Source organism: Rhodoferax sp., from assembly GCF_018780565.1.
Classification (GTDB): Bacteria; Pseudomonadota; Gammaproteobacteria; order Burkholderiales; family Burkholderiaceae_C; genus Rhodoferax.
Genome location: NZ_JADMJN010000002.1, coordinates 625278 through 682948 on the forward strand (window position 1 = coordinate 625278; position 57671 = coordinate 682948).

Annotated in this window: 54 protein-coding genes, 1 tRNA gene and 1 riboswitch (2 of these 56 cut by a window edge); of the genes, 39 read left to right on the forward strand and 16 right to left on the reverse strand. The window is 58.2% G+C overall.

Annotation, left to right across the window (positions count from 1 at the left end; all coding sequences use genetic code 11):
* A protein-coding gene (gene selB, locus IV109_RS03430) for a selenocysteine-specific translation elongation factor (protein ID WP_296692121.1) crosses the window boundary here: on the forward strand, positions 1-1824 show its 3' portion. The gene continues 75 nt to the left of window position 1, outside the view; 1824 of the gene's 1899 nt are visible here — the last part of the coding sequence; its start codon lies off the left edge, out of view; the stop codon is at positions 1822-1824.
* A gap of 57 nt (positions 1825-1881) precedes the next feature.
* Positions 1882-1974, forward strand: a tRNA-Sec gene (locus IV109_RS03435).
* 14 nt (positions 1975-1988) lie between these two features.
* Here the strand turns inward: IV109_RS03435 and IV109_RS03440 are convergent.
* Positions 1989-3527 (reverse strand): class I adenylate-forming enzyme family protein, encoded by a 1539-nt coding sequence (locus tag IV109_RS03440; protein ID WP_296692124.1) that lies wholly within the window; start codon positions 3525-3527, stop codon positions 1989-1991.
* A gap of 153 nt (positions 3528-3680) precedes the next feature.
* Here IV109_RS03440 and IV109_RS03445 point away from each other — a divergent pair, with 153 nt between their 5' ends.
* Positions 3681-4160, forward strand: coding sequence for a VOC family protein (locus IV109_RS03445; protein WP_296692127.1), 480 nt, complete (start codon positions 3681-3683; stop codon positions 4158-4160).
* A 6-nt stretch (positions 4161-4166) separates the two neighbouring features.
* Here IV109_RS03445 and IV109_RS03450 read toward each other — a convergent pair whose 3' ends face one another.
* Positions 4167-4793 carry a TetR/AcrR family transcriptional regulator gene (locus IV109_RS03450; RefSeq protein ID WP_296692132.1) on the reverse strand — a complete coding sequence of 209 codons (627 nt, stop codon included), beginning with the start codon at positions 4791-4793 and terminating at the stop codon, positions 4167-4169.
* 282 nt (positions 4794-5075) lie between these two features.
* Here IV109_RS03450 and IV109_RS03455 point away from each other — a divergent pair, with 282 nt between their 5' ends.
* The 5 genes from IV109_RS03455 to IV109_RS03475 all read left to right on the forward strand — a co-directional run bounded on the left by IV109_RS03455 (position 5076) and on the right by IV109_RS03475 (position 9962).
* A complete protein-coding gene (locus IV109_RS03455) occupies positions 5076-5708 on the forward strand; it encodes a CoxG family protein (RefSeq protein ID WP_296692136.1) in 633 nt (210 codons plus the stop codon).
* Between the two features lie 64 nt (positions 5709-5772).
* Entirely contained in the window at positions 5773-6627 is an 855-nt protein-coding gene (locus tag IV109_RS03460; protein WP_296692139.1) for a xanthine dehydrogenase family protein subunit M, read from the forward strand.
* 30 nt (positions 6628-6657) lie between these two features.
* On the forward strand, positions 6658-7149 hold the full coding sequence (locus IV109_RS03465; protein ID WP_296692144.1) for a (2Fe-2S)-binding protein: 492 nt from the start codon (positions 6658-6660) through the stop codon (positions 7147-7149).
* 11 nt (positions 7150-7160) lie between these two features.
* Entirely contained in the window at positions 7161-9560 is a 2400-nt protein-coding gene (locus IV109_RS03470; RefSeq protein WP_296692148.1) for a xanthine dehydrogenase family protein molybdopterin-binding subunit, read from the forward strand.
* Between the two features lie 12 nt (positions 9561-9572).
* The gene (locus IV109_RS03475) at positions 9573-9962 is read left to right on the forward strand and encodes a tautomerase family protein (protein WP_296692152.1); all 390 of its coding nucleotides are present in this window, start codon (positions 9573-9575) and stop codon (positions 9960-9962) included.
* 49 nt (positions 9963-10011) lie between these two features.
* Here IV109_RS03475 and IV109_RS03480 read toward each other — a convergent pair whose 3' ends face one another.
* The 5 genes from IV109_RS03480 to IV109_RS03500 form a co-directional block, all read right to left on the reverse strand.
* The gene (locus IV109_RS03480) at positions 10012-10734 is read right to left on the reverse strand and encodes an ABC transporter ATP-binding protein (protein WP_296692157.1); all 723 of its coding nucleotides are present in this window, start codon (positions 10732-10734) and stop codon (positions 10012-10014) included.
* The gene (locus IV109_RS03485; protein WP_296692161.1) at positions 10734-11486 is read right to left on the reverse strand and encodes an ABC transporter ATP-binding protein; all 753 of its coding nucleotides are present in this window, start codon (positions 11484-11486) and stop codon (positions 10734-10736) included. Before IV109_RS03485 ends, IV109_RS03480 begins: the two co-directional genes overlap by 1 nt.
* On the reverse strand, positions 11483-12382 hold the full coding sequence (locus IV109_RS03490) for a branched-chain amino acid ABC transporter permease (RefSeq protein ID WP_296692164.1): 900 nt from the start codon (positions 12380-12382) through the stop codon (positions 11483-11485). Before IV109_RS03490 ends, IV109_RS03485 begins: the two co-directional genes overlap by 4 nt.
* 73 nt (positions 12383-12455) lie before the next feature.
* Positions 12456-13337, reverse strand: a complete 882-nt coding sequence (locus IV109_RS03495) for a branched-chain amino acid ABC transporter permease (protein WP_296692166.1) — start codon at positions 13335-13337, stop codon at positions 12456-12458.
* A gap of 84 nt (positions 13338-13421) precedes the next feature.
* Positions 13422-14672 (reverse strand): ABC transporter substrate-binding protein, encoded by a 1251-nt coding sequence (locus tag IV109_RS03500; RefSeq protein ID WP_296692169.1) that lies wholly within the window; start codon positions 14670-14672, stop codon positions 13422-13424.
* A 225-nt stretch (positions 14673-14897) separates the two neighbouring features.
* Between IV109_RS03500 and IV109_RS03505 the strand changes: the two genes are divergently transcribed.
* Complete coding sequence (locus tag IV109_RS03505; protein ID WP_296692172.1) at positions 14898-16136, forward strand: branched-chain amino acid ABC transporter substrate-binding protein; 1239 nt, start codon at positions 14898-14900, stop codon at positions 16134-16136.
* Positions 16137-16230: 94 nt separating this feature from the next.
* Here the strand turns inward: IV109_RS03505 and rpmG are convergent, their stop codons facing one another.
* The 3 genes from rpmG to trxB all read right to left on the reverse strand — a co-directional run bounded on the left by rpmG (position 16231) and on the right by trxB (position 17811).
* The gene (gene rpmG / locus IV109_RS03510; RefSeq protein WP_011465453.1) at positions 16231-16401 is read right to left on the reverse strand and encodes a 50S ribosomal protein L33; all 171 of its coding nucleotides are present in this window, start codon (positions 16399-16401) and stop codon (positions 16231-16233) included.
* Positions 16402-16412: 11 nt separating this feature from the next.
* On the reverse strand, positions 16413-16646 hold the full coding sequence (gene rpmB / locus IV109_RS03515) for a 50S ribosomal protein L28 (protein ID WP_296692175.1): 234 nt from the start codon (positions 16644-16646) through the stop codon (positions 16413-16415).
* Positions 16647-16860: 214 nt separating this feature from the next.
* A complete protein-coding gene (trxB, locus tag IV109_RS03520) occupies positions 16861-17811 on the reverse strand; it encodes a thioredoxin-disulfide reductase (protein WP_296692178.1) in 951 nt (316 codons plus the stop codon).
* Positions 17812-17965: 154 nt separating this feature from the next.
* Between trxB and IV109_RS03525 the strand changes: the two genes are divergently transcribed.
* Genes IV109_RS03525 through lolA form a run of 3 tightly spaced genes read left to right on the forward strand, consistent with a single transcriptional unit; the run spans position 17966 to position 21692 of the window.
* Positions 17966-18640 (forward strand): Crp/Fnr family transcriptional regulator, encoded by a 675-nt coding sequence (locus tag IV109_RS03525; protein ID WP_296692181.1) that lies wholly within the window; start codon positions 17966-17968, stop codon positions 18638-18640.
* 52 nt (positions 18641-18692) lie between these two features.
* Positions 18693-21041, forward strand: a complete 2349-nt coding sequence (locus IV109_RS03530) for a DNA translocase FtsK (RefSeq protein ID WP_296692184.1) — start codon at positions 18693-18695, stop codon at positions 21039-21041.
* Positions 21042-21047: 6 nt separating this feature from the next.
* Positions 21048-21692 carry an outer membrane lipoprotein chaperone LolA gene (gene lolA, locus IV109_RS03535; RefSeq protein WP_296692188.1) on the forward strand — a complete coding sequence of 215 codons (645 nt, stop codon included), beginning with the start codon at positions 21048-21050 and terminating at the stop codon, positions 21690-21692.
* A gap of 36 nt (positions 21693-21728) precedes the next feature.
* Here the strand turns inward: lolA and IV109_RS03540 are convergent, their stop codons facing one another.
* Positions 21729-22304 carry a TMEM165/GDT1 family protein gene (locus IV109_RS03540; RefSeq protein ID WP_296692191.1) on the reverse strand — a complete coding sequence of 192 codons (576 nt, stop codon included), beginning with the start codon at positions 22302-22304 and terminating at the stop codon, positions 21729-21731.
* A gap of 4 nt (positions 22305-22308) precedes the next feature.
* Positions 22309-22487, reverse strand: a riboswitch (yybP-ykoY riboswitch).
* 272 nt (positions 22488-22759) lie between these two features.
* On the opposite strand from IV109_RS03540, the gene IV109_RS03545 reads away from it, so the two are divergent.
* From IV109_RS03545 to IV109_RS03555, 3 genes are read left to right on the forward strand one after another with little or no spacing between them, the layout of a single operon-like run.
* A complete protein-coding gene (locus IV109_RS03545) occupies positions 22760-23362 on the forward strand; it encodes a PEP-CTERM sorting domain-containing protein (protein WP_296692192.1) in 603 nt (200 codons plus the stop codon).
* A 27-nt stretch (positions 23363-23389) separates the two neighbouring features.
* Positions 23390-24112, forward strand: coding sequence for a GGDEF domain-containing protein (locus IV109_RS03550; protein WP_296692194.1), 723 nt, complete (start codon positions 23390-23392; stop codon positions 24110-24112).
* 51 nt (positions 24113-24163) lie between these two features.
* Positions 24164-24595 carry a globin family protein gene (locus IV109_RS03555; RefSeq protein ID WP_296692196.1) on the forward strand — a complete coding sequence of 144 codons (432 nt, stop codon included), beginning with the start codon at positions 24164-24166 and terminating at the stop codon, positions 24593-24595.
* A 145-nt stretch (positions 24596-24740) separates the two neighbouring features.
* On the opposite strand, the gene IV109_RS03560 is transcribed toward IV109_RS03555, so the two are convergent.
* Positions 24741-25166, reverse strand: a complete 426-nt coding sequence (locus IV109_RS03560) for a globin domain-containing protein (protein ID WP_296692199.1) — start codon at positions 25164-25166, stop codon at positions 24741-24743.
* Between the two features lie 159 nt (positions 25167-25325).
* On the opposite strand from IV109_RS03560, the gene IV109_RS03565 reads away from it, so the two are divergent.
* Positions 25326-26690 carry a PLP-dependent aminotransferase family protein gene (locus IV109_RS03565; RefSeq protein WP_296692202.1) on the forward strand — a complete coding sequence of 455 codons (1365 nt, stop codon included), beginning with the start codon at positions 25326-25328 and terminating at the stop codon, positions 26688-26690.
* Positions 26691-26886: 196 nt separating this feature from the next.
* Here IV109_RS03565 and IV109_RS03570 read toward each other — a convergent pair whose 3' ends face one another.
* The gene (locus tag IV109_RS03570) at positions 26887-27393 is read right to left on the reverse strand and encodes a CinA family protein (RefSeq protein ID WP_296692205.1); all 507 of its coding nucleotides are present in this window, start codon (positions 27391-27393) and stop codon (positions 26887-26889) included.
* 58 nt (positions 27394-27451) lie between these two features.
* On the opposite strand from IV109_RS03570, the gene IV109_RS03575 reads away from it, so the two are divergent.
* The 10 genes from IV109_RS03575 to IV109_RS03620 all read left to right on the forward strand — a co-directional run bounded on the left by IV109_RS03575 (position 27452) and on the right by IV109_RS03620 (position 38405).
* Positions 27452-28741, forward strand: a complete 1290-nt coding sequence (locus IV109_RS03575; protein ID WP_296692515.1) for a replication-associated recombination protein A — start codon at positions 27452-27454, stop codon at positions 28739-28741.
* A gap of 32 nt (positions 28742-28773) precedes the next feature.
* The gene (locus tag IV109_RS03580; protein WP_296692209.1) at positions 28774-29703 is read left to right on the forward strand and encodes a branched-chain amino acid ABC transporter permease; all 930 of its coding nucleotides are present in this window, start codon (positions 28774-28776) and stop codon (positions 29701-29703) included.
* An 11-nt stretch (positions 29704-29714) separates the two neighbouring features.
* Positions 29715-30797, forward strand: a complete 1083-nt coding sequence (locus IV109_RS03585) for an ABC transporter ATP-binding protein (RefSeq protein WP_296692212.1) — start codon at positions 29715-29717, stop codon at positions 30795-30797.
* Between the two features lie 20 nt (positions 30798-30817).
* Positions 30818-31588 (forward strand): ABC transporter ATP-binding protein, encoded by a 771-nt coding sequence (locus IV109_RS03590; protein WP_296692213.1) that lies wholly within the window; start codon positions 30818-30820, stop codon positions 31586-31588.
* Position 31589: 1 nt separating this feature from the next.
* Positions 31590-32306, forward strand: coding sequence for an ABC transporter ATP-binding protein (locus IV109_RS03595; RefSeq protein WP_296692216.1), 717 nt, complete (start codon positions 31590-31592; stop codon positions 32304-32306).
* A 471-nt stretch (positions 32307-32777) separates the two neighbouring features.
* On the forward strand, positions 32778-33734 hold the full coding sequence (locus IV109_RS03600) for an ABC transporter permease (RefSeq protein ID WP_296692219.1): 957 nt from the start codon (positions 32778-32780) through the stop codon (positions 33732-33734).
* On the forward strand, positions 33734-34642 hold the full coding sequence (locus IV109_RS03605; protein ID WP_296692223.1) for an ABC transporter permease: 909 nt from the start codon (positions 33734-33736) through the stop codon (positions 34640-34642). Before IV109_RS03600 ends, IV109_RS03605 begins: the two co-directional genes overlap by 1 nt.
* Before the next feature lie 45 nt (positions 34643-34687).
* The gene (locus IV109_RS03610) at positions 34688-36391 is read left to right on the forward strand and encodes an ABC transporter substrate-binding protein (protein ID WP_296692226.1); all 1704 of its coding nucleotides are present in this window, start codon (positions 34688-34690) and stop codon (positions 36389-36391) included.
* Positions 36392-36415: 24 nt separating this feature from the next.
* On the forward strand, positions 36416-37387 hold the full coding sequence (locus IV109_RS03615; protein WP_296692228.1) for an ABC transporter ATP-binding protein: 972 nt from the start codon (positions 36416-36418) through the stop codon (positions 37385-37387).
* Complete coding sequence (locus tag IV109_RS03620) at positions 37380-38405, forward strand: ABC transporter ATP-binding protein (RefSeq protein WP_296692233.1); 1026 nt, start codon at positions 37380-37382, stop codon at positions 38403-38405. Before IV109_RS03615 ends, IV109_RS03620 begins: the two co-directional genes overlap by 8 nt.
* A 33-nt stretch (positions 38406-38438) precedes the next feature.
* Here IV109_RS03620 and IV109_RS03625 read toward each other — a convergent pair whose 3' ends face one another.
* The 3 genes from IV109_RS03625 to IV109_RS03635 form a co-directional block, all read right to left on the reverse strand.
* Complete coding sequence (locus IV109_RS03625; RefSeq protein ID WP_296692236.1) at positions 38439-39224, reverse strand: SDR family NAD(P)-dependent oxidoreductase; 786 nt, start codon at positions 39222-39224, stop codon at positions 38439-38441.
* Positions 39221-40891, reverse strand: coding sequence for a long-chain fatty acid--CoA ligase (locus IV109_RS03630; RefSeq protein WP_296692240.1), 1671 nt, complete (start codon positions 40889-40891; stop codon positions 39221-39223). Before IV109_RS03630 ends, IV109_RS03625 begins: the two co-directional genes overlap by 4 nt.
* Before the next feature lie 86 nt (positions 40892-40977).
* Positions 40978-42210 carry a TetR/AcrR family transcriptional regulator gene (locus tag IV109_RS03635; RefSeq protein ID WP_296692243.1) on the reverse strand — a complete coding sequence of 411 codons (1233 nt, stop codon included), beginning with the start codon at positions 42208-42210 and terminating at the stop codon, positions 40978-40980.
* Positions 42211-42551: 341 nt separating this feature from the next.
* Here IV109_RS03635 and IV109_RS03640 point away from each other — a divergent pair, with 341 nt between their 5' ends.
* The 13 genes from IV109_RS03640 to IV109_RS03700 all read left to right on the forward strand — a co-directional run.
* Complete coding sequence (locus IV109_RS03640) at positions 42552-43502, forward strand: alpha/beta hydrolase (protein WP_296692247.1); 951 nt, start codon at positions 42552-42554, stop codon at positions 43500-43502.
* Positions 43499-44164 (forward strand): alpha/beta fold hydrolase, encoded by a 666-nt coding sequence (locus IV109_RS03645; protein ID WP_296692251.1) that lies wholly within the window; start codon positions 43499-43501, stop codon positions 44162-44164. The genes IV109_RS03640 and IV109_RS03645 overlap by 4 nt, the downstream gene beginning before the upstream one ends.
* The gene (locus IV109_RS03650) at positions 44161-45453 is read left to right on the forward strand and encodes an MFS transporter (protein ID WP_296692254.1); all 1293 of its coding nucleotides are present in this window, start codon (positions 44161-44163) and stop codon (positions 45451-45453) included. The genes IV109_RS03645 and IV109_RS03650 overlap by 4 nt, the downstream gene beginning before the upstream one ends.
* 23 nt (positions 45454-45476) lie before the next feature.
* Positions 45477-47234, forward strand: coding sequence for a long-chain-fatty-acid--CoA ligase (locus tag IV109_RS03655; protein ID WP_296692259.1), 1758 nt, complete (start codon positions 45477-45479; stop codon positions 47232-47234).
* Positions 47235-47529: 295 nt separating this feature from the next.
* Positions 47530-48294: an SDR family oxidoreductase gene (locus IV109_RS03660; RefSeq protein ID WP_296692262.1), complete on the forward strand. Its 765-nt coding sequence runs from the start codon at positions 47530-47532 to the stop codon at positions 48292-48294.
* A gap of 51 nt (positions 48295-48345) precedes the next feature.
* Complete coding sequence (locus IV109_RS03665; RefSeq protein ID WP_296692266.1) at positions 48346-49539, forward strand: acyl-CoA dehydrogenase family protein; 1194 nt, start codon at positions 48346-48348, stop codon at positions 49537-49539.
* Positions 49540-49577: 38 nt separating this feature from the next.
* Positions 49578-50717: an acyl-CoA dehydrogenase gene (locus IV109_RS03670; RefSeq protein ID WP_296692269.1), complete on the forward strand. Its 1140-nt coding sequence runs from the start codon at positions 49578-49580 to the stop codon at positions 50715-50717.
* Between the two features lie 61 nt (positions 50718-50778).
* On the forward strand, positions 50779-52869 hold the full coding sequence (locus tag IV109_RS03675) for a 3-hydroxyacyl-CoA dehydrogenase NAD-binding domain-containing protein (RefSeq protein WP_296692275.1): 2091 nt from the start codon (positions 50779-50781) through the stop codon (positions 52867-52869).
* Positions 52870-52901: 32 nt separating this feature from the next.
* On the forward strand, positions 52902-54080 hold the full coding sequence (locus IV109_RS03680; protein ID WP_296692279.1) for an acetyl-CoA C-acyltransferase: 1179 nt from the start codon (positions 52902-52904) through the stop codon (positions 54078-54080).
* 8 nt (positions 54081-54088) lie between these two features.
* Positions 54089-55168, forward strand: coding sequence for a phosphotransferase (locus IV109_RS03685; RefSeq protein WP_296692282.1), 1080 nt, complete (start codon positions 54089-54091; stop codon positions 55166-55168).
* Between the two features lie 77 nt (positions 55169-55245).
* Complete coding sequence (locus IV109_RS03690) at positions 55246-56574, forward strand: glycerate kinase (protein ID WP_296692285.1); 1329 nt, start codon at positions 55246-55248, stop codon at positions 56572-56574.
* 68 nt (positions 56575-56642) lie between these two features.
* Positions 56643-57266, forward strand: coding sequence for a Crp/Fnr family transcriptional regulator (locus IV109_RS03695; RefSeq protein WP_296692288.1), 624 nt, complete (start codon positions 56643-56645; stop codon positions 57264-57266).
* A 26-nt stretch (positions 57267-57292) separates the two neighbouring features.
* Positions 57293-57671: the 5' end (the start) of a sensor domain-containing diguanylate cyclase gene (locus IV109_RS03700; protein WP_296692290.1), read on the forward strand. Its footprint extends 674 nt past the window's final position; only the first 379 of its 1053 coding nucleotides appear in the window; the start codon lies at positions 57293-57295; its stop codon lies beyond the right edge, outside the window.

A 57671-nucleotide genomic window follows, 5' to 3' on the forward strand; every position in this document is an offset into this window, starting at 1 on the left:
GATCGTCTGCCAGAAGAAAAGCGGCGCGGCATGTCGATTGACCTGGGCTTTGCCTATGCGGATTTTGGCGGCGCTTCACCAATGGGTTTTGTCGATGTGCCCGGGCATGAGCGATTTGTGCGCAATATGCTGGCCGGTGTGGCCGCCGTCGACTTTGCACTGCTGGTGATCGCGGCCGATGATGGGCCTATGCCCCAGACACGCGAGCACCTGGCCATTCTTGATTTGCTCGGATTGAACCATGGTGCGGTGGCTATCACCAAGGTCGACCGAGTCTCGCCGCATCGACTGGACGAGGTGCAACGGGAGGTCGCTGCTTTGCTGGCGACAAGCGGACTTCGGGATGCTCCGGTTTTCCCCATGGCCCTTCCCAGTGGCGAAGGGGTGCCTGCTTTGCGCGCGTACCTGATGGAGGTTCAGCGGGCCCGACAGGCCCATTTGGTCGGTGGAAATTTTCGTCTTGCAGTGGATCGCTGTTTCACAAAAGACGGCGCAGGTCTGGTGGTGACCGGCGCTGTTGTATCCGGTGTCGCGCGTGTTGGGGATCAGCTCATTGTGTCGCCGCATGGAATTTCGGTGCGGGTTCGCAGTGTCCACGCTCAAAATCGGGTGGCCGAGTCGGCTTGTGCAGGACAGCGCTGCGCACTTAATCTGGTTGGTATCGGTCTCCAGCGTTCGGACGTGGCCCGGGGTGACTGGATTGTGGCGCCCCCAGCCCATGTGCCAACTGCGCGACTCGATGTGAGGCTCAGCGTACTGGGTTCCGAGTCGCGGCCCCTGGCACACTGGACTTCCGTGCACCTGCATATCGGTGCTGCGGCCCTGAGCGCACGCGTTGCCATTCTTGGTGCACGCTCAATTGCGCCAGGAACTAGTGGCTTGGCGCAGTTGGTGTTTGAAGAGCTCATCGGCGCATGGCGTGCTGATCGCTTCATCGTGCGGGACCAGTCAGCGCAGCGCACCATTGCAGGTGGCATGGTGCTGGACTCCTTTGGTCCAACGCGCGGTCGCTCCCGGCCAGAGCGCCTTGCGCACCTGCTTGCGATGGAGATTCCCGTTGCCTCTTCCAGTTTGATGGCCTTGTTGGATAGCGGGTCGCTGGGTGTGAATCTGACTCGATTTGCGCAGGCATGGAATCTGACGTCAGATGAAATGGATGCCTTGCAGCGAACTTTGCCAATCAAGGTGGTGGCAGATGGCACTGGTCTGGTGGCGTTGACACTGGTACAGTGGGACGTTCTGCAGGACGCCTTGCACACAACCTTGGGCGAATGGCATACAGCGCAGCCGGAGAGTCTGGGTCTGACCGAGACTGCGCTTTGGAAATTGTGTGCCGTGCAAACGGGCTTCACGGTTTTGCGTGCCGCAGTCAAATCCTTGCTGGCGGATGGCCGCGTTGTGCGCGAAGGCATGAGCCTGCGCCTGCCTGGGCATCGCGCCTCCTTGAGTGCGCAAAATGCGGAGCTTCTGGAGAAAGTTTCAGTTTTGTTGCAAGCTGGCGGATTGCGTCCACCCATTGTGGGTGAACTCGCCGCAGCGCTCGGTATGGAGTTGCCACTGCTGCTGGAGTTCCTTCAACGCGTGAGCGCTCTGGGGCATTTGGTGCGGATCGCCAAGAATCGGTTTTTTTTGCCCAAAACAGTTTCGACATTGGGACAGCTGGCGCAAGTGCTCGCCACGGAATCGGTGGATGGCAAGTTTGATGCGGCCCAGTACCGGGATCGTTCAGGTATTGGCCGAAATCTGACCATACAGGTACTGGAGTTTCTCGATCGTGCCGGCATTACCCAACTGGTTGGCGAGCGTCGGTTCATGCAGGCATGAGCGCACCAGTTTGTGGATCTTTGTCCGGTATGATGAATTCCCCAGTCAGTCAAATACGGAAGGGGATTGCATCCCGGTGGAGCGCCCGGACTTCAAATCCGGCGAGGCGCGCTTAGCGCGCCTGGTGGGTTCGACTCCCACCCCCTTCCGCCCTCATCCGGTGCTTATGCGCTGGTGTATGCGGCGCGCAACTCACGCTTGAGGACCTTGCCAATCGCACTGCGTGGCAATTCATCGAGATACTGCACGCTGCTCAGGCGTTGGGTCTTGCCAACTTGCTCATTCGCCCACGCCAGCAACTCGGTCGCCGGCACCGATTTCCCCGGGTGAAGAACCACAAAGGCCACTGGCGTTTCACCCCATTGCACTGACGGGACACCGACCACTGCCGCTTCGAATACGGCGGGATGTTGGCGCAAAACCGCTTCCAGATCACTCGGGTAAACGTTGAAGCCCCCAGAGATCAACATGTCCTTTTTGCGGTCAAAAAGGGTCAGGAAACCGTCGGTGTCGAAACGGCCGATGTCACCCGTGCGGATAAATCGCTTGCCTTGCGGGTCAAACCACTCGGCCTCACGGGTTTTGTCCGGTTGGCGGTGGTAGCCAGTCATCATGCCCCCCGAGTTGCCCACAACCTCACCGGCTTCGCCAATACCGACTTCTACGCCGTTGTCGTCAATCAGGCGAATGTCATGCCCCTCAGCTGCCCGTCCCACTGTGTGCAATTTATCGGGATGGGCGTGGGCCTCCAGGATGCAGGTGCCACCGCCCTCCGTCATTCCGTAAAACTCCACCAGGGCCCCGGGCCATCGCTTGAGCACATCGGCTTTGATCGCGGCGCCGAAGGGGGCGCTGGTGGAGAACTTCACCTGGAAGCTGGACAGGTCAAACTGGTCAAAGTCAGGGTGCGACATCAGACGCTGGTACTGGACGGGGACCAGCATGGTGTGCGTGGCGTGGTGGGTTTGGGCCAATTTCAGGTAACCCAGTGCGTCGAACTTGGGCATGAGCACCACCGTGCCGCCAAAACTGAGGGTTGGGAAAAAGACCACCAGCGTCGTGTTGGAGTAGAGAGGGGTGGACAGGATGGTGACAGTTTCCGATCCATAGTTGTAGGCCGCACCGCGCCGCACATGGGACCAGCGCATGCCGTGTGACTGCACGATGCCTTTGGGATCACCCGTCGTTCCTGACGAGTAGATGATGTTGAACGGCCATCCCGCCTGCACGACGACCGGTGACGGCTTTTGCCCGGCTTGGGCCAGCCAGCCCTCAAGGGGGCGACCCACCGAACTGCCATCCAGCGCGATACGCGCTATGGCATCGGGACCGCAAGCTCCCAGCGACTCGGCACCCAGTGTGTCGGTAAATACCAGTCGAGCTTGCGCATCTGAGACCATGCGTTGCAGGCTGCTTGCGCCCGAGCCCGGTGCAAGCGGTGCCACAACCACCCCGATGCGCAATGCCGCCAGGAAGACGGCGGCGTATTCAATCGACATACCCGCGCATATCGCGATGGCATCGCCCGCCTTAAAGCCGTCGCGCTGCAGTGCGCATGCAACTTGGTCCATCAAGGCATCCAGTCCCGCATAGTCAAGGCTGCGCTCGCCCTGCACCAGGGCGCGCTGGTGCGGTGAGTTGAGCGCGTGTTCGCGGATCAGGTCGGTGATGGTGCCAAATTCGGTGTCGAGTGGGTTGATCATGGGATGGAATGGGTTGCTAAGAATTTGAACAACATCCTACCGAGCATTTGGGTGCCTGTGTGTCGCCATGGTGCATCCGTTATTTGCTTGCCTTATACTATTGACCGTGTGGTAAACAAGTATTGCAATCAACACCAGAAAGCTGGGAATATCATGCCAATCGAAAGTCTGGACCATTACTCGGTTCGCACCGCCAACGTTGATCGAGCGGTCATGTTCTACGAGCGTACACTGGGTTTTCGACGCGGAGCCCGACCGGCGTTCAATTTCCCTGGTGCCTGGTTGTACCGCGTTGCAGCGGACGGCGAAATCACGGGGGGCAGCGTCGTGCATATCGTCGGCATCGATCCCAATGACAGTGCCGGACTAAGCGACTACCTCGGAGAGAAGCCCGCTTCACAGGCCGTGGGAAGCGGCGCGCTGGATCATATTGCGTTCGTGGCTTGCGACATCACTGCCATGTACACCGAAATGAGACGGCAAAAGATCGACTTCAGGGAGCGCAAGGTTCCCAATATGGCGCTGCACCAGATCTTCATTGAAGACCCCGACGGTGTCACGATTGAGTTGAACTACGCCCATCCGGATGACCTTGCCGCGGGGCAACTCCATCTGGCATGCACGCCGGCCTGACGGCGATCAGCGGGTCCGTTTGCCAAAAAGAACGTCGGCAGAGGCGATGAAGGACTGGACACGATCAATCACGATTTGATTGAGGTCTGTCGGTCCGGGTTGGTTATACACCCACTGTCGAATGCCGATGTAGAAAATGCCCCCGTGAAGACCCCACATGAATTCATATTCCCGCTCGCTCACGGGCCCCTTTTCCGGCAGACCGAGATGGCGACGGGTTTCACGCAGGATGCGGGGGAAAAGCTTCTTCTTCAACAAGCCCAGGTACTGCTCCGGAATGGAGCCATCCGCCAACCCCGAAAAAACAAAAATCCTGACCCATTCCGGCGTCAGGATGGTCGCCGCGTAATCCAGATAGAAGCGTGTCAGCTTTTCTTCCAATCCTGCCGACGCGTCGTCCAGCCAGTCCTCCCATTCCTGTTTCCAGCGGCCAAGGTAGACCTCCTGGTACACCCGCTCGATAAGCGCTTGCTTGGTTGGAAAGTAGTGGTACAGCAGGGGATGCGTGATGCCAATTTCCTTGGCCAGGTCGCGTGTTTGTCCTTCAAGGCCCCGCTCGGAAAAAAATTTGATGGCCCCAGCCAATATTTGTTGCTCCCGCTCGGCCGTGCTGAATCGTTGTCGCGTTTTCACCGGTTTTGCTGATGTCGTGGCGACCGATGCTTTCGTATTTCTGGTTGACATGGGGGTTTGGGGTGACGCTTTGCAGGAGCGCCTGAAAGACGAAGAGTGGGGTTTGGCGCTATCGCATCATGTTACCGCAGCCTGGAAATTTTCTATGCCTACACACGAAATATTTGACTTAATTGACCAACGGGTAAATAATGATGCATGCGCCTGTAAATGTGAGTGCCAGACCCGATGGCATCCAGTTCGGCAAATCGGCATGAAGTTATCTGAAATAGGAAAAAAACCATGGAACTGAATGGAGAGCAAATTGTTCGTGCACCTCGTCAACAGGTATGGGACGCACTGAATGACCCGGCCATCCTGTCGCGCTGCATCCCCGGTTGCGAGGAAGTCAAAAAGGTTTCCGACACGGAGACCCACACCCGGGTCGCGATGAAAATCGGGCCTGTGCGAGCACGGTTCGCAGGCAAGATATTCATGACCGACGTCACCGTGCCATCCAGTTGCACTTTGACATTCGAGGGGTCTGGTGGCGCTGCCGGCTTTGCCAAGGGGCGCTCAGGGGTGGTGTTGACCGATGAGGGATCAGGCACAAAACTGAGCTATTCGGTGGAGGCCTCAGTCGGTGGAAAGTTGGGCCAGATCGGCGGTCGCCTTATTGACTCCTCTGCGAAAAAGATGGCCGACGAGTTTTTTGCCGCCTTTGACAGTGCCCTCACGGGTGGAACCCTCGAAGCGGGTGCTACTGCGGCTGTGCCCGCAGGAGCGGTGTATCCAATCTCCGTGGGACCGGCTTTGACTGGCGCGCCCGGCAGCAATCAAGCTTTCCCGGGTGGCTTTGCGCCGGAGTTGTACCGTGCGTTCTGGTTCAGCTTTGGTGCTGCATTTGCCTTGCTGCTGAGCCATTGGCTGCGCTAGCAGGAATAGCCGAGCCACGCGGCTTACTGACCAACCCTCGCGATAACGGAACCATGGAGCGATCTTGAAAGCCCCTTCATTTGACTATGTGAAACCAAGCACGCTGAGCGAGGTCTTCTCCCTGCTGCAGGAGCATGGAGATACCGCCAGGATCATTGCGGGTGGGCAAACCCTGCTCGCAACTCTGAACATGCGTTTGTCCGAGCCCAAGCTGCTGATTGACATCAACGGCGTGCGTGGTCTGAGTGGGATCTCGGTGCAAGAGAACTGCGTGCGAATCGGTGCGATGACGCGTCACAGCGAAATTGAGGAGTCGCATCTCATTGCAGCGCATATGCCGCTGTTGGCGATGACGGCGCCGCACGTCGCACACAAGGCCATTCGAAACAAAGGTACGCTGGGTGGGTCGATTGCATTCGCGGATCCTGCTGCAGAGTGGCCTTGCTGCGCCGTGGCATTGGATGCGGTCATTGTCATGGCCAGCCAGCGCGGTTTGCGCCGTGTGAACGCCGGCGACTTCTTTCAGGACTTGTATACGACCGACATGGCCTCTGATGAGTTGATCGTGGCATGTGAATTCCCGTTGCAGCCGTCGACGACCGTGTGTGCCTTTGAGGAGCTCGCGCGTCGTCATGGCGACTATGCCATCGTTGGGTTGGCTGCTGTGGCCCAGGCTTCGGGCAAGACCTTGAGCAACCTGAGACTGGTATTTTTGGGCGCCGGAAATATTCCCGTCCGTGCCAGAGCGGTGGAGCGCGCGCTGGAGGGCCAGCCGCTTGGTCCGGAACTGCTGGTTGCAGCCCGAAAAGCCCTTGCGGGTGAACTGGCACCTGCTGCCGACCTCTACAACTCAGCAGAGATGAAACTGCACCTGGCCAATGTTCTGTTGAACAGGACCCTTGCGAAGCTGACAGCATGAACAGGCACTTCGCAGCTTTTGGAGATACCCATGGTTGAAAAAAAACAGGTCACCATTTGCGTCAACGGGACGGACCAGACGCGACACGTTGAACCCCGTACACACCTGATCGACTTTATTCGCGATGAACTTGGCCTCAAGAGCGCCCGTACAGCTTGCGAGCACGGTGTCTGTGGCGCATGTACGGTCCGTCTGGATGGCGATATTGTGCGAGGCTGTCTGGTATTGGCGGTCCAGGCCGACGGGCAGGATGTGGAGACTATCGACGGTGCCAGCGACCGGGGCGATCTGACCGACTTGCAGGCGGCCTTTCATGCCCACAACGCCTTGCAGTGCGGCTTTTGCACGTCCGGCATGTTGCTGACGGCCTCCTCTTTGCTGGCAGAAAAGCCGCAGGCGACCCGTGACGAGGTGCGGGAATACATGTCGGGCAACTACTGTCGTTGCACCGGCTATCAGTCGATCGTTGACGCCGTCTGCGAGGTGCTTGAAGCCCGTCGCCAGTCCGTACCACAAGAATAAGGATCGGGAAAATGGGAACTGTTTCAGACCAGGGAATCGCCAAGCTGAGCAATGATTCCGATGCGCATAGCGCCTACATTGGTGCGCGAGTGTCACGCCCGAACGCCAAACGGCATCTCGAAGGACGTGGTACTTATGTGGATGACATTGTGCTGGCCCGACTGGCGCATGTGGTCTACCTGCGCAGCCCCATGGCACATGCACGCATAGGCAAGATCGACGCGGAAGTCGCCCGTGGCATGCCCGGGGTGATTGCGGTGGTCGATGGCAAGAAGATTGCCGAGGTGTGCAGCCCGTGGGTCGCGACCCTGACCCATCTGGTTGGAATGAAATCCGCCACACAATATCCGCTGGCCATGGAGCGGGTGTGCTGGCAGGGCGAGCCGGTTCTGGCGGTTGTTGCGGAGTCGCGACAGCAGGCAGAAGACGCGCTGCAGGCCATTTCCGTTGACTGGCAGCCACTGCCGGTCGTCGCAAACATGGAGACGGCACTGGATGCCCGGACGCCGGTGATTCATCCGGAGCTGGGCGACAACCTTTGCTTCAGCAAGACAATCGATACCGGCGCGGTCGATGAGGCGTTCGCCAACGCTGACTGTGTGGTTGAAGAGACCTATCGATTTGGCCGGCACACCGGCGTGACCATGGAAACGCGATCCGTGTTGGCCGACTTCAATCCGGCAGAGCAGAAGTTGACCGTCTACCAGTCGCACCAGGCGCCGCACATGATGCAGGATCTGTACGCCCGGCATTTTTCATTGCCGGAAAGTGCCGTACGTGTCATCTGCAAGGACGTCGGTGGTTCGTTTGGCATCAAGGTTCATTCCTATCCAGATGACTTTGCTACGGTAGCCTTGTCCATCATCCTGAAGCGGCCAGTCAAGTTCGTTGCGGACAGACTGGAGTCTTTTGTCAGCGATATTCATGCACGCGAGCACCTCGTACGGGCGCGATTGGCCGCCAACATGGATGGGGAGATTCTTGCGTTTGAGATTGATGACTTGACCGGGGTAGGGCCCTACTCGGTGTATCCGCGCACCAGTGCCATTGAAGGCAATCAGGTTCTGAACATCACTGGCGGCCCCTACAGGCACAAGGAATACCGGGGCCATCTGAAAGTGGTTCTGCAAAACAAGGCTCCTACCAGCCAATACCGTGGCGTAGGGCATCCGATTGCCTGCGCCGTCACGGAGGGCATTGTGGAACTCGCTGCGCAGAGGCTCGGCATCGATTCGCTCCAGATGCGCAAGCTCAACGTGATGCGCGATGATGCTTACCCCTGCACCGGTGCCTCCGGAATCAAGCTGGAGAAGCTGTCGCACGAGCAATGCCTGGCTCAGCTGGAGCAGATGATGGACTATCCCGCCTTGCGTCGCGAGCAGCAGGCTCTGCTGAGCAAGGGCATTTACCGTGGTATCGGTCTGGCCGTACTGGTGGAGCTAACCAATCCCGGTGCTGCATTTTATGGAGTGGGCGGTGCGCGCATTGCGGCCCAGGATGGCGCCACAGTTCGACTTGATCCCACGGGTGTCGTCACCTGCCTGGTCGGCGTCGGTGAACAAGGGCAGGGTACAGAGACCATTTTTGCGCAAATTACTGCCGACGCCGTTGGCGTGCCCATGAGTCGCGTCAAGGTCATCACGGGTGACACCGAGGTGACGCCCTATGGGGGTGGGACCTGGGCTTCACGTGGTGCGGGTATCGGTGGTGAAGCTGTGCTGCAGGCCGGTAGGGCCTTGCGGGAAAATCTGCGCAAGATGGCGTCCATCGTTCTGGACAAGGAATTGACGCAAATTGACATCCGTGACGGCCATGTGGTGGAGGTGCAAACCGGTGATGCGTTGATAGACGTGTCTGAGTTGGGTCGGATTGCCTACTTTCGACCCGACACCTTGCCCGCCGGGGCGTTGCCTGAACTGGTGGTGACGCGGACTTATGCGCAGCGCGAATTGCCATTCGTTTTCACCAATGGCGTGCAGGCCTCGTATGTTGAGGTCGACATCGAAACTGGATTCGTCAAGTTGCTCAAGCACTGGGCGGTGGAGGATTGCGGCCGCATCATCAATCCCTTGCTGGTTGACGAGCAAATGCGTGGTGCCATCGTGCAGGGGATTGGTGGTGCCTTGCTGGAAGAATGTTTGTATGACGACAGTGCCTTGCTGCGCAATGGCAGCATGGCGGACTACCTGGTGCCCATGGCGTCCGAAATGCCGGATATCGAGATTGGCCATGTGCAAACACCAACGAAGACTTCAGAGCTGGGCGCCAAAGGTGCCGGTGAAGCGGGTACTGCGGGTGCACCGGCGGCCGTCATGAATGCCATCAATGACGCACTTCGCCCCTTCAAAGCGCGGGTAACGGCTCAGCCGATTACGCCGGAAAAAATTCTACGTGCGATTGGCACAATCTAAACAGGAGAAAAAATGCCATTGGTAAAAATTGATCTTCACGCTGGCAAGGATGCTGAATTTCATCGAAAGCTAAGCGATGCCGTACACGACGCGATGGTTGCCACCATTGGTGTGCCAGTGGCTGACAAGTTTCAGATCATCACGGAGCACAATGTCGGGGATTTGGTATTTCCGCCGCTGTATCTGGAGATTGCGCATGAGACAGACATCATTTTCATCCAGATCCATCTCAATGCCGGACGCACGGTTGAACTGAAACAAGCGCTCTACAAGGCCATGGCATCCGGCATAGCTGAGGCTGTCGGGTTCAACCCCAAGGATCTGATCATCAACCTGGTGGAAGTGCGCAAGGAAGACTGGTCCTTTGGCAACGGCATTGCGCAATACGTCCCTGCGCCCTAGATCGGGGCAGACCCTGCCTGCCGGCAGGGTCTGAGCTTGTTTGTGCCGTTCAGACCGAGCAGTAACGCTCTTGAATGGCCGCATCGTTCAGCAAGTCTTTGGCCGGCGCTTCGTGAACGATCTCGCCCTGATCCATGATGTAGGCCCGGTCCGAAATGCTGAGTGCATGTTCGACACTTTGCTCCACCAGTAAAATCGTCACGCCCTGTTTTTTGAGCACCTCGAAGTACTCAAACATCTCATCCACCAGCTTGGGCATAATGCCTTCGCTCGGCTCATCCAGCATAATCATTTGGGGCCGTGCTGCCATGGCCCGGGCGATGGCCAGCATCTGCTGTTCTCCTCCTGACATCGTGACGGCTTCCTGAGTCAGCCGTTCTTTGAGGCGTGGGAATGTTTCCGCAATTTCTTCAACGACTTCTTTGGTTCGCTTGCGACCTTCCGGTGAAGCCATCACGCCGAGTTCGATGTTCTCCATGACGCTCAAGCCCGGTACGATTCGTCGTTCTTCGAAGACAAAAGCCAGGCCGTGCTGAAAGCGCTCGTGGGCCTGCTTCTCAAGCAGACTGACGCCATTGAACTCGACATGACCCGTGGTCCGGTCCAACAGCCCCATGATGCTTTTCATGGAAGTCGTCTTGCCGGCACCGTTGCGACCGATCAGTGAGACGACCTCCCCAGGCATCACGTGGAAGCTGACGCCTTGCAGAATATGGCTTCGGCCATACCACGCGTTGAGTTCTTCAACCGCCAAAATTGGTTTGCGTTCCATCAGTGATTCCCCTTGCCCAGATATACCCGTTTGACTTCTTCGTTGGACCTGATTTCGTCCGGTGTTCCCTGTACCAGCAGTTGCCCCTGGTGCAGCACGATGATGCTGTCACTCACCCCCATGATCAATTTCATTTTGTGTTCGACCAGGCCGATGGTGCGATGCTCCAGCAGCTTGAGGATCAGGTTCATGATGACCCGGGTTTCTTCCGGACTCATGCCGGCGGTCGGTTCGTCAAGCAGGAGTAGTTTGGGATCGCACGCCAGTGCGACTGCAATTTCCAGGCTGCGCTGCTCGCCATGCGCCAGGTTCGCCGCCTGATCATGCCGCCGGTCCTGCAAGCCCACAAGCTCCAACAAAGCCTCGGCCTGCTCCACCCACTCCACATGTTTGCTGCGGGGTGTCCAGATGTTGTAGACACTGTGCAGTGACTGCACGGCAACCCGCACATTCTCCAGCACGCTCAGCGCGGGGAAAAGATTGGTGATCTGGAATGACTTGGAAATTCCAACCTTGGCAAACTCGTGCTGCTTCAGGCCAACAACGCTCTTGCCGTCAAACAGAATCTCGCCCGAAGTGGGCATGAAGCCGCCTGACACCATGTTGAAAAATGTTGATTTTCCTGCGCCATTGGGGCCAATGATGGCGGTCAGCTTGCCCCGGTGAAAGTCAACGCTGATGTCCTTGTTGGCCGTAAAGCCGCCAAATTTTTTGGTGACATTGCGGGTGCTGAGTATGGATGTATTGCTCATTTTTTGTACCACGCCAGTACGGTTCCCCAGATCCCTTTTGGAAAGAAGAGCACGAGAAGGATGAAGATGACACCGACGATTAGCTGCCATCGCTCGGTGAAGCCTGTGACGATATGTTCAATGGCGAGGAACATGCCTGCACCGAGGAACGGCCCGAAGAAGGTCCCCATGCCGCCCAGAAGGGTCATCATCATGACTTGACCGGAGGTGTGGTACGAGAGACTGTCAATGGATACGGTGGACAGGTTGATGGCATTCAGGGCGCCTGCCAGGCCACAGACCATGCCGGAAATGACCAGTGACAGAAGACGTGTGCGCTCAATGTTGATGCCACAGGCGCGTGCCCGGTTTTCGTTTTCGCGCAGCGCTTCCAGAATGGAACCGAAGGGGGAGTTCAGCAGCCGGTCGATCAGCCAGACCGCGATGGCGACGAAGCAGAGCATGAAGTAGTACTTGACCAGCGGCTTGAGCAAATCAAGGGTTACAAGACCTAGTTGGACGGTGTTGACATTCACGCCGCGCAAGCCGTTGTCGCCGCCGGTGATTGATGTGGCGTGGAAGAACAGGAAATAGACGCACTGTGCCAACGCCAGTGTGACCATGGCAAAGTAGATGCCGCGCGTTCGTATCGCCAGCATCCCCATCAGCAAGGCAATCAAGCCGGCCAATGCAACGCCAAACACAAGGGCGAGGGGCCACGCTACGCCGTATTGGGAGATCAGAATGCCGCAACCGTAGGCTCCTCCGCCGAAAAATGCGGCGTGGCCGAACGAGAGTTTGCCGGTGTAGCCGAATGTCAGGTTGTAACCTGCGGCAAACAGGCCGAACAGAAGAATGTTGATGGCCAGCGAGTGGAACGGAAATACCAGCGGGAAGGCCGCCAGCAGCGCCAGCACGGTCAGCGCCGGATGCTTGCCTAGCAAGGCCAGCCAGGGTCTTGTGGATGTGTTGTTTGTTTTCATCGTAGATTCAGCTCATCAGGCCTTTGCGACCAAACAGGCCGTTGGGTTTGAATATCAGCGTAATAGCCATCAAGGCGAACATCGAGAATTCGGCCAGCTCTGGCTGGAACAGGGTTGTGAAACTGACCACAACACCGACCAGAAGGCCTGCCGCAATCGCCCCACCCAGAGAACCCATACCGCCAACCACCGTGATCACAAACGCTTCCACCAGGATGGGCACCCCCATTTCAGGTGACACACCGCGCATGGGGGCCGCCAGCAGGCCCGCCAGACCGGCAATCGCGGTGCCCACGCCAAAGATGGCCAACCACACTGTTGAGATGTTGATGCCAAGTACGCGCAACACCAGAGGATCGCGTGCGCCAGCGCGGACGATGAGTCCGAAGCGGGTCTTTTCCAGGAACAGCCACAACGCGAGAAGGACCACGGAGGTGACGCCGATCAGGAACAGGCGGTACAGGGGAAACATGCCAATGCCAATGTCTATGGCGCCCTGCAATGCCTCCGGTGTTTCAAATGGCTCGCCCTGTACACCAAACATCATGCGAATCAAGTCCATCATCACGTAGGCCAGACCGAAGGTCAGCAACAAGGGGTAGTCAATGCCACGACCGTACAAAGGTCGAACCAGAAAGCGCTCGACCAGTATGCCAACAAGCCCCGTGATCAGGGGAACTGCGACCATACAGACCCAGAAATTACCAGTTTTTGCAAATACGAAGACGCCTACATAGGCGCCCAGCATGAAGAATGCGCCATGTGCAAAGTTGACGATGGTCAGCAGTCCGAAGACAAGCGACAGGCCAACGCCGACCAGGACATAGATGGACCCGAGGGCGAGTCCTGTGACCAGTTGCTGCGCTATGAGATTGAAGGAAAGTTCCATGTGCGAACCAATGGTTTTTTTACTGAAGGGGCGGACAACAAATCGCAGCCAGGGCACATGCCCTGGCTGCGTTGCGGCAAGCGATTACGCGCGATGTCCCAGCTCGCTGCATGAACGCAGCTTGCTGTCGTCGAAATTTTCGATGGCCACGATTTTGAAGATGTCCTGGTCGTTGGCCGCCACAGCGCGGTCCTTGGACTCGACGATGAGCACCGACTGCACCGCCTGATGGTCGCAGCCGCGCATGTACACATTGCCCTTGTACAGATCACCCTTGATGGCACGCATAGCCGTGATGACCTTGTCCGTATCTGTTGTTCCTGCGGCTTTCGCAGCAGCCAAAACATTGCGCACGCCGGCGTAACCCAGGCCCGCATAGTCGGTGGGGTACAGGCCGTTGTGCATGGCCTTGAATGCGTCGTTAAGTCGCTTGGAGGAGGGCGTCGTGGCTTCCATGCCCCAGTAGTAGCCTGTTCCGCCAATGATGCCTTCGTAGGCCTTGTGCCCGTCAACCATACGACCGTTGTGCATCAGCAGCGGGGCAATGATTTTGACCTGCTTCTTGATGCCAAAGTCATTGGCCTGTTTGAAGGCAATCTGCTGGTCACGCCCGAAGTTGCAGACGATCAACACGTCGGGCTTGAGCGCCAGAATCCTTGGGAAATAGCTGGAGAAATCGGTGGTTCCCAGTGGGTGGCGAATGTCAGCCAGTACTTCCATGCCCAGGCCCTTGCCTGCGGTTTGGAATCCGCGTGCCATTTCGTGGCCGTAGGCATAGTCTGCAGTCAGGAAGACAACCCGCTTGCCCATCTTTGGAATCGCGTAGCGCGCCACTGCGCCCGCCGTCATATGGGGGTTAAGGCATTCATGGAAGGTGTAGCGGCTCCAGTCCTTGGCCTCGTTGATGGTGTCGGACTGGCTGATGGAGTTGAAAATGACCTGGCGCTGCTTGGTGACGTTGTTGACCGACAGCTGCACCGCTGCCGAGACAGAGCCGACGATGAAATTGGCTTTGTCCTTGTCAATCAGTTCAATGGTTCGGGTAGCCGCTTCCTGCGGATTGAGCTTGTCATCGCGCACCAGCAATTCTGCCTTGCGGCCATTGAGGCCGCCAGCATCGTTGAACTCCTTGATGGCGAGTTCAGCGCCGCGGACAACGGCCTGGGCTTCTGCCGCAAAAGCGCCGGTCAGAGGCACTGGAAATCCAATGCGAATGGGTTCTGTCTGTGCCTGGACCAGACCTGGAAACGCCAAGGTGCCCAGTGCAAGCGACCCTCCTCCGGCGAATGTTTTTAACGCCTGACGACGTGTTGGGCTGTCAATACGGTGATTCAAGTTTGTCTCCTTTGGATGAGTGCTTTACGTGTACGAAGTACCTTGGTCTTTGCCGGACGAGCTTTTTCAGCGCGCAATAAATCATAGTACATTATTTACCCATTGGTCAATAGGTGCTTCTCCAAGGTGACACCATGTCACTTGATAGGTGCAGTACATTCACCGTTCTTCATGCTTAAGATATAAGCTTGAGGCCTTTCCAACGTCGATTTCACGGAGTTAAACATGTTTAAATTGTCACTTTCCCGGTCTTTGCTGGCCGGTGCTGTGCTGCTGGCAAGCGTTCCAATCTTGCATGCTGAAGTGGTCAAAATTGGTTTTATTGAAGTACTGTCAGGTCCGTTTGCGAATGCTGGCAAGACTTCCCTGAATCAGTTGCGTGAAGTGGTGACCCAGCTCAACGCCAAGAGCAAGCCGACCGACCCGAAGTTCGAAGTCGTGGCATTTGATGGCAAAGGTTCGCCCCAGGAAAGCACCACCGTGTTGAAGGCGGCTGTTGATCAGGGCGTTCGCTACATCACGCAGGGTGGCGGATCGGGTGTTGCGTTTGCGCTCTCCGATGCGATTTCCAAGTTGGCTGAACGCGAGCCTGCCAAGGCCACGGTCTTTCTGAACTATTCGGCGATGGATCCAGGACTGACCAACGAGCGATGCAATTTTTGGCACTTCCGCTTCTACCCGTCAAGTGAGATGAAGATTGAAGCGTTGACTACGTACATGACGAAGCGTCCGGACATCAAGAAGGTTTATCTCTTGAATCAGGAGTACACGCACGGACAGCAAGTTTCCAAGGCATCCAAGGCCTATCTGGCACGCAAGCGCCCTGACATCCAGATTGTGGGCGATGACTTCGTACCGATTGCGCAGGTGCGCGACTTCGCTCCCTACATTGCCAAGATCCGTTCGTCCGGCGCCGACACGGTGATCACATCGAACTGGGGCAGTGATCTGACATTGCTGTTCAAATCCGCCAAGGAATACGGTCTCAACATCAATTTCTACACAATGAACGCCAACAATCCGGGTACACCGGCACAGTTGGGATCATGGGGTGCGGAAAAGGTGGGTGTGATCTGGAACTGGGGTCACAACGCACCTACGCCAGAACTGGAAAAAATCTATGTGGACTACAAGAAAAAGTTTGATGAAGACTTCATTTTCGCAGCGCACTGGAACAGCATGAACATGTTGAGTGCTGCGATGCAAAAAGCCAAGTCCACCGATGCGAAGCAGGTCGCTTTTGCATTGGAAGGCATGAAGTACAAAAGCCCAATGGGTGAAATCGAAATGCGGAAAACAGATCACCAGTTGCAGGCGCCCTTGTTCCTGGGCATCTGGGCCAAGCAGGGTAGCAAGGGTGTCAAATACGATGCTGAAAAGACCGGCTACGGTTTCCGCTCGGAAGTGGTATGGGACTCGTATGTGAGCTCGCAGCCAACATCTTGCCAAATGAGCCGTCCTTGATGGCAATGCCCGCGCTGCAAGGCGCGGGCATCAGTATTTTGGATACAAAAAAGCCCGCATTAAGCGGGCTTTTTCATGACTACAGAAGACTGAATTACTTCAGTTTCATTTCCTTGTAGTCGACATGCTTGCGAGCTTTGGGATCAAATTTCTTGATCAACATCTTCTCGGGCATGGTCTTCTTGTTCTTGCTGGTGGTGTAGAAGTGACCAGTACCTGCTGTAGATTCCAGCTTGATTTTTTCGCGTCCGCCTTTGGTTGCCATGGTGCTACTCCTTAAGCTTGGCCACGTGCGCGCAGATCGGCGAGCACAGAATCAATACCGTTTTTGTCGATCAAACGCAAACCTGCGTTGGAAATCCGCAGGCGAACCCAACGGTTTTCAGACTCGACCCAGAAACGGCGGTATTGCAGGTTCGGCAGGAACCGGCGCTTGGTTTTGTTGTTGGCGTGGGAAACCTTGTTCCCAACCATGGGGCCTTTGCCCGTAACTTCACATACGCGTGCCATAAGGACACTCCGATACTTTTTAACGGCTATCACTGGCGATCAGCCTGGTCTGCCTTGCAGTCCGAACCAATCTCGCTCTAGCCTCACCTCGCCAAGTAAAAGGGTGGCGGTAACCCCAGGTTACTTTTTACATAACCCCCGCCAAGTCACTTGACGGACATTGCTGAGCCCGGGCTCTCACGAGCCAAGATCAGCAAAGCCTGCAATTATAACGCTATTCCTGTTCTAGGAAACGCTGGGCGTCCAGCGCAGCCATGCAGCCGGTACCCGCGCTGGTGATGGCCTGGCGGTACACATGGTCCTGCACGTCCCCCGCGGCAAACACGCCGGGCACGCTGGTTTGGGTGGCAAAGCCCTTCAGACCGCCTTGCGTGACGATGTAGCCACCTGCCATCTCCAGCTGACCCTGGAAGATGTCGGTATTGGGTGAGTGTCCGATGGCGATAAAGCAGCCTTTGAGCATCAGGTCTTCCGTATTGCCCGTGTTGACGTTTTTCAGGCGGACGCCAGTGACGCCGCTGGTATCGCCCAGCACTTCGTCCAGCGTAAAGAAGGTTTTGAGCTCAATTTTGCCTGCAGCTACCTTGTCCATCAGCTTGTCCACCAGGATCGGTTCGGCCTTAAATTTGTCGCGGCGGTGAATCAAATACACCTTGCTGGCAATGTTGGACAGATACAGGGCCTCTTCCACCGCTGTGTTGCCTCCGCCCACCACGCAGCAAACGGCGTCGCGGTAGAAGAAACCATCGCAGGTGGCGCAACCCGACACACCACGCCCCATGAAGGCCGTCTCCGACGGCAGCCCCAGGTATTTGGCGGATGCGCCGGTAGCCAGAATCAGTGAATCGCAGGTGTATTCGCCGCTGTCGCCTTTGAGTGTGAAAGGGCGCTTGCTGAAATCAACTGCGTTGATGTGGTCAAACACGATCTCGGTCTTGAAGCGTTCTGCGTGCTCCAGAAAGCGTTGCATCAGGTCCGGGCCTTGCACGCCGTGAACGTCGGCGGGCCAGTTGTCCACTTCGGTGGTGGTCATCAATTGGCCACCTTGTGCCATACCTGTGATCAACAAGGGGTTGAGGTTGGCGCGTGCGGCATAAATGGCCGCTGTGTAGCCGGCGGGGCCGGAGCCTAGAATCAAAACCTTGGCGTGTCGTGTATTGGACATCGTGAAAACCTTTGTGAAAAAATATGCTGTGCCGTGTACATTTCAGGACAAAGTGTTAAATATCAACGCTTTGCCGGATAAAGTTACCCCGGTTTCGCGAGCCTGGTCGCAATTGTAAGAAGCCGGTGTTTCCACGAAAAATGAGGATTATGCAATGTCGATGCTGAGTAATCTGGATCTGATCCGCCGCGTGCCACTTTTTGCCTTGTTGACACCGGAACAGGCCGCATTGTTGTCGGATGCGGTAGAAAAGCGTCGGTTCAAGCGCGGTGAATTGATCGTGGAAAAGGGCAAAAAATCAAATTCTCTCTTCATCATCCTGGCGGGCAGAGCCCGCGTCGTGATCACGGATCGCAAGGGGCGTGAGGTGATTCTGGCCAGTTTGCAACCTGGCGATTACATCGGTGAGATGAGTCTGATTGACAACGATCCCCATTCCGCCAGTGTGGAAACCGAGGTTCAGACGGACGTACTGGTGCTGGGGCGTGCGGAGTTCACACGTTGCCTGGCAGAGAACGCCTCCATGTCCTACTCTGTGATGAAAGGTCTGGTTCAGCGTCTTCGCAAAGCCGATGAGAAGATCGGGTCATTGGCCTTGCTGGGTGTCTACGGGCGTGTGGCCGATGTGCTCATGGGCCGCGCTGTGCCCGATGGTGAAAAACGAATGCTGATCCGCGAAAAGATTTCGCGCCAGGATATTGCCAAAATGGTGGGTGCTTCGCGTGAAATGGTGAGCCGTGTCATGCGCGATTTCGAAGACCACGGCTTCATCGAAACCCGTGAAGGCGGCGCTGTGGTCATCACCGAACGGCGTTCTGTGCCGCGTTAGCCCGCTGCGGTCTTTCTTCCCCCGGGCTCAAGCTTGGTATTACTTGTCTCAAATGACTTATTCGCTCGATACCCTGAATTCCAACCGTTCTGCTTCTTCGCCCGCCCGTTCTGGCTGGGGCCGTTTTGCTGATGAACTGGTGCTGGTGGCCGGTCTGGTTATGCTGATTTTTTGGTTGCTGGCGCTGTTGAGCTATTCACCGCAGGATGCGGCCTGGTCAACTTCTGGCAGCAGCACTGCACTGTTGAACCGGGGCGGACGCTTGGGCGCCTGGTTAGCCGATGGCAGCTATTTCCTGCTGGGGTTTTCGGTCTGGTGGTGCGTGGCGGCTGGTATTCGTGCCTGGCTATCCAATCTGGCGCAATGGATGCGCGGGCGCGAAATGCTGGGCGCCAAGGGGGAGGCCGCTGCTTCGCTGGTCGCCAGGTTCGCCACTGGCCGTGCTGCCTTCTGGTGCGGTCTGATCATGTTGTTGTGTGCCAGTGCCAGCCTGGAGTGGTCCAGGTTGTACAGCCTGGAGGCCCGCTTGCCGGGGCACAGTGGCGGCGTGCTGGGTTATCTGGTCGGGCCGTGGAGCGTCAAATGGCTGGGTTTTTCGGGCGCTGGTCTGGTGGCCATTGCGCTGGGTGTGATGGGTGCTGCACTGGTATTTCGTTTCTCCTGGGGGCATGTGGCGGAGCGCCTGGGTGCCTGGCTATTTTTCCAGGTTGAATCACGGCGTGAAAAGCGCGAAGTGGCACAGGACATTGCCATGGGACAGCAAGCCGCGCGCGAACGCGAAGAGGTCGTGATTGAGGAGCGCGAGGATATCGCCGAGCATCACCCCATGCCGGTCATGATTGAACCTGTGCTGGTGGATGTACCCCGAAGCGAGCGTGTCGCCAAGGAGCGGCAGAAGCCGTTATTTACCGAAATGCCCGACAGCAAGCTGCCCCAGGTGGACTTGCTGGATGGCGCGATGCTGCGCCAGGAGACTGTTGCCCCCGAGACGCTGGAAATGACCAGCCGCATGATCGAAAAGAAGCTGAAAGACTTTGGTGTCGAAGTGCGTGTGGTGCTGGCCCAGCCGGGGCCGGTGATCACGCGCTATGAAATCGAACCCGCCACCGGTGTCAAGGGCTCGCAGATTGTGGGTCTGGCCAAAGACCTGGCGCGGTCCCTGAGCCTTGTGTCGATCCGCGTGGTGGAGACCATACCGGGCAAGAACTACATGGCTCTGGAACTGCCCAATGCCAAGCGTCAGTCCATCAAACTGTCCGAGATTCTGGGTTCGCAAATCTACAACGAAGCCAAGTCGCTGCTCACCATGGGCCTGGGCAAAGACATCGTCGGTAACCCGGTGGTGGCCGATCTGGCCAAGATGCCGCACGTGCTGGTGGCGGGTACCACCGGTTCGGGCAAGTCGGTGGGTATCAACGCCATGATCTTGAGTCTGCTCTACAAGGCCGAAGCGCGCGATGTGCGCCTGCTGATGATCGATCCCAAGATGCTGGAAATGTCGGTGTACGAGGGCATTCCGCATTTGCTGGCGCCGGTGGTCACCGACATGCGTCAGGCGGCACATGGCCTGACCTGGTGCGTGGCTGAGATGGAGCGCCGCTACAAGCTGCTGAGCAAAATGGGCGTGCGCAATCTGGCAGGCTACAACACCAAAATTGACGAGGCTAAAGCCCGTGGCGAATTCATCTACAACCCCTTCAGCCTGACGCCCGAGAGTCCCGAGCCGCTGGACCGTTTGCCGCACATCGTGGTGGTGATTGATGAGTTGGCCGACCTGATGATGGTGGTGGGCAAGAAGATCGAAGAGTTGATTGCCCGCCTGGCGCAAAAAGCGCGGGCCGCTGGCATTCACCTGATTCTGGCCACCCAGCGCCCCAGTGTGGACGTGATCACTGGCCTGATCAAGGCCAATATTCCTACGCGCATTGCATTCTCGGTGGGCTCCAAGATAGACAGCCGCACCATCCTGGACCAGATGGGTGCAGAAGCCCTGTTGGGCATGGGCGACATGCTCTACATGGCCAGCGGCACCGGCTTCCCGATCCGCGTGCATGGCGCTTTCGTCAGCGACGAGGAAGTGCACCGCGTGGTGAGTTACCTGAAATCCCAGGGCGAACCCAACTACATCGAAGGCGTTCTGGAGGGGGGCACGGTCGATGGCGAGGGCGAACCCGGCGCAGACGGCAGCAATGGTGGCGGCGAGAAAGACCCCATGTACGACCAGGCGGTGGAGGTGGTGCTGAAGAACCGCAAGGCCAGTATCTCACTGGTGCAGCGTCATTTGAAAATTGGCTACAACCGGGCAGCCCGCTTGGTGGAAGACATGGAAAACGCCGGCCTGGTGAGCTCGATGAGCAGCAGTGGCCAGCGCGAAATTTTGGTGCCCGCGCGAGCGGAATAAATATCAATGATCAAATCCAATGCTATTGTTTTTATAGCTATATTCTCAGGTTCTGCATGGGCCAGTGGCCTGGAAAGTCTTGAGAATTTCGTGAAGACGGTCAAAACCGGCCGTGCAGATTTCACCCAGGTTGTGACCGCACCCGCCAAAGATGGACAGACGCCCCGGGTCAAAACGTCCACCGGCACCTTCGAGTTTTTCCGCCCGAACCGTTTCAAGTTCATCTACAAAAAGCCGTTTGAGCAAAGCATCGTGGCCGACGGCCAGACCTTGTGGTTGTATGACGTGGACTTGAACCAGGTGAGTGCTCGCAAACAGGCGCAGGTGCTGGGCTCGACCCCGGCGGCGCTGATTGCCGCGGCGCCGGATTTACGTGCCTTGCAGGCCGATTTCACACTCACCGATGCGCCTGAAAAAGACGGCATGGAATGGGTGCTGGCCACGCCAAAAGGCAAAGACGGCCAGCTGCAATCGATTCGTGTCGGCTTCAAGGTGGGCGACAAGTCCACCGGTCTGGCTGCGCTGGAGATTCTGGATAGCTTTGGCCAGCGCTCTGTGTTGAACTTCAGCGCCTTTCAGGCCAATGCGGCACTCGATGCCGCCAGCTTTCAGTTCAAGCCGCCGCAGGGGGCGGATGTGATTCGGCAGTGAGGGGTTCGGGTCTGGATGGGGTGAGCGAGTCGAATTTTATTGGAAGAGTTTGTCGACCTGAAACAGTGTCAGCAGCCCCATGATCGCGAATATGCCGGCTGCGATGGAGTGAACCAACTTCATTGGAATCCTGGAGGCAAACTTGTTTCCAACGAATACGGCTGGAACGTCAGCCAGCAACATCCCCAATGTGGTTCCAGCGATAACCAGCAGGGGCGCTCCGTAGTGGGCTGCCAGTGCGACTGTCGCAATTTGTGTCTTGTCGCCCATCTCTGCCAGGAAGAAAGTGACCAAGGTCGCGCCAAAGACGCCGAGATGCCGGGCCACCTGTGTTTCCTCTTCCTCAATCTTGTCGGGTATCAGAGTCCAGATGGCCATACCCATGAATGAGCCACCGAGAACCCAACGCATGATGTCCGGGCTGACGACCGAGGTAATCCAGGCGCCGAGCGCACCCGCCAAACCATGGTTCACCAGTGTGGCAACCAAGATACCCGCAATGATGGGAATGGGCTTTTTGAAGCGAGCGGCCAGAATGAAGGCAAGGAGCTGGGTCTTGTCGCCAATTTCAGCGAGAGCGACGACACCAGTAGAGATGAATAGAGCTTCCATGAGGGATTCCAAGGCCAGACAAAAACAATGACCACACAGCCTCCCCGGCCAGACCGGAGGCAATGTGGTCAAAGGTCTGGTCAAGTTTGAAACCGCTTGCGCCATGGTCAAACAATGACCAAGTATGTTGACGCAAGCCCCTTCGAGCTGCTCGAAGGGAGACTACTCCCCAGTGACGTGGTCAGTATAACCTGCGAGCTTCAGGTGGCAGTAATTGGCCCCCAAAGGTCAGAAGCCCAAAAACATCCCCGCCACTGCGCATATTGGAACTCGAAATGGAGGCCGCGCGGCTGAGGGCTGAACTGGCGCGGGAATCGCTGTCGGGTGCCATTATTCCTTGTATCTATGCCAAAGAGCACCGCCTGTATCTATTCGTATTGCTTGGGCCAAATCAAAATTGCATCTGTCAGATTCATTTTGTACTCGACTACTGCAATCACTTACGAAGGACGCTCATGAAACACTTTATTCAGAAAACTCTTGCTACCGCAATTTTTCTATTTGCGACTGCGGCTCAGGCAAGCGTTTTCAATTACTCGTACCACTTTCTCAATGGCCACAACGTAACTGGTTCGTTTACCGGCACGGCGTCTGGCGACTTGGTAACTGGCTTGTCCAATATCAGCCTCGCTCTCGATGGCGTGGCGGTCAGTGGCATGCTGTTTGGCTCGTCATATGACATGGGCAACGGCGCATGGCATAGCGGTGGCGCCATGGCATCCTTTAGCGGAACCCAGAACAACTTCTATTTCAACGACGTCGACTATCCCAATAACTTCGACTTAACGGTCGGCTTCTACGTCGTTCCTCTGACGTCAACCAAGAATACTGCTTCAGCTTACTTCCAGAGTTTGGGTGGTCATGTTTTCGACGGATTTGGCGACTATCACGGCCAAAACTGGAAATTGAGCTATGCCGATGTAGAGCCCAATCCTGGCTGCGTTCTCGACTCAGGTGCTCCTTGCTCAACAAACGTGCCAGAACCAGCAACGTACACGTTGATGCTTGCGGGCCTGGGATTGATTGGGGCCGCTGCACGTCGCCGCAAGTTCGTATAAGAAACTTAAGCATTCGCGGGGTTGACTGTGAAGCCTTTGGTGCCTGGTTTGCCATTCAACATTCAAAATTTTCACCAGAAGGCTTTAATGTACTTTGAGACGAACCATCAATCTAGTTCACGCTCCTTTGTGTCGATGCCTTTAGAGCAGTACACAGCCATGGATGTCGAAAACATGGTTGCGCAACGCGTGGCTGACCTTGAACGAACAATCCTTGGTATGCGTGTGCGACAGCAACAACTTGAGGCAAGCGCCAACCACGACCCCTTGACTGGACTCGCCAATCGCAACCTGCTGCAAGATCGTTTTTGTGGCGCGCTGGAAAGGGCCAAACGCAACAACGAATGCTTTGCCTTGCTAATGATTGACCTGAACGGGTTTAAGGTCGTGAACGATACCTATGGACACGGCGCGGGTGATGAGGTCCTGATCACGGTGTCTCAGCGACTTGTTGCGGCCGTTCGCACTTGTGACGCCGTGGCACGCTTAGGCGGTGATGAATTCGTCATCATTATCGAATCTGTGCAGGACCCTCTTGTCATTGCCAAAGTCAACCAGAATTTGTGCAAAACCGTCTCCGACGCCTTTCATCTGATCAGTGGTGAAGTGGTGAGCATCGGCGCAAGCATTGGCGCGTCAATCTATCCGCAAGACGGCACAAATCTAGCCCAAATGATGGCGGTGGCTGACAAAAAAATGTACAGATGCAAACCAAGCAGCCAATTTGGTCGCCCGGCAATGACATGCTGAGCGTTCCCCGTCTTTCCCAGAAACACGCCATTTTTTAACCGAAAGAAAACCATGAACTCAGAGCAAATTCAACTTGTCCAATCTACTTTCAATTCCGTGCGTCCCATCGCCGGTGTTGCCGCACAACTGTTCTACGACCAGCTTTTCGAACTGGACCCATCACTTCGTAGCTTGTTCAAGGGAGACATTACCCGTCAGGGGCAAATGCTGATGTCTATGCTGGGCACCGCTGTCAATGGGCTAAGCAAGTTGGAAACCTTGGTGCCGGTGGTGCACCAATTGGGTATTCGCCATGCCGGTTATGGAGTACGCACTGAACACTACGACACCGTTGGTAGCGCGTTACTATGGACCTTGGAGAAGGGTCTCGGAAACGAATTCACACCCGCTGCACGGGCTGCGTGGACGGTCGCATATGCCCTGCTAGCGCAAACCATGCAAGCTGGGGCCCACGAGGCTGAGACTGCCATGGCCTCAAGCTAGCATCAAGAAGCTGCGCCGATTGGGCAAGCAAAATTCTCAAGCGAATACGCTACAGGGCATTCAAGTTAAACCTATTTCGCCTGAAAAAAAGCAGACCCCAATTGACATGGGACAGCTACAGGGCCGGTTCACGCTTTCTATAGGATCATTTTTTCGCTGTGCTGGCCATGCCGTGCTGCATGATGGTCGCCATGTTGTCGAACAAGGCTTCCCAGGCTTCGCGGTGTCTCGGCGTAAAGGGCTCACCCGTTCGTACAGCAATGGTGTCGACCAGAATATTTCGCATGATGCCGAAATAGGCGTGCTTAACCTCGTAATGATGATGGCGGACACCCGAAGCGCGCAAGAGCAGCAGCAGATGTTCTGGTTTATCTACCAATGCAACTGTTTCGCCAAGCGTGTGCGTCAATCGTCCTTGCTGCTCGGTCATATCGCCGGCAAACAAATCGATCACTGTTGGCGCTGCCTTGAACAAATTGTCGTAAAAATCGACCGCAAAATCGCCAGGCGCGCTGACCGCAGCTTCCCACGCAGATTTGATAAGTCCTGCAGTGTCGGCTTGAATGTTCATGAGCCATTGCTCGGCTGTGGCGAGCTGGGCCTTGTTGGGGGCGCGTGCGCTGGGTGGTTTACTCATGGATGTGACAGCGATTCGGGTGGTCTATGGTGAATAAAGTTAAGGTGCGATCGGATGTATTACTATGAAACCAATGAAAAAGCAGTATGTCTCATGAATGTCACCAAGTATCAAGCATTGGCTGATGAGCTTGCGCGTGCAATAGGCGACGGCAAATTATCACCCAATGCACGATTACCCTCGGTACGTGAGCTCATGCAGCAACATCGGCTGAGTCTGGCTACGGTCACAAAATCCCTTTATGTTCTGGAGCAACTGGGGTTAATCGAGCCAAGAAATAAGGCCGGGTTTTATGTCAAACAATCGAAGAGCATCGCAAATGCTGCGGTCGATGCCAATTTGGATTTGACGGTAGACGGGCCCATCAATGCCATGTGCAATTGGCGTCCCTCTGTCGACTTATTTCCAGAACAACGTTGGCAGAGTCTTTTGGGCAGCATCATTCGACGTCATCCGTTTCTCCCGACTCGACACGCACAAGAATTTGGACATCCGCGATTGCGCGCTGAGCTGGCACGACGTAGCGCTGAAAATGGATGCTTTTTGAAAGAAGATGAGTTAATCGTTACCCAAGGGGCCACCGAAGCGCTGCTATTGGCTCTGCGTGCGACAACGCAAGCGGGTGACAGGGTATTGGTTCAATCTCCGATTGGCGTTCTATTTAGGCGTTTGCTGGAAACGTTCACCCTGACGCCGGTTCCCATTCTGAGCCGAGTTGATGAAACAGATTTCGTTGCAGAGATTCAAAAAGTCTTGGAAGGGGAAAATCCACCGAAAGTCCTGTTACTGGTGGCGAACTACCACTTTCCCACTGGGGCTTTGATGCCACTGATGGCCAAGCGTAATTTGATACGTTTGGCAGAGAAACATGCCTTGACGATTATCGAAGACGATGTTTATGGCGATCTTCAGCATGAAGGTGCCCGACCACTGACCTTGAAGTCATTTGATTTAAAGGGCAATGTCATTTATGTGAACTCGAGCTCCAAGTCTCTTGCGCCAGGCCTTCGCATTGGATGGCTGGCAGCAGGACGATGGCGTAAACGCATCGAATATTTTAAGAACGCATCGGCCAGTAGCGTCAGTGAATTGTCTCAATTGGTGTTGGCCGAATTTCTTGCGCAAGGAAGCCATGTTCCCCACCTTCGCAAGATTCGGAAACAGCTGAAGGATCGTGCGGGGGAGTATTTGTCCATACTGCGCCTCGTGCTGGGAAAGGAAGCTGCCATCAGTACGGTTCTAGGTGGATACAGTTTTTGGCTCGCCTTACCGCAGATCATCAGTGCAGATGAAGTAAGGTCACAAATACAGGTTTTTTGGCCCTTGTTGGATTCTCCCGACTCACCGCAAATAGTCGTTGTGTCTCAAGGCCTGTGCTTCAATACCTCGGTTCCGCTGACAGACCCTTTGCGCCAATCGTTGACCGCTTTCTGTTTCCATTTGCGTGGACTGCTCTAGGAACTGATGCCCGGCGGGTCAGATTTGCCCGTTGGGGCAATACCACGAAGGTGGCAAGTCAAGCGTTTTGGGGCGCGGTGAATCATTGGAACGTTGCCGCTTTGAATATGGCGGACAAAAATTTCAACGCCATCAGGAGCAGTATCGCAGCTTTGCGCAGCGCAAGCGGTTGGTCTGGAGTCGCTCAATATGGATGTCAGTTCGCTTCGTGCAGGGCTTCATCGAACAACGCAAGCAACTGCCGCGCGAAGATGTCCATGTTGGCGGGGCGATTCGACAGACCGGTTTCAATCGTTCTGCTTCTTGAATTCGGGCCCGCAACGGCAATGCACACATGGCCCGGCGAGTCTCCGTAGCCGCTTCCCGAGGGGCCCGCTGCACCGCTCTCGCAGAGTCCCCAGCTTGCACGGAGCCTCTCGCGGATCTTGCCTGCGATGAGGTTTGCGTACGGTTCAGTCTCCGCACGCATTCCGATCACGTCGTCGGCGGTCAGACCTAGCAGCCCTTTGGCGGCTTTGCGCGTATAGACCACCGCGCCGCCAACGAAGTAGGCCGATGCGCCCGGTATTGCCAGCAAGGCCGCAGAGACCAGGCCGCCAGCTGAAGACTCGACGATCGCGACGGACTCACCGCGTTCGCGCAAAGATTCGGCAACGCGGGCAGCGAGCGAGGCCAGGGAGGGAAGACCGGATGGGTCTGGCATGGAAAATCCTTTGATGGAGCTGACCAAAGCTGTTGCTCAATGGCCGTATTATTGCCCAATGAACGCCGTATCCCTGAGTCACCAGCCCCTGGCAGAACGCCTGCGCCCGAAACACTTGAGCGAGGTGATTGGCCAGCAGCACTTGCTGGGCGAAGGCATGGCGTTGCGCCTTGCCTTTGAGTCGGGGCAGCCGCACAGTTGCATCCTGTGGGGTCCGCCGGGTACTGGCAAGACCACCATTGCGCGTCTGATGGCCAACGCCTTTGACGCCCAGTTCATCACCATCAGCGCGGTGCTCGGCGGTGTGAAGGAAATTCGCGAGGCGGTGGAGCAGGCGCAGATCGCGCTGGGGCAGGGGCGGCGCACCATTGTGTTCGTGGACGAGGTGCACCGCTTCAACAAAAGCCAGCAGGATGCTTTCTTGCCGCACGTTGAAAGTGGCTTGTTCACTTTCATTGGAGCGACCACCGAGAACCCTTCCTTTGAAGTCAATTCGGCGCTGCTTTCCCGGGCGGCGGTGTATGTGCTACAGCCGCTGGGTGAGGAAGATTTAAGACAAATAGTGAATCGAGCCCTTGCGGAACATGGACAGCCAGCTATCGAAAGTGTAGCTATTGACCGTCTCATTGCCTATGCCGATGGCGATGCCCGGCGTTTGCTGAACACGCTGGAGACGCTGGCGGTGGCTGCGAGCCAGGAAAAAGTCACCAGAATCACGGATGTCTGGCTGCTCAAGGTGCTGGGTGAGCGCATGCGCCGCTACGACAAGGGCGGCGAGCAGTTCTACGACACCATCTCTGCCCTGCACAAGTCCGTGCGTGGCTCTGACCCCGACGCGGCGCTGTACTGGTTTGTGCGCATGCTCGATGGCGGCGCCGACCCGCGTTACATGGCCCGGCGCCTGATCCGCATGGCCAGTGAAGACATTGGCCTGGCCGACCCGCGTGCGCTGCGCCTGGCACTGGATGCGGCGGATGTTTACGAGCGTCTGGGCAGTCCCGAGGGCGAGCTGGCGCTGGCCGAGTGCGTGGTGTACCTGGCCGTGGCCGCCAAATCGAATGCGGTGTACAAGGCCTTCAATGAAGCCCGGGCCTTTGTTAAAAAGGACGGCACCCGACCGGTGCCCATGCACCTGCGCAATGCGCCGACCAAGCTCATGAAAGCGCTGGACTATGGCAAGGGCTATCGCTATGCGCATGACGAGGAGGGTGGTTTTGCCGCCGGCGAGCGCTACCTGCCCGATGGCATGGCCTCGCCTGGTTTTTACCGTCCGGTCGAGCGTGGTCTTGAGATTCGCATTGCCGAGAAGCTGCGACATCTCAAAAACCTTAATAATCCAGACAACTGACGCCTGCGTCGAAGAAGAAAAACGGAGCCGACATGGACATCTTTGTACAGCAGATCATCAACGGGCTGGTGCTGGGCAGCATGTATGCCTTGGTGGCGCTGGGCTACACCATGGTGTACGGCATCATCGGCCTGATCAATTTTGCCCATGGCGAGGTGCTGATGGTGGGCGCCCTGACCAGTTGGAGCATCATCGGCCTGATGAAAGACGCGATGCCGGGCACACCCGGTTATGTGATTCTTTGGGTTGCCCTGGTCATTGCGTGTGTGGTCGCGGCAGCGCTCAATTTCGTGATCGAAAAAGTGGCTTATCGACCGCTGCGCAACAGTCCCAAACTGGCGGCACTGATCACGGCGATCGGCATGTCCATCCTGCTGCAGACACTGGCCATGATCATCTGGAAGCCCAGCTACAAACCCTATCCCACGTTGCTGCCCAGCACACCGTTTGATATTGCCGGCGCCGTGATCACGCCCACGCAAGTGTTGATTCTCGGGGTGACGGCTGTGGCTCTCTCGTTGCTGATGTGGCTGGTCAATTACACCAAGCTGGGCCGTGCGATGCGCGCCACGGCCGAGAATCCGCGGGTTGCCGCACTGATGGGGGTCAAGCCCGACATGGTGATTTCGGCCACCTTCCTGATTGGCGCGGTACTGGCGGCCATTGCTGGCGTGATGTGGGCGGCCAACTATGGTACGGTGCATCACAGCATGGGATTTCTGCCGGGTCTCAAGGCATTCACTGCGGCCGTGTTTGGTGGCATCGGCAATCTGGGCGGTGCTGTGGTGGGCGGCATTCTGCTGGGCCTGATTGAATCGCTTGGGGCGGGTTACATCGGCGTCTTGACGGGCGGTGTGCTGGGCAGTCACTACTCGGACATTTTTGCGTTCGTGGTTTTGATCATTGTGCTGACGCTGCGGCCCTCGGGCCTGCTGGGTGAGCGCGTGGCCGATCGGGCGTAAGGCTGCAGAATATGAAACAACAACAAAAAGTCCTCGCTTTTCTGATGGCCGCCATCGGGCTGCTGGTGTTGCCTCTGCTGCTGCAGGGGTTCGGCAACGCATGGGTTCGCATTGCCGACATGGCTTTGCTCTATGTGCTGCTGGCGCTGGGGCTCAATATCGTGGTGGGCTATGCCGGTCTTCTGGATCTGGGCTATGTGGCGTTTTTTGCCATCGGTGCCTACATGTACGGCCTGCTGGCTTCGCCTCACCTGGCTGAAACCTTTTCCTGGATCGCGGCGATGTTTCCGGCAGGCATACACACACCCCTGTGGGTGGTGGTGCCGGCGGCCGCTGCACTGGCTGGACTTTTGGGTGTGCTGCTGGGGGCGCCCACGCTGCGTCTGCGGGGCGACTATCTGGCCATCGTCACCCTGGGCTTTGGTGAAATCATCCGGGTGTTCATGAACAACCTGGATCATCCGGTCAACATCACCAACGGACCCAAGGGTTTGGGGCAGATTGACTCGCTCAGTTTCTTTGGCCTGAACCTGGGTAAAAAGGTGTCGGTAGCCGGGTTCGAACTGGCCTCGGTGTCACTTTACTACTACCTCTTTTTGGCATTGGTGCTGCTGAGTGTGGTGATCTCTTATCGCCTGGAGACCTCCCGCGTGGGCCGTGCCTGGATGGCAATTCGGGAGGATGAAATAGCGGCCAGGGCCATGGGTATCAACACCCGCAACTTGAAGCTGCTGGCGTTTGGCATGGGCGCTTCTTTTGGCGGCGTCTCGGGGGCCATGTTTGCGTCTTTTCAGGGTTTCATTTCGCCTGAATCCTTCAGTCTGATGGAGTCGGTGATGATTGTTGCGATGGTGGTGCTCGGTGGTATCGGTCACTTGCCGGGCGTCATCCTCGGCGCGGTATTGCTGTCAGCCTTGCCCGAGGTGCTGCGCTATGTGGCCGGGCCGTTGCAGGCCATGACCGATGGCCGGCTGGATGCCTCCATTCTGCGTCAGTTGCTGATTGCGCTGGCCATGATCGGTGTCATGCTCGCGCGTCCACGGGGCCTGTGGCCGTCACCTGAGCATGGCAAGTCGCTGCAAAACGCGAAATGATGGAAATTGCTGGAAAGAACATGACAGACACTGTACTCAACGTCGCCGGTGTTTCCAAGCGATTCGGCGGTCTGCAGGCGCTCAGCGATGTGGGCATCAAGATCATGCGGGGCCAGGTCTACGGTCTGATCGGTCCCAACGGGGCCGGCAAGACCACTTTCTTCAATGTGCTCACGGGCCTTTACACGCCGGACAGCGGAAGTTTTGAGCTGGCGGGCAAGACCTATCGGCCCAAGGCGGTGCATGAGGTGGCCAAGGCCGGCATTGCACGTACTTTTCAGAATATTCGCCTGTTTGCCGAGATGACGGCTCTGGAGAACGTTATGGTGGGGCGCCATGTGCGCACCCGCTCCGGTTTGCTGGGTGCCATCTTGCGGACTCCGGGTTTCCGGGCCGAGGAACTCGCCATTGCCGCCCGTGCGCAAGAGTTGCTGGAGTATGTGGGCATTGGCAGATTGGCCGACTACAAGGCCCGAACGCTGAGCTACGGCGACCAGCGTCGACTGGAGATTGCCCGGGCGCTGGCGACCGATCCGCAGCTCATTGCGCTTGACGAACCTGCCGCCGGGATGAATGCCACCGAGAAGGTGCTGCTGCGCGAACTGATTGACAAGATTCGCAATGACAACCGCACCATATTGCTGATTGAGCATGATGTGAAGCTGGTCATGGGCCTGTGTGATCGCGTGACGGTGCTGGATTACGGCAAGCAGATTGCCGAAGGCACGCCGGCAGATGTGCAAACGGATGCCAAAGTGATTGAAGCCTACCTGGGCACCAGCGGACACTGACATGACAAATATTCTTCTCAAGGTGACAGGTTTGAAGGTCGCGTATGGCGGTATCCAGGCCGTCAAAGGCGTCGACTTTGAAGTGCGCGAGGGTGAGCTGGTGTCCCTGATCGGGTCCAACGGTGCGGGCAAGACCACCACCATGAAAGCCGTCACGGGCAGCTTGCCCATCAATGACGGCGATATCGAATACCTGGGCAAAAGCATTCGCGGCCAGGGGCCGTGGGATCTGGTCAGGCAGGGGCTGGCCATGGTGCCGGAGGGGCGGGGTGTCTTCACCCGCATGACGATTCTGGAAAATCTCCAGATGGGTGCTCATATCCGGGACGACAAGGCCGATATCCTCGTCGATATTGACAAGGTGTTCGGTATTTTCCCGCGTCTCAAGGAGCGTCGTGGCCAGCTGGCTGGCACGATGTCTGGTGGCGAGCAGCAGATGCTGGCCATGGGGCGGGCTTTGATGAGCCGACCCAAAGTCTTGTTGCTGGACGAGCCGTCCATGGGTCTGTCGCCCATCATGGTGGACAAGATTTTCGAAGTCGTGCGTGATGTCTACGCGCAAGGGGTGACCGTGTTGCTGGTGGAGCAAAACGCCAGCCGCGCCCTGGCCATTGCCGACCGGGCTTATGTCATGGATTCTGGTCTGATCACCATGACGGGTGAAGCCAAAGAAATGCTCGACGACCCCAAAGTGCGCGCAGCTTATCTTGGGGCTTGACCGCGCATGTGCCAGCAGGATCGTGCCACCGTACGTGATTGGCAATGACACCAATGCGACAGTAATTTTGCAATTTAGAAAAAGCGGTATCCGCTTTAACAGCCCTTCCTGCCCTCTGTAAGTGAAGTCATCCGCAGCTGATTCAGGCAAGCGCGATTGCCGACACCAGGCTGCGCCGCGAATTAGGGTAAACACGATAGGCATCTCTGGAAAGACTAGTACGATCATTCCCAGTGCCACCTGAAGCCCTTATGAGATTTGAATTTGATTTCAATGCTCGTGAGCAGAGGCATCAAAGCGAACGCTAAAGACCTGAAATGCAGCAGATGGGGGCGACCCCTGTCAAAAACCAGCGGCAAAGGAGACTGAATTGCGAGACCGGTGTTTTGAAATAGAAGATCCAGTATGTTGGGTCCTGGCACTCCCGGTGGGTAAGTCCGCTGTGCGTGATCCCGTGGGTGGGGTTCCCTGATGCAGGCCTACATCCTGCGCCGCCTGCTGGCGCTCGTACCCACGTTGATCTTTGCCAGCCTGATCGTTTTCGTCATTGTGCGCATGGTGCCTGGCGATGTGGTTGACATGATGCTCAGTCAAAACGACATCAGCGCCAATGCATTGGGTCGTGATCAACTGATGCAAACCCTGGGCTTGGACCGGCCGATGTGGGAGCAGTATTTCCGTTGGACCGGCAGGATCCTTTTGCACGGCGATCTGGGTCAGTCGTTGTGGCATGGCACCCCTGTGCTTGAGATGATCATGTCGCGCACGCCGGCCACGTTTTCTTTGGGCTTCATGGCCTTGATCGTGGCGCTGTCCATGGCGATCCCGATTGGTGTCTACGCCGCCATTCGCCAGGATACGGCGGGCGATTACATTGCCCGTTCTTTCTCGATCCTGATGCTGGCCGTGCCCAGTTTCTGGCTGGGCACCATGGTCATGGTGTTTCCCTCAATCTGGTGGGGCTGGTCGCCGGAGGTGAAGTACATCCCTTTCTTCGAAGATCCGGTGCAGCACGTCAAACAAATGATGGTGCCTGCCATCCTGTTGGGTCTGGCCTTGTCAGCCATCACCATGCGCCTGACCCGCACCATGATGCTGGAAGTGCTGCGGCAGGATTACATCCGCACAGCCTGGGCCAAGGGCCTTAATGAATGGCTGGTGGTTACGCGGCATGCACTGCGCAACGCACTGATCCCGGTGGTCACCCTGATTGGATTGCAGGCGCCGCTGTTGATTGGCGGTGCCGTGGTGATCGAGCAGATTTTCGTGCTGCCTGGCATGGGCTTGCTGTTGCTGGATGCGGTCAATCAGCGTGACTATCCAGTGATCACTGGTGTTTTTCTGGTGGTGGGCGTGGCCGTCATGCTGATCAACTTGCTGGTAGACCTGAGTTATGGACTGTTCGATCCGAAAGTGAGGCACCGTTAATGGCCGCCAAAGATACCCCCATTCCTGTCGTTGTACCTGCACGCCGTTTTGCTGTGTTGTCGGTTATTTGGCGCTTCATCGGACGTCTGTTCCGGGAGAAGCCGCTGGGTGCGGCAGGCGCGGTGATTTGTTTGCTGTTTTTGTTTTGCGGTGTATTTGCCGACGTTCTTGCGCCCTATGGCATGAACGAAATCAATCTGGGCAAGCGACTCAAGCCGCCATCGCTGGATTTTCCGTTTGGAACCGATAACCTCGGTCGCGATTTGTTGTCGCGTTGTCTGTATGGTGCGCAGGTCTCCGTGATCATCGGCCTGACGGCTGCGACATTGGCAACCTGTATTTCGGTGTTGCTGGGCATCTTGACGGGCTTCCTGGGCGGCAAGTTCGATATGGTGGTGCAACGTCTGGTTGATGCCTGGATGAGCTTTCCCGATCTGATCATCCTGATCGTGGTCGTTGCTGTCCTCGGGCCGGGCGCCTGGCAAATCATCGGGATATTGTCCTTGTTGCTGGGTATCGCCGGCTCGCGCATCATTCGCAGTGCCGTGGTGTCGGTGCGGGAAAACATGTATGTTCACGCGGCGCAGTCGATTGGGGCTTCCACGACGCGCATCCTGTGGCGGCACATCCTGCCCAATGTACTGCCGCCTGTAATTGTGTTGTTCACCACGCGTGTGGGCACTGTGATCCTTGCGGAATCTGCGCTGTCGTTCCTTGGCCTAGGTGTGCCCCCGCCAACGCCCACCTGGGGTGGCATGTTGTCCGGCAGCGGGCGTACCTTCATGTTCCAGGGGCCGTGGATGGCCCTGTTCCCTGGCTTGTGTCTGACCATGGTGGTGTATGCCATCAACGTGTATGGCGATGCCCTACGCGATCTGCTCGATCCACGTATGCGTGGATCGCGTTGATACGCAGGGTGTGCAATTTCAAACGATAACCTGAGGAGAAAGACGATGAAGATACCTGAACTTGGAAAACGCTCGCGTACTTTGGGTCTGGGCATGGCGCTGGCAGTGGTTGGCGCAGGCGCTGCCGCGCAGGCGGAGACGCCCAAATATGGCGGCAATCTGGAAATCGCAACCGTGTACGTGGGCATTTCCGCTTTGTCATGGGACCTGGCGGACTGGAACTGGAAGCAGAACCATGATACCGGCCAGTTTTATGAGCAGTTGTTTGCCGCTGATCTTTCGCAATCCAAGCGGCTTGGAGGCAAGCATCCGTTCTACGCCGACGCCTGGCTGCCCTCGGACGCCATTCGTGGCGAACTCGCGGAAAGCTGGAAATGGACCACCCCCTTGCGTCTTGAAATCAAGCTGCGCAAAGGTGTCAAGTTTCCAGCCAAGCCTGGCGTGATGGCGGAGCGCGAGCTGGTGGCCGATGACGTGCTGTTCAGCTTCAACCGCCAGAACAACAGCCCGAAGAAAATCCCCACTTATTTTGATCATGTAGAAAAGATTGAAGCGCCAGACAAGCACACGGTGGTATTCAAGTTCAAGGAGTTCAATGCCGAATGGGACTACCGCTTTGGCTGGGGCTACTACTCCGGGATCATGCCGAAAGAGGTCGCTGACGCTGGCGCTGGCAACTGGAAAAATGTCAATGGCACCGGGCCATTCAAGCTGAGCGACTTCGTTCAGGGCAACTCGAATACCTACGTCAAGAATTCGATTTATTGGGGGAAGGACAAAATCGGCGGTCAGGAGTACAAGCTGCCCTTTGTCGACAAGGTGGTGTTTCGCACCATCAAGGACGAGACCACCCAGCATGCCGCATTGCGCACCGGGAAGATCGACATTCATGAGGCGATCCGCTGGACCGCTGTGGAGGAGCTGAAGAAAAGTGCGCCGGCCTTGAAATGGGCCAAATACCTCAGCATGACGGGGCAGTTCCTCGCCATGCGGGTCGATACCAAACCCTTTGATGACATCCGGGTACGCCAGGCGCTGAACATGGCCGTTGACAAGCAGGCGATTGTCAAGGAGTACTACGGCGGCAATGCCGATCTGTTCAGCTACCCGCAGCACCCTGACTACGTCGGCTATTACGAGCCGCTGGATGCCATGCCCAATGCGGTGAAGGAACTGTTTACCTACAACCCGGAAAAAGCCAAAAAGCTGCTGGCCGAAGCTGGTTACGCGAAAGGCTTCAGCTTCAAGGTACAGGTTTGCGCCTGCGTACCGGATCATATGGAGCTGTTGCCATTGATCGCCTCGTATCTGGAGAAGGTCGGGGTGAAGGTGGAAATTGTGCCGCTGGAGTATGGCGCGTTTCTGTCGGCCATGACCACAAAAACCAACACGCCCGGTTACATGATGAATAACGGGCATACCAATCCGACCACCAGCATTCGCAAGAGCTTTGTCAAAGGACAGGTGTGGAATCCCTCGCAATGGAACGACGAAGCCTACGCTGCGAAAATGGCCGAGATCTACCAGGAGCGGGATGAGCAAAAGCGCCAGCGCCTGGTGAAGCTGATCACACGCGACATTCTTGAGAAGGCGCCCTACATCTGGCTGCCGACACCCCAGCTGTATGCCGCCTGGTGGCCCTGGGTCAAGAACTACGGGGGCGAATTGCGTGCCGGTGCGGTGCGCCCTGGACCGATTTACGCGCGGATCTGGGTCGATCAGGCCATGAAAAAGAAAATGGGGTTCTGATCGCATGACACGAGAGTTCCTGAAATGAGCACGCCCATCCTGCAGGTGAAAAACCTGACAACGCGCTTTCGGACCGAACGGGGCATGGTCACCGCCGTGGATGACGTGTCCTTCAATGTCGGCGCTGGCGAGACGCTGGCTATCGTTGGCGAGTCCGGGTCGGGCAAAAGCATCACTGCGCTTTCCATATTGCGCCTGATACCGAACCCGCCCGGCAAGATCGAAGCTGGCGAAATTCTGTTCGGTGGCGAAGACCTGCTGAAATTGAGTGATGCCAGAGTTCGCTCGATCCGGGGCAACCGCATCGCGATGATTTTTCAGGAACCGATGTCGTCAATGAACCCGGCGTTGACCATCGGCAAGCAAATTGCGGAGCCCATCCAGTTGCACCAGGGCGTGTCATGGAAAGTGGCGCTGGCGAAGGCGGAGCAGTTGCTGGCCAAGGTCCAGATTGCCGATCCGCATAGTCGTTTGTCGGCGTATCCACACCAGTTTTCCGGGGGGATGCGTCAACGCGCGATGATTGCCATGGCCCTGGCCTGTGAGCCGCAGCTGATCATTGCCGACGAGCCCACCACAGCCCTTGACGTGACGGTGCAGGCCCAGATACTGGATCTGCTCAAAGAGTTGGCTGCGGGCTCGAACACGTCCCTGATCCTGATCACCCACGACCTGGGTGTGGTTGCGCGCTACGCGGATCGGGTGGCAGTGATGTATGGTGGCCGTATTGTGGAGACGGCCTCCGCGCGTAGTCTTTATGCGCGTCCCCAGCATCCCTATACCCGCGGCCTGCTGGCCTCGGTGCCGCGAATCGACGGCGACACCTCGCAGCGTCTGGTGCCCATTGAAGGCCAGCCGCCGGACCTGGCCTCATTGCCTGCGGGCTGTGCCTTCATGCCGCGCTGCAAGCAGGCAACTGATCAATGCCGGGCCGAGCGCCCCAAGCTTCGCCCTGTGGGCGAGGACCATTACAAGGCGTGTTTCATCGATGACTAATCTGCAACCCTTGCCGGCACAGTCCAGTGCCGATACCGACGAGCTTCTGCGCGTCGAGAATCTCAAGGTCCATTTCCCCGTCACCAAAGGCGTCATTGTTAAAAAGCAGGTCGGCTCGGTGAAGGCGGTTGATGGCGTATCGTTCACATTGCGGCGCGGAGAAACTCTGGGCCTTGTGGGAGAGAGCGGTTGTGGCAAGTCCACAACCGGCCTGGCGGTGATTCGCATGCTGGAGGCAACCGGCGGGCGGATCGTGTTCGAAGGTCAGGACGTTACCAGCTTTGACAAGGCGCAGCTGAAAGATTTTCGACGCCGCGTGCAGATGGTGTACCAGGACCCCTATGGCTCATTGAACCCGCGCATGAAGGTCAGCGACATCATTGGCGAGCCGCTTCAGGTGCACGGGCTGGACAAGGATCACGCCGCTTACCGGGCGCGCATTGCCGAGTTGCTGGAGATGGTGAGTCTTGCGCCTTACATGGCAGACCGCTACCCGCATGAATTTTCCGGTGGCCAGCGACAGCGTATCGGCATAGCCCGGGCGCTGGCGCTGGAGCCGAGTCTGATCGTGTGCGATGAGCCGGTGTCCGCGCTCGACGTCTCGATTCAGGCGCAGGTGGTCAATGTGTTTATTGAGTTGCAGAAGCGATTGGGTCTGACCTATATCTTCATTGCGCACGATCTCGCGGTGGTGCGCCACATCAGTGACCGGATCGCGGTGATGTACCTGGGTCGCATTGTCGAAATCGCTTCCAGGGACGACCTGTACCAGCGGCCCCTGCATCCCTATACGCAAGCTTTGCTCTCAGCCGTGCCGGTGGCCGATGTTGAGGCGGAGTCGAAACGCGCGCGCATGGTCGTCAAGGGGGAGGTGCCGAGTCCCTTGAATCCACCCAAGGGCTGTCATTTCCACCCCCGTTGCCCCATGGCCATGGAGAAGTGCAAGACGCAGGAGCCGGTGTTGACGGCGCAGGGTGCTGGACGCGTCGTCGCCTGTCACCTGTTGCCGACGAACTGAGTCGGACAGCAGTGAAGGCGACTTCGCGGCTTTTTACACCTTCATGCCTGGCAAGTTGAGGGATGCGGTGTTGCCGCCGTCAACCGGCAGGGCCTGTCCGGTGACGTAGCTGGCATCGTCGCTGGCCAGAAAGGCGATGGCGGCTGCAACCTCCTCAGGATGACCGTAGCGGCGCAATTCGCAACGCGAGCCCAGCTTGTCTTCCTTCTGCACGGCTCGGGCACGAGCGAACACGGGTGCTGTCATGCCGGTCTCGATCAGGCCGGGGCAGACCGCATTGACCCGGATATTCCACTCGCCCAGATCGCAGGCGGTGGTCATGGTCAGGCTGATGACGGCGGCTTTGGAGGCGCTGTAGGCATTGCCGCCAGCACCGGAACGCACGCCGGCCACCGAGGCCGTATTCACAATGGCGCCGCTGTGCTGCTCACGCATGCTGCGCGCTGCATATTTTGTGAAGTGCACGGCCCCCATGATGTTGACATTCAGGATCTGGTGCCACGCAACAGTATCGGTTTCTGTGATCTTGGAGTAATCACCACCGGCGATGCCTGCGTTGTTGCACAGCACATCAATCCGGCCAAAGGTTGTGAGAACGTCCGCGACGCATTTTTCCACCTCGTCTTCGCGGGAGATGTCCACCGCCCGGTACCAGACCTTGGATGCGTCCGGCAGGGTCGCGGCGCAGGCAGCCAGGCCGTCCATATTGACATCGACCAGCGCGACACGCGCGCCTTCGCTGGCCAGGCGCTGGGCGACTGCGCGGCCAATGCCGCTGGCTGCACCGGTGATGATGGCTACTTTGTTTTCAAATCTCATGCTGTTTCTCCTGGTTGTTTTTCCTGTTCCTGCAATTCGCGCCACTGCAGCTTGCCAGTGGCCGATTTCGGCAGCGCATCGACAAACTGCACGATACGCGGACTTTTGTAGGCAGCCATATGGGCATGTCCCCAGTCCATTATTTCCTGCTCGCTCACTTTGCCGCGGAAGGCTTCTTTCAGAACGATGACGGCCTTCACGGTCTCTCCGCGTTTGAGGTCCTTGGCCGCAATGACGCAGGCTTCCTGGATGGCCGGATGCTGGTACAGCAGTGTTTCCACCTCCGCCGGCCATACCTTGAAGCCCGAGGCGTTGATCATGCGTTTGAGCCGGTCGACCATGAAGAAGTAGCCATCCTCGTCCGTCATCGCGAGGTCGCCTGTCCGCAAGAAGCGCTTGCCATCAAGTTCGATGAATGTGTCCTGGGTGGCTTGTGGATTGTTCCAGTAGCCTTGCATCACGTTGGGCGCATTCACCACGATTTCGCCTGCTTCACCGCTGGGCAGTTCCCGGTAGGTCGCGGGATCTACAACGCGGGCGTCAACGCCGTAGATCGGAATGCCAAGGCATTGTTTCTTGGGCCGGTCAGTCGGATTGATATGCGTGGCTGCGATGGTCTCCGACATACCGTAGCCTTCGACATACGGTACGCCAAGCAGGTCGTTGAGCTTTTGCGCGACAGCCTCGGGCATGGCCGCACCGCCGCCCCGGATGCTGCGCAGGCTGGACAGGTCAAAGTTGCCGATGTTGGGGTTGGCGAGCAGGTCCACCACCATGGTGGATATCAGTTGCAGCGTGGCGATCTTGTAGCGCTGAATGCACTGTGCTGCGACCTCGCGATCCCAGCGCGGCATCAGCACCATGGTGCTGCCGTGGTACAGCGGGCCGCTCATGCTGCCTTGCATACCCGTCACGTGGAAGAAGGGCAACACCGCCAGCGATACCGAGTCCTGATGGGTGTTGAACCACTGCATGCTGCCGACAAGGCTTGCCATCGCACCGCGGTGCGTATGCATGCAACCCTTGGGATGACCCGTGGTGCCCGAGGTGTAGGGCATGACGCACAAATCGTCCGGCCCCGCGGTGAGCGGACCAGGGCGCGCACCGAGTGCCAGCATGTCCTTCCACAGGGTCACGCCTGTACCGCCAAGGGCCTGGCGTGGGGCGCTCACAAACTCGGGCACACGCAGATCCGTGGGGCGCTTCAGGTAGTCCGAATAGGTTGCGACCAGGATGTTTTCAAGCCCTTCGGTCAGCAGAGGCGACATGTGCGCGAACAGGTCCTGGGCCACGATGGCGGTGCTTGCGTCGGTGTCCTTGATGTAGTGACGCAACTCGGTGGTCAGGTTCATCGGGTTGACCGGAACCACCACGGCGTTGGCGCGCAGGATGCCGTAATAGGCGAGCACAAATTGCGGACTGTTCTGCATGTAGAGCAACACGCGATCGCCCTTTTTGACCTTGCATACCTGTTCCAGATAGCCGGCGATGCGCTCCGCTTCGTCCTTGAATTGAGCGAAGGTGATGGGCGTGTCGTAGAAAAGTATGTACGGCTTGTCCGGAAAGCGTGTGGCCGAAACCTCCACGTTGTAGAAGAGATTGGTCTGCGGCACGGTCAGGTGCTGCGCTTGGCCTGTGGGCCAGAAGGCAAGATGGCGATTGGACATGGGGCGAGAAGACAGAAAGAAGTTGTCAGGGCGAGAAGGGCAGGGGGTGGTCCGGTGGTCGCACCGGGTGTCTGTGGGTGGATGCTTCAGGCGGACAGAATCCCCAGGAAAAGTGGCCGCACGAACAGGTCGACAGCATTCTCCGCCGTAACGTCTGGCACCCAGCGGTCCAGCACAATGGCAGCATTGATCATGGCACTAACCTGAAAGGCAGCGACTGCCTGATCAACCGGGCGTATGGAGCCGTCTTTCATGCCGTCGACCAGGAAGAAGACGAAACGCTGGCCGATTTGATTGATGGTTTTGAGCTTGCTTTCACGAATGTCGTCAGGGAGCTCGCTCCAGGCCGACATGCGCAACAAGGGGGCCTGTTCCGAAAATTGAAAGCGCACCAGTCCGCGCGAAACGGCACACAGCTTGTCCCATCCGGAGCCGTCACCAGCGCGTGCCATCATCTGCATGCGGCGCGTCACCGAGAAAGTGCGCTCGAAACATTCCGAGATCAGGTCTTCCTTGTTGGGGTTGTGGTGATAAAACGAACCCTTGGTCACGTTAAGGCGAGCCGAGATGCGATCAACCGACGCGCCGCAATAGCCCAGCTCGTTGATGAGCGCGGTGGCCGCACGCAAGAACCCATCCTGGGTGGTATCGCTGACGCCGGGGGTTTGTGCAAGCGCCTCGTCCAAGGCGGTTTCGCGCCAGCGTGAAGTTTTCGACGCAAGTCCGTCGATCATGATGTCGCTCATGGTGGCGGCAACCAGCTCATAGTCCTGCTGGTCGTAGCGCGACATCCAGTTCATGGCCGCCAGGGTCAGGGTCAGCAACAGGTGGCTGCGGGCATTGAGCGAGACGCGGTTTTCAGTTGTGGTGCCGTCGATCACCAGCAGCCGGCGTGCGCGACGGAACATGTCGGTATAGGCGGCAAATACCACTTCGGCGTGCGGACTGCCGAGCACCTGAACATCCCGAAAGTTCATCATCTCCGGTGCTTCTGCTGCCTGGATCTGCCGCAGTCGACTGAAAAACAGGCGGATGAACTGGCGTACGCGCTCGTTAGGCTTGCTCGATTCGGCTGCCACGGCGAGGATGTCATTGATGACCTCAATTGAGCGCAGGAAGCACGCCACCACAAGGTCTTCCTTCTTCTTGTAGTAGTAGGTGATGCTGTTGGTGCTCAGGTCGACACGACCCGCGACATCTGACAGTGTTGCGCCCTTGACCCCATGCTGATTGAATAGCTGCGCCGCAGCATGCAGGATCGCTTCGCGTTTCTTTATATAACGCTGCGTCATCGGGCTGGCCGGGGTTTGCTGATCCATGGGGAGGCCTGCGGTGGGCGATTTGTCGGGTGATTGAACAGTGGGCGCGATCATACCGCCGCCGGCGGCGCATGCCATGTGCTTGTGCGTTCCGAAAGGAGCAAGAGAGCAGCCTGTGACGAGGGCATACCAATTTCCCCAAAAATTTTCAAAACCAGTGTCGAGGTGGGGACATTCTCCCATTTTTATTGTGAATTTAATGTGCTAAAGTGAAAATTAGACTACATACCGATCTAACGAAAATTGAAAGAAATGGTGATTTGTCAACCAATATTTTCTGGTCCAAAGGACGTCTGGCGAGCACCCGGGCGAATCCCGGTATTTAGCCGGGCGAAGCGGGCATGACTGCCGGCCTGGGGTTGCACGGTGTGGTCGCTGCAGCGGAAATCAGCCGGCACCGCTTCCCCGGCGCGCGGGCGCCGGACCGGCAACGCACGGTGGACTCCGGTGGTGTTTCGCTGGCGGTCTACGAATGGGGTGAGCTCAGCGCGCCTCCTTTGATTCTTGTGCACGGCGCATTTGACTTCGCCCGTACTTTTGATGTGTTTGCCCCCCTGCTCGCGGATGCCGGTTATCGCGTTGTGTCCTATGATCAGCGCGGGCATGGCAACTCCGAGCACGCAGACCTGTACAGCTGGCTGGCCGATGAACGCGACATGATCGCTGTGGTCGACTCGACCACCGATGCGCCCTGTATCGCGGTTGGACATAGCAAGGGAGGGGCGATGCTGGCCCATGCGATCCAGGCCTTGCCGCACCGTTTCACACGCTTTGTCGCGATTGACGGGCTGCCCTTTCGCAGCCCTCACGACGATGCCTCTGTGCGTGAACGCAAGTCGATGTCCCCCGACTTCATCACCGACTGGCTGGACCACCGCAGAGGTGCTGCCGATCGGGTGCGAAAAGCCGGAACCCTGGAAGAATTGGCGCAACGCCGTGCTTTCATGAATCCGCGTCTCAGCCATGAATGGCTGTGCTATCTGGTGAGCCAAGGTGCGCGTCGTGATGAGGATGGCTGGCGCTGGAAGATTGACCCGGTATTGCGCCCGGGCGGTTTCGGTCCCTACCGCTCCCGCTGGATGACCAACCGTTTGCCGGGTTTTCCCATCCCCATGCTGGCCATCTTCGGCACCATCGCCGAGCGCATGGGCTGGGATGTCAATCCGGCCGAACTGAAGGAGTACTTTGCCTCCTCCACGCAGATGGCATTGATGCAGGATACGGGGCACTTCATCCACATTGAGCGTCCGCAGGAAACCGCCGCGCTGGTGTTGAATTTTCTTCAGACATGATTGACTACATTCGCCACAATCGCCTGCGCCTGGCGCTGCACAAGCTCAAAAAGGGTGAAGGCCATGCGCTGCTTTTGTTGCATGGTCTGGGCGAGCGCTCGCCGATCAGCCTGGCCCCGGAGTATGCCGACTGGCCGGGTCCGGTGCACGCCCTTGACTTTACGGGGCACGGTGCCTCTGATGTGCCTCGCGGAGGCGGCTACAACTGCGAGCTGCTGATGGCCGATGCGGATGCCGCCCTGGCGCATCTGGGTTGTGCCACGGTGCTTGGGCGCGGACTGGGTGCCTATGTGGGGCTGCTGCTGGCCGGTGGACGCCCGCAGCAGGTGCGTGGTGTTATTTTGTGTGATGGCCCGGGCCTGGCCGGGGGCGGCAGCACGGAAGCAAGCCCCTACATTCCGGTGGTCAATACACGCCAACCTGCGCCACCTGATCCGTTTGCGATCGCCGACTTGTCGAACGATGCGCGGCCGCCCGCCTATGCTGGCGCCTATGCCAGGTTGGCCGTACAGCATTCAGGCCTGGTACGACCCATTTCGGTCTGTGCGCGCGAACTGCCGCAATGGCTGGCGGTGACCATGAAGCTGTTGTCGCTGGAGCGCACCAGCGTTTCACAAGCATTGCTGCACCATGCGGTCCCGTCCGGGTTGCCCAGCCCATGAGTACGCAAGAACGCGAAACCGCCAGCGAGGCCTACCGCGCGCAGGTGTTGCGTGATTTGCCGCGCAACTACGCCGCCAACCTGGCACATGGCATGCTGGGTGTCACCGGCTTTCGGTTGGTGGGTGCCCCGACCTTTGTGCCGGCCTACATTTATTTACTGTCCGGTTCCAAGATGGCCGTCGGCATGGCCATATCGGCGCAGTTCATCGGTATGGCGCTGTCGTCGATCTGGGGCGCCACGCTGATCGAACACCGCCGCCGTGTCATGCCGGTGGTTTACGCGGTGGGGTGGCTGATGCGCGCGCAGGTGCTGGGGCTGGCGCTGTCGGGTTATTTCCTGACAGGACACTGGGCATTTGTGGCGGCCTGTTTGTTCCTTTCCCTGTTCGGCTTTTTCAACGGGATGCAAAGCGTTACCTTCAACTTCCTGATGTCCAAGGTGATACCGATCGACCGGCGTGGGCAACTCACCGGCATGCGCAATTTCCTGGGTGGCTTGACTGCTTCGGGGGTGGCTTACCTGGGCGGAAAATACCTGGTTGAAACCAACGCCTTTGGCAACGGCTATGCCACCACTTTTCTGGCGGCCTTTATCCTGACCAGCCTGGGTATTACCGCATTGACCTTCGTGCGTGAGCCGGAGTCGCTGGTGGTGCGTGCGCAATCCGGTCTGTGGGGGCGTTTGCGCGAAGCGCCGGCCTTGCTGCGTTCCGATGTCCATTACAAGCGCTTCTTTTTTGCTCGCGCCCTGGCTGCATTTGGTACCGCCGCGGTGCCGTTTTACGCCATTTATGTTGGAAAATTTGTTGAGTTGTCAGGAGCCACCCTCGGCTATTTGTCGCTCGCATTTCTACTGGCTCAAACAGTGAGCAATCTCGGATGGGGTGCGCTTGCCGATCGTCGTGGCTACCGGCTCGTCTTCCTGGTGAGCATGGGCCTGTGGACTGTGTCCACGGTGGGTTTGATGCTGGCCAATGGCTTGCCGTTTTTTCTGCTTGCTTTCTGCGGACTGGGCGCCGGTTACGGGGGCTACCAGATGGCCTCGCAGAATTTCGTCCTGGAATTCGGGGTGCACCATGACCGCCCGATGCTGATTGCGATTTCCGACACGGCGTCACATTTGATGATGGCCATTGGCCCGCTCATTGGCGGCCTGCTGGCCCAGCGTTTCGATTTTTCTTACGTGTTCTGCATTGCAATCGCCGTTCAGGCGATCTCGATGCTGGCCATCCTGCGCGTTGAAGAGCCGCGCTACCGGTTGCAGCGCGTGAGCGGTGAGAGCGATTAACAAGCCCTGAACGGAAAAACCACGTGGAACATAGAACCTACCCGGAATTCAGCACCCACTATCCCTTGCTGCTGACCACCTTCATGAAGCGCCCGGTCAACCTGTATCCGGATCAGATCGGGGTGGTCTACCGCAACCACGTGAGTGGTGAATACGCGCGTTTCACCTGGCTCCAGTGGTATCGCCGCACTTCGCAACTGGCCCACGCCCTCGTGAACAAGCTGGGCATCAAGGCAGGAACGCCTGGCCAGCCGGGGGACCGGGTGGGCACGATGGCGCTGAACACACATCGCCACCTTGAGCTCTATTACGCCGTGCCCTGTATCGGGGCCACCCTGCACCCGATCAATGTGCGTCTGTCGCACGAGCATGTGATCTACACCATCAGGCACGCGCAGGACAAGGTGATTTTTGTCGACGATACCGTGATGCCGCTGCTGGAGGCGATCTACGACCAGATCAAGGACGTCGTGCAGATGGTCGTCTACATGTCAGACAAGCCCGGTCTGCCGCAAACGCGCATCCAGAACATCGTGACCTACGAGAGCCTTCTGGCCGACCAGGCCGATGTCTACGATTGGCCGTATCTGCACGAAGACACCAATGCCACGCTGTGCTACACCACCGGCACCACCGGCCAGCCCAAGGGCGCCACCTTCACCCATCGGCAGCTTTACCTGATGACCTTGCATGTGATGGCGATGCAAAGTGTGAGCAATACGCCTAACTACGATGCCGAAGGTGCGCCCGGGGTTCGTCTGGGTGAAAACGCAGTGCCGATGCTCAACACGCCCATGTTTCATATCCATGGCTGGGGTGCACCGTTCACCTGTGTCTTCAACGCCCAAAAAATTGTGCTGCCCGGCACCTTCACGGTTCAGGGCTTTTGTGAACTGGTCGAGCGGGAAAAGGTGACCGCCGTAGGCGTTGTCCCCACGGTCGCGGCGATGCTGCTGGAGTACAAGGACTTCGACAAGTACGATCTCAGCAGCCTGGTGCGCGTCGGCGTCGGTGGTGGTGCTTTGCCGCTGGGCCTGAAGAGCAAGCTGGAAAAGATGCTGCCGAATTTCCGCGTCAGCTCCGGCTATGGCATGACAGAGACCGCGCCAAGCACCATTGCCTCCTTTGTCAAGAAACACATGGTTGACTGGAGCAAGGAGCAGCTGGACGAGGTCATGGTCAAGACCGGCCTGCCGATTCTGGGCCTGGAAATTGACGTGGTGGATGAGCACGGCAAGTCAGTGCCGCACGATGACCAGAGTGTGGGCGAGATAGTCATCCGCGGGCCGTGGGTGACAGAGCAGTACTTCAAGGCGCCTGAGCGCACGGCCGAGGTCTGGTACGGCGGCTGGTTCCATACGGGTGACATTGCCAAGGTGGATGCCGAGGGTTACATCGTCATCGCCGACCGTTTGAAGGACGTCATTCGCAGTGGGGCCGAGATGGTGCCCACGGTGTTGCTGGAAAACCTGATCTCGATGGCGGATTTTGTGCTTGAGGCGATGGTCGTGGGTGTGCCTGATCCGGTGTGGGGCGAAAAGCCGCTGGCGCTGGTCAGCGTGCGCCCCGGGTACCAGGGCAACGAGGAAGATGTGATTGCCTTTTTAACGACGCACGGCGTCGACACCGGCAAGATCACCCGCTGGATGCTGCCCAAGCTCGTCGCGATCACGCAGGACATTCCAAAGACAAGTGTGGGCAAGTACAACAAAAAGGCGGTGCGCGAGCAGTTGGAGAAATTTCTGGCCATCGCCAAGGATGTGTCGCACCATCATGAATAGCATGTCAACCATGGCGATGTCCAATATTTAGAAAATAGGGTATGGATACATTGAAAACAGGATTTCCATTGCCTATTGTTGATGCAGCATGGCGCCTTGGGGCTGACAGCCAATGCTTGGCTCCTGGGTTTGTCACGAGGGCGACCTGATTTCAGGTTGCGCTGTTGATAATTCTGCTTTAGTGGATCTGGTATGTTCCCTTGACTGGTTCGTCTGGACGGTTCCAGCAAAAAGAGGCCTTACCGGAATTTGAATTTCAAACACTGCCAGTACAGATTTTTTGAGGAAACGTTCCATGTCTTTATTCTCTTTGGTTGGAAAAGTCGCTGTCATTACGGGCTCGTCCCGTGGCATTGGCAAGGCGATTGCCGAGCGCATGGCAGAGCAGGGCGCCAAGGTTGTGATCTCCTCGCGCAAGCCGGAGCCCTGCGAAGAGGTGGCCCGGGCCATCAACGCGGCGCATGGTGAGGGCAGCGCGATTTCAATTCCCGCCAACATCTCTTCCAAGGATGATTTGCAGAATCTGGTGGCTGAGACCACACGGCGACTGGGCAAGGTTGATATTCTGGTCTGCAATGCTGCATCCAATCCCTATTACGGCCCTATGGCCGGTATTGGCGACGACCAGTTCCGGAAAATTCTGGAGAACAACGTCATTGCCAATCATTGGCTGATTGGCTTTGCCGCACCGCAGATGATTGAGCGCAAGGACGGCGCCATCATCATCGTGTCCTCGATTGGAGGCTTGCGTGGTTCGCCGGTCATTGGTGCGTACAACATCTCCAAGGCGGCCGACTTCCAGCTGGCCCGCAATCTCGCCGTGGAATACGGTCCGCACAATGTGCGTGTGAATTGCATCGCTCCGGGCCTGATCAAGACCGACTTTGCCCGTGCGCTATGGGAAGACCCGGAAATGCTCAAGCTGCGCACGGCCACGACGCCGCTGCGCCGTATCGGTGAGCCTGATGAAATCGCTGGTGCGGCCGTGTTCCTCGCGTCGCAGGCGGGCTCTTTTGTGACCGGCCAGAGCATCGTCGTGGACGGCGGCGTCACTATTTAATTCCTTCACCAGATCCTCGGGATCCGGATCGATCCAATGGAGAGCACTGCCATGTCCGACACCACCACCATCGCCGATTTCCGGGAGCAGACACGCGCCTGGCTTGAGCAGAACTGTCCGCCGGAAATGCGCACACCCATGACCAGCGAGGAGGACGTGTGCTGGGGCGGGCGCAACTGCAAGTTCGCTTCAGAGGCGCAGCAGGTCTGGTTGCAGCGCATGGCTGCCAAAGGCTGGACCGTGCCAGCCTGGCCACTTGAGTACGGCGGCGCGGGTTTGACACCGGAGCAGGCCAAGGTTCTGGCGCAGGAAATGCGCAGTCTGGGCTGTCGTTCGCCGCTGAACAGTTTTGGCATCTGGATGCTTGGGCCCGCACTCCTGAAATTCGGCACCGAAGCGCAGAAGCGGGAGCACATGCCCAAAATTGCGCGCGGAGAAATCAGGTGGTGCCAGGGCTATTCGGAACCCAACGCGGGTTCTGACCTGGCCTCCTTGCAGGCGAAGGCGCAAGACCAGGGTGATCATTTCATCGTCAATGGGCAAAAAATATGGACTTCCTACGCCGACAAGGCCGACTGGATTTTTTGCCTGGTGCGTACCGATCCGGCGGCCAAGAAGCACACGGGAATCAGCTTTGTGCTGTTTGATATGGCGAGCAAAGGCGTAAGCACCAAGCCCATCCAGCTCATTTCCGGGAAGTCGCCGTTTTGCGAAACCTTCTTTGACAATGTGCGGGTGGAAAAGAGCAATCTGGTGGGCACCGCCGGTGGTGGCTGGGATGTGGCCAAGTATTTGCTGACGCACGAGCGCGAAATGATCAGCAGCATTGGCGACCGTTCGGTCAGCCGGCCGCTGGGCCAGGTGGCTGCGTCGTTGATGGGTGTTGATGCGCAGGGCCGTTTGGCCGATTCGTTGCTTCGCGCGCAGATCGCCGAGTTTGAGGTGGACGAAGCGGCTTTTCGCTTGATGCTGGAGCGTTTTGGCGACATGGCCAAGACCAGACAGGCGCATCCTGCCTTTTCTTCAGCGCTGAAATACTACGGTGCGGAGTTGAACAAGCGCCGTCATGAATTGATGATGGCTGCGGGTGGCACAGATGCTCTTGAGTGGGAAAGTGAACGCTCCCAGCAGGGCGCGGTCGCCCGCACATGGTTGCGGACCAAAGGCAACTCGATTGAAGGCGGCACCAGCGAGGTGCAGCTCAATGTGATTTCCAAACGCATTCTTGAACTTCCAGGCGCTTGAGGCGGCCTTGTTCCCTTGACCGATCAGGAGCACACACGATGGCACTTATATTGACAGAAGAGCAGGGCATGCTGCGCGACAGCGCCAGCGTATTTTTGGCTGAAAAATCTCCGGTTTCGAGTTTGCGAAAGCTGCGTGATTCGCGCGACGCCAGCGGCTTTTCGCGCGAGCTTTGGTCCGAGTTTGCCGCCATGGGATTTACGGGCGTGCTGGTGCCTGAAGCGCAGGATGGCATGGGTCTTGGCTACGTCGAAGCAGGCGTGGTGATGGAGGAAATCGGGCGCAACCTCACGGCCTCGCCTTTCCTGGCTTCTTGCGTCGTGGCGGTCACAGCCATCAGGCACAGCGGGAGTGCGGCCCAGCAACAGGCCTGGTTGCCGGTGCTGGCCAGCGGCAAGAAAATTGCGACCCTGGCGGTTGATGAAAAAACCAAACACAATCCGCGCCACATCACGATGAAGGCCGACCCCGGTACCCAGGGCTTTACGCTCAATGGCAGCAAGGTTTTTGTGATGGATGGCCATGTGGCGGATGTGCTGGTGGTTGCCGCCAGAACCTCGGGCGACCATGACGATGTGAATGGCATCACCTTGTTTCTGGTGGATGCGAAGAGCCCCGGCGTTGACATCGAGCGTGTTCACATGGTGGATGCACACAACAGCGCACGCATTGTGTTTCGGAACGTTGCGGTGTCGCCGGATGCGGTTCTGGGGCCAGTGGATGGCGGCTGGCCCGCGCTGCAGGCCGCGCTCAATGCCGGACGCGCTGGCGCAGCGGCCGAACTCCTCGGTTTGGCTGACGAGACATTCCAACGCACCGTGACCTACCTGAAGGAGCGCAAGCAGTTCGGCCAGATCATTGGTGAATTCCAGGGCCTGCAGCATCGGGCAGCCATGCTGTTTTGTGACCTGGAGCTGGGGCGCGCTGCAGTCATCAAGGCCTTGCAGAGTCTGGATGATGCTTCTGCGACAGCCGACGCATCGGTGGCCATTGCCAAGGCTCGGGCGGGCAGCTCTGCAACGCTGGCCGTGCAGGAAGGTGTCCAGATGCACGGCGGCATGGGCATGACGGACGAATTCGACCTGGGCCTTTTCATGAAGCGGGCACGGGTGCTGCAAGAATGCTTTGGCGATACCAGCTTTCACCAGAACCAATTGGCATTGCTCAGACAGTACTGAAGCAGAAGCCGCTCCTTGCCCAGCGGATCCAATCCATTTTTTAACCAGGAACATAAGCAAAATGAGTGACTATGTGAAATACGAAGTGAATGGCGATGTGGCCGTGCTCACCATGAACAAACCTCCGGTCAATGGACTGGGGCTGGATCTGCGCGGCGCCATCGTCGCCGCGGTGGACCGCGCCAATGCGGACGCCGCCGTGCGTGCGCTGGTGCTGACCGGATCTGCCCGTGCTTTCTCTGGCGGTGCCGATGTGACGGAATTCGGTAGCCCCAAGGCGATTCAGGAGCCCAACCTGCGCGTGGTGATTGACCTGATTGAGAGCAGCCCCAAGCCGGTGGTGGCTGCGATTGGCGGCCAGTGCCTGGGCGGTGGTCTGGAGCTTGCAATGGGATGCCATTTCCGCGTTGCCTTGCCCGATGCCACGCTGGGCCTACCCGAAGTGAAGCTGGGTCTATTGCCCGGCGCAGGCGGCACGCAGCGCCTGCCGCGTTTGCTGGGTCTGGAGCCCGCGTTGAACCTGATTGTCTCGGGTACCCCAACGCCCGCCATCAAGTTCAAGGGTACGCCGCTGATCGACGCCATCGTGGACGGTGATCTGGTGGCCGGTGGTGTGGCCTTTGCACGCAAGGTTCTGGCCGAGGGGCTGCCGCTCAAGCGTGCGCGTGATCTCAAGGTTCGTGACCCCCAGTCGGACGCTTTCCTGCAGTTCGCCAAAAACACCATTTCCGCGACCTCCAAAAATTTCCCTGCGCCCCTCAAGTGTTTTGAGGCGGTGGCTGCTTCGGTCACCAAGCCCTTTGATGAAGGCATGAAGGTGGAGTGGGAGGGCATTCTCGGTCTTATCGCAACACCCGAGTCAAGGGCTTTGCGCCACGTGTTTGCTGCCGAGCGCGCAGCCGCCAAGATTCCAGACGTGCCCGAAGGCACGCCGCTGCGTCCCATCAATCAAGTGGCCGTGATTGGTGCTGGCACCATGGGCGGAGGCATCACCATGAACTTCGTCAATGCCGGTCTGCCGGTGGTACTGCTGGAAACCAGGCAGGAAGCGCTGGACAAAGGGCTTGCCACGATCCGCAAGAACTATGAGAACTCGATGAAGAAGGGCAAGCTCACGCAGGCCCAGCTCGACGAGCGCATGGGTCTGATCAAGCCAACGCTGGACTACGATGACTTCCGTACGGTTGACCTGGTGATTGAGGCCGTGTTCGAGAACATGGATGTGAAGGAGCAGGTGTTCCGCAAACTCGACGAGGTCATCAAGCCGGGCGCAATTCTGGCGTCCAACACCTCGGCCCTCAATCTCAACCAGGTTGCCGCTTTCACCAAACGCCCACAGGATGTGATTGGCCTGCACTTTTTCAGCCCGGCCAACGTGATGCGCCTGCTGGAAATCGTGCGTGGCGAGAAGACGGCGCACGATGTGTTGGCCACCTGCATGGCGATGGCCAAGAAGATCAAGAAGATCGCCGTGGTGTCGGGTGTTTGCGATGGCTTTATCGGCAACCGCATGCTCGCGCGTTATGGCGCGGCCGCCAACGGTTTGCTGAACCAGGGTGCCCTGCCGCAGCAGGTGGACGGGGCCCTGCAGAAGTTTGGCCTGGCCATGGGCCCGTTTCGCATGGGTGACCTGGCGGGCCTGGACATTGGCTGGGCAGGGCGCAAGCGTCGCCAGGCCGAGAATCCCGGCGCGTATGTGCCCGTCATCGCGGACCGCATTTGCGAAGCAGGTCGCTTTGGCCAGAAGACGGGTGCCGGCTGGTATCGCTACGAAGCTGGCAAGCGCGATCCGATTCCAGATCCGATCGTGGAAGGTCTGATTGCCGACTACCGTAAGGAAAAAGGCTTCACGCCGCGCAAGATTGCCGATGCCGAAGTCATCGAACGCTGTATCTACGCATTGGTCAATGAGGGGGCGCGCATTCTGGCTGAAGGTATTGCAGCCCGAGCCTCCGATATCGACATCGTCTACCTGAATGGCTACGGATTCCCCCTGCACCGCGGTGGCCCCATGCTGTATGCGGACCTTGTGGGTCTGCCCAACGTGGTGCGTCGCTTGCGTCAATTCGCCGCAGAGCCGGGCGCTGACGCCTCGTGGCAGCCAGCCCCCCTGCTGGTCAAGCTGGCCGAAGAAGGCAAGACCTTCAACTAAACCCCGACAAACCGATTCAAAAGGAATTCAACGTGACTGATGCAGTAATCGTCTCCACCGCGCGCACCGGTCTGGCCAAGAGCTGGAAGGGCGCATTCAACATGACTTACGGGGCCACCCTGGGCGGCCACGCCATCGAGCACGCCGTCAAGCGTGCCGGTGTTGATCCGGCCGAAGTCGAGGATTGCATCCTCGGCGGCTCCCTGTCCGAAGGCACCACCGGCGGCAATGTTGCCCGTACGGCGGCCTTGCGTGCCGGCTTGCCGGTGACCACGGCGGGTGTCACCATCAACCGTTTCTGTTCATCCGGTCTGCAGGCGATTGCCATGGCTGCCCAGCGCATCATCGTGGACAAGGTGCCCGTGATGGTGGCCGGCGGCGTTGAATCCATCTCCTGTGTGCAAAACGAGGTCAACCGCCACATGCGGGCCGACCCCTGGCTGCTGGAACACAAGCCGGAGATTTACTGGACCATGCTGCAGACCGCCGAGACCGTCGCCAAGCGCTACAACATCTCCAAGGCCGCGCAGGATGAATATGGCGTGCGCAGCCAGGTGCGTGCAGCCGCTGCAGCCGCTGCGGGCAAATTCGACGCCGAAATTGTGCCCATGACGACCGTGATGGGGGTTGTGGACAAGAACACCGGTTACATCACCCGCAAGGAAGTCACGATTTCGGCGGACGAGGGTATTCGCACCGACACCACCATCGAGGGCGTCTCTAAAATTCGCTCGGCACTGCCTGGCGGCGTGGTGACGGCAGGCAATGCCAGCCAGTTTTCCGATGGTGCATCGGCCTGCGTGCTGATGAATGCCACACTGGCCGAAAAGCGCGGCATCCAGCCCCTGGGCATCTTCCGCGGCTTTGCAGTCGCGGGCTGTGAGCCGGATGAAATGGGCATTGGCCCCGTGTATGCAATCCCTCGCCTGCTGGAGCGTGCCGGCCTGAAGGTGAGCGACATTGGCCTGTGGGAGCTGAACGAAGCTTTTGCCTGCCAGGTCATCTACAGCCGTGACAAGCTGGGCATTCCGGACGAGTTGCTCAATGTCAACGGCGGTGCCATCGCTGTGGGTCATCCCTATGGCGTGAGCGGCTCGCGTCTGACAGGCCACGCCCTGATCGAAGGCAAGCGCCGCGGCGCCAAGTACGTGGTCGTGACCATGTGCATTGGGGGTGGCCAGGGCGCGGCCGGTTTGTTCGAAGTCTGCTGAGCCACCCGATGACCGACTCTTCCGAGCGCCTCACGGGCACGCAGGCGCTTGCAGCGCAACATGCATTCGACCTGACCCGCCTTGACCAGTTCATGCAAGCGCATGTGCAGGGCTATGGGGGTGAATTGCAGCTGGAGCGCTTCAAGGGGGGGCAGTCCAACCCCACCTTCAAGCTGAGCGCTGGCGGGAAAAACTATGTGCTGCGGCGCAAGCCGTCCGGCGTGCTGCTGCCGTCGGCCCATGCCGTGGACCGCGAGTTTCGCGTCATGCAGGCACTGGCGGGTACCGATGTGCCGGTGCCCCGGGTGTATGCCTTGTGCGGGGACCCTGAGGTCATCGGCACGGCCTTCTACATCATGGAGTGCGTGGAGGGGCGGATCCTGTGGGACCCTAGCCTGCCGGGCATGACACCTGTGCAGCGAGCCGCGCATTTTGATGAGCTCAACCGCGTTATGGCCGCGCTGCACCGCGTTGATCCGCAGGCGGTGGGCTTGGGTGACTATGGCAAACCCGGCAACTACATCGAACGCCAGGTGGGACGCTGGAGCAAGCAGTACCGCGCAGCGGAAACCGAAACAGTGGACGCAGCCAACCAGTTGATGGCATGGTTGCCCCAGCACATTCCGGCCGGGGAGCAGGTGGCCATTGTGCATGGCGACTACCGTCTGGACAACGTGATATTTCATCCCACCGAGCCGCGGATTCTGGCGGTGCTGGACTGGGAACTTTCCACGCTGGGCCATCCGCTGGTGGATTTTGCCTACCACTGCATGACCTGGCACATCAACAGCGCTGGCTCCCGGGGTCTGGCCGATCTTGACCTGCCCGCTTTGGGCATTCCTACCGAGCAGCAGTACCTGCAGACCTACCTGAAGCGGATTGGCCGCGCCGATGTGCAAGCCGTCAGCGATGCAGACTGGACCTACTACATGGTGTTCAACCTGTTTCGCGCCGCCAGCATTTCGCAAGGCATTATGGCGCGCGCCTTGCAGGGCAATGCTTCCAACGCCGCTGCACTCGAAGCCGGCAAGTCGGCTCGCCCCCTGGCCGAGCAGGCATGGGCACTGGCCCGGCGCATGGGGGCCTAGAAGGCGAGACGGCGGGAAGGATGGGGGTGGACGGTCGGCACAGAATAGCCGTCACAATTCGGGGTGGAGATCCATTCATGAGCACAATCACCCCCGTCCCTGTTCCCGCCACCCAGCCGCGCGAGTTTCTGGAATACCTCTACCGTACAGCGGTGCAACGCGCGCTGCCGCTGCACAATACCGCAGCCTGTCTGCCCATGCCACCCCGGGGTCGAACCCTGGTGCTGGGCGCTGGCAAGGCGGGTGGCGCCATGGCGCAGGCGGTCGAAGCCCTTTGGCCGCAGGATGCCCCGCTGGAGGGACTTGTGGTCACGCGTTATCGCCATATACCGCCACGTCCGCCCGGGCTTTTACAACGCATTGAAGTGGTCGAGGCGGCCCATCCGGTGCCTGATGCCGCCGGCATGGCGGCCGCCCAGCGCATGCTCACCTTGACACAGGGATTGACGCGGGACGATCTGGTGCTTTGTCTCATATCGGGCGGCGGTTCGGCTCTGCTTACCTTGCCGTGCGAAGGCCTGACACTGACCGACAAGCAGGCGATCAACAAGGCACTGCTGAACAGTGGCGCCAATATTTCCGAGATGAACTGCGTGCGCAAGCACCTCTCGCGTATCAAGGGTGGGCGTCTGGCCCAGGCCTGTGCGCCGGCACGGGTGGTGACACTGGCCATCAGCGATGTGCCTGGCGACGACCCCGCCGTCATCGCCAGCGGGCCGACGGTGGCTGATACGACAAGCTGTGCTGATGCGCTATCAATTTTGAAGCGCTACAACATTGATTTGCCGGAGGGGGTGACTGATTTGCTTGTCAATGGCGATCTGGAGACACCCAAGCCCGGGGATGGCGCCCTGGCGGATGCGCAGGTCCACCTGATCGCCACGCCTCAGCAGTCGCTGGAGGCCGCAGCGCAGGCGGCGCGTGCGGCAGGTCTGGCTGCCTACATCCTGAGCGACGAGATGGAAGGTGAGTCACGCGAGGTAGGCAAAGTGCACGCGGCGCTGGCGCGTGCAGTGGCCCACAAGGGGCAGCCGTTTCAACGCCCCTGCGTGATCCTGAGTGGCGGGGAAACCACCGTGACCGTGCGTCCCCAGACAGCGGGAGCACCCCGTGGCAGGGGCGGACGAGCCGGGGAATTTTGTCTGGGGCTGGCGCAGGCCTTGCAAGGTCAGCCGGATGTTTACGCGCTGGCTGCCGATACCGACGGAATTGACGGCGTCGAGGACAATGCGGGCGCTTGGGTCGAGCCCAGCACCCTGGCCCGGGCACTGGCGGCCGGAATGAAAATCGACGCCTACCTGGACCGCAATGATGCCTACAGCTATTTTGAGCGTCTGGGCGATCTGGTCATCACCGGCCCCACGTTCACCAATGTCAATGATTTTCGGGCTGTGCTGGTGTTGTAAGGCCTTTCCTCACTTTTGTTTGATTTCGCTCAAGGTCAGGGTGCGCCGGGCGCGGCACAGTCGGGCCTATGTTGTCCGCCCAAACCCTTGATCCCTCGGCTGAACGGCACGTTGTTGCCCGGGGAGTGCCCTTGCTCCAACGCGCTGTAGCTTCGCCCTGGGTCAGTTACATCGAGTCGGGGCGTGTTGCCCTGGGTGTGCTGGACGGCGGCGCCATGGAGCATCAACTCGGCGTGGTGGAAGGTCCCTGCTGGCTGGAGGCTACCTCGGCGGTTCTCAACCTGCCCCATGTGGTGGATGCGATCGCCGAGACCGAAGTCTGCGTGCGGCAAGTGCCCGTGGCCGAGTTTCGCCGTTCGCTGTCCGAGATGCCTGCTTCTGCCCAACTTGTTTTGCATGATGTGGCCATGGCGCATCGCCAGCAAACCGAGTTGACCGTCAGCCGGCTCGCCAAGGATGCCGAGGCCCGTTGTGCCGAGTGGTTGCTCAGGCATGCCCAAACCGGGGACAAAGGAGTGATGGCGGTCTTGTTGCAACAGCGCAAGCGAACCATTGCCGCACAGTTGGGCATTGCGCCGGAGACGCTGTCCCGCGTGCTGCGCCATTTGCGCGAGCGCAGCCTGATCAGTGGTACCGGTCGCATGTTGAACCTGATTGATCCCGGAGGTCTTCGCTCGCTGGCAGGTGTTTAAGGAGGACACTGCTAGACTCGTCCGTCATGGATTCCCGCATCATCAGCCTGTTGCAAGGACGGGTTAAAGAGCAATTGCAGGGCGGCACGCCTGCAGCGCAGGGCTGGCCCGACGCACAGGGTGAACTTGGCGAACTGGTCACCCTGCTTCGGGATGTGGCTTTGCTGCATGAAAAGCAGACGCGGTCCCAGCTGGCCATGGTGGACCAGCTGCGAGCGATTCTGGACCACGCCTCCGTAGGCATCGCCATCACCCGCAACGGGCATCTGGAGTTGCTGGGGCAGCACCTCTGTCGTACCCTGGGGTATGCCGAAGGTGAGCTTCTGGGCTGCTCGACCCGCCTGATCCAGGTGTCGGACCAGGCTTACGAAGAGTTTGGCACCAGGGTGTCCCTTGCTTTCAGGA

Bases quoted from the DNA above. Each gene is read 5' to 3' on its own strand.
- IV109_RS03440 (WP_296692124.1), bottom strand. From the start codon at position 3,527: ATGATCAACCCACTCGACACCGAATTTGGCACCATCACCGACCTGATC.
- IV109_RS03445 (WP_296692127.1), top strand. From the start codon at position 3,681: ATGCCAATCGAAAGTCTGGACCATTACTCGGTTCGCACCGCCAACGTT.
- IV109_RS03455 (WP_296692136.1), top strand. From the start codon at position 5,076: ATGGAACTGAATGGAGAGCAAATTGTTCGTGCACCTCGTCAACAGGTA.
- IV109_RS03465 (WP_296692144.1), top strand. From the start codon at position 6,658: ATGGTTGAAAAAAAACAGGTCACCATTTGCGTCAACGGGACGGACCAG.
- IV109_RS03470 (WP_296692148.1), top strand. From the start codon at position 7,161: ATGGGAACTGTTTCAGACCAGGGAATCGCCAAGCTGAGCAATGATTCC.
- IV109_RS03475 (WP_296692152.1), top strand. From the start codon at position 9,573: ATGCCATTGGTAAAAATTGATCTTCACGCTGGCAAGGATGCTGAATTT.
- IV109_RS03480 (WP_296692157.1), bottom strand. From the start codon at position 10,734: ATGGAACGCAAACCAATTTTGGCGGTTGAAGAACTCAACGCGTGGTAT.
- IV109_RS03485 (WP_296692161.1), bottom strand. From the start codon at position 11,486: ATGAGCAATACATCCATACTCAGCACCCGCAATGTCACCAAAAAATTT.
- IV109_RS03495 (WP_296692166.1), bottom strand. From the start codon at position 13,337: ATGGAACTTTCCTTCAATCTCATAGCGCAGCAACTGGTCACAGGACTC.
- IV109_RS03505 (WP_296692172.1), top strand. From the start codon at position 14,898: ATGTTTAAATTGTCACTTTCCCGGTCTTTGCTGGCCGGTGCTGTGCTG.
- rpmG (WP_011465453.1), bottom strand. From the start codon at position 16,401: ATGGCAACCAAAGGCGGACGCGAAAAAATCAAGCTGGAATCTACAGCA.
- rpmB (WP_296692175.1), bottom strand. From the start codon at position 16,646: ATGGCACGCGTATGTGAAGTTACGGGCAAAGGCCCCATGGTTGGGAAC.
- trxB (WP_296692178.1), bottom strand. From the start codon at position 17,811: ATGTCCAATACACGACACGCCAAGGTTTTGATTCTAGGCTCCGGCCCC.
- IV109_RS03525 (WP_296692181.1), top strand. From the start codon at position 17,966: ATGTCGATGCTGAGTAATCTGGATCTGATCCGCCGCGTGCCACTTTTT.
- IV109_RS03530 (WP_296692184.1), top strand. From the start codon at position 18,693: ATGACTTATTCGCTCGATACCCTGAATTCCAACCGTTCTGCTTCTTCG.
- lolA (WP_296692188.1), top strand. From the start codon at position 21,048: ATGATCAAATCCAATGCTATTGTTTTTATAGCTATATTCTCAGGTTCT.
- IV109_RS03540 (WP_296692191.1), bottom strand. From the start codon at position 22,304: ATGGAAGCTCTATTCATCTCTACTGGTGTCGTCGCTCTCGCTGAAATT.
- IV109_RS03545 (WP_296692192.1), top strand. From the start codon at position 22,760: ATGAAACACTTTATTCAGAAAACTCTTGCTACCGCAATTTTTCTATTT.
- IV109_RS03555 (WP_296692196.1), top strand. From the start codon at position 24,164: ATGAACTCAGAGCAAATTCAACTTGTCCAATCTACTTTCAATTCCGTG.
- IV109_RS03560 (WP_296692199.1), bottom strand. From the start codon at position 25,166: ATGAACATTCAAGCCGACACTGCAGGACTTATCAAATCTGCGTGGGAA.
- IV109_RS03565 (WP_296692202.1), top strand. From the start codon at position 25,326: ATGAATGTCACCAAGTATCAAGCATTGGCTGATGAGCTTGCGCGTGCA.
- IV109_RS03570 (WP_296692205.1), bottom strand. From the start codon at position 27,393: ATGCCAGACCCATCCGGTCTTCCCTCCCTGGCCTCGCTCGCTGCCCGC.
- IV109_RS03575 (WP_296692515.1), top strand. From the start codon at position 27,452: ATGAACGCCGTATCCCTGAGTCACCAGCCCCTGGCAGAACGCCTGCGC.
- IV109_RS03580 (WP_296692209.1), top strand. From the start codon at position 28,774: ATGGACATCTTTGTACAGCAGATCATCAACGGGCTGGTGCTGGGCAGC.
- IV109_RS03585 (WP_296692212.1), top strand. From the start codon at position 29,715: ATGAAACAACAACAAAAAGTCCTCGCTTTTCTGATGGCCGCCATCGGG.
- IV109_RS03590 (WP_296692213.1), top strand. From the start codon at position 30,818: ATGACAGACACTGTACTCAACGTCGCCGGTGTTTCCAAGCGATTCGGC.
- IV109_RS03595 (WP_296692216.1), top strand. From the start codon at position 31,590: ATGACAAATATTCTTCTCAAGGTGACAGGTTTGAAGGTCGCGTATGGC.
- IV109_RS03600 (WP_296692219.1), top strand. From the start codon at position 32,778: ATGCAGGCCTACATCCTGCGCCGCCTGCTGGCGCTCGTACCCACGTTG.
- IV109_RS03605 (WP_296692223.1), top strand. From the start codon at position 33,734: ATGGCCGCCAAAGATACCCCCATTCCTGTCGTTGTACCTGCACGCCGT.
- IV109_RS03610 (WP_296692226.1), top strand. From the start codon at position 34,688: ATGAAGATACCTGAACTTGGAAAACGCTCGCGTACTTTGGGTCTGGGC.
- IV109_RS03615 (WP_296692228.1), top strand. From the start codon at position 36,416: ATGAGCACGCCCATCCTGCAGGTGAAAAACCTGACAACGCGCTTTCGG.
- IV109_RS03620 (WP_296692233.1), top strand. From the start codon at position 37,380: ATGACTAATCTGCAACCCTTGCCGGCACAGTCCAGTGCCGATACCGAC.
- IV109_RS03625 (WP_296692236.1), bottom strand. From the start codon at position 39,224: ATGAGATTTGAAAACAAAGTAGCCATCATCACCGGTGCAGCCAGCGGC.
- IV109_RS03630 (WP_296692240.1), bottom strand. From the start codon at position 40,891: ATGTCCAATCGCCATCTTGCCTTCTGGCCCACAGGCCAAGCGCAGCAC.
- IV109_RS03635 (WP_296692243.1), bottom strand. From the start codon at position 42,210: ATGGATCAGCAAACCCCGGCCAGCCCGATGACGCAGCGTTATATAAAG.
- IV109_RS03640 (WP_296692247.1), top strand. From the start codon at position 42,552: ATGACTGCCGGCCTGGGGTTGCACGGTGTGGTCGCTGCAGCGGAAATC.
- IV109_RS03645 (WP_296692251.1), top strand. From the start codon at position 43,499: ATGATTGACTACATTCGCCACAATCGCCTGCGCCTGGCGCTGCACAAG.
- IV109_RS03650 (WP_296692254.1), top strand. From the start codon at position 44,161: ATGAGTACGCAAGAACGCGAAACCGCCAGCGAGGCCTACCGCGCGCAG.
- IV109_RS03660 (WP_296692262.1), top strand. From the start codon at position 47,530: ATGTCTTTATTCTCTTTGGTTGGAAAAGTCGCTGTCATTACGGGCTCG.
- IV109_RS03665 (WP_296692266.1), top strand. From the start codon at position 48,346: ATGTCCGACACCACCACCATCGCCGATTTCCGGGAGCAGACACGCGCC.
- IV109_RS03670 (WP_296692269.1), top strand. From the start codon at position 49,578: ATGGCACTTATATTGACAGAAGAGCAGGGCATGCTGCGCGACAGCGCC.
- IV109_RS03675 (WP_296692275.1), top strand. From the start codon at position 50,779: ATGAGTGACTATGTGAAATACGAAGTGAATGGCGATGTGGCCGTGCTC.
- IV109_RS03685 (WP_296692282.1), top strand. From the start codon at position 54,089: ATGACCGACTCTTCCGAGCGCCTCACGGGCACGCAGGCGCTTGCAGCG.
- IV109_RS03690 (WP_296692285.1), top strand. From the start codon at position 55,246: ATGAGCACAATCACCCCCGTCCCTGTTCCCGCCACCCAGCCGCGCGAG.
- IV109_RS03695 (WP_296692288.1), top strand. From the start codon at position 56,643: ATGTTGTCCGCCCAAACCCTTGATCCCTCGGCTGAACGGCACGTTGTT.